This window comes from Acinetobacter sp. CIP 101966 (genome assembly GCF_000369725.1).
Classification (GTDB): domain Bacteria; phylum Pseudomonadota; class Gammaproteobacteria; order Pseudomonadales; family Moraxellaceae; genus Acinetobacter; species Acinetobacter lwoffii_Q.
Window position 1 is genome coordinate 177,972 of record NZ_KB850160.1, and the last position, 57,671, is coordinate 235,642.

47 protein-coding genes (2 of these 47 cut by a window edge) are annotated in these 57,671 nt (G+C 43.7%); 31 read left to right on the top strand and 16 right to left on the bottom strand.

Going from position 1 to position 57,671, the window contains the following annotated elements:
* Positions 1-803, top strand: the 3' portion of a protein-coding gene (locus F891_RS06890) for an ABC transporter substrate-binding protein (RefSeq protein WP_004731050.1). It extends 220 nt beyond the left edge of the window; the window shows 803 of its 1,023 coding nt (coding positions 221-1,023); the start codon falls outside the window, past its left edge; the stop codon is at positions 801-803.
* A 67-nt stretch (positions 804-870) separates the two neighbouring features.
* On the opposite strand, the gene F891_RS06895 is transcribed toward F891_RS06890, so the two are convergent.
* From F891_RS06895 to F891_RS06925, 7 genes are all read right to left on the bottom strand, one after another.
* The gene (locus tag F891_RS06895; protein WP_004731048.1) at positions 871-1,200 is read right to left on the bottom strand and encodes a DMT family transporter; all 330 of its coding nucleotides are present in this window, start codon (positions 1,198-1,200) and stop codon (positions 871-873) included.
* An 8-nt stretch (positions 1,201-1,208) separates the two neighbouring features.
* Positions 1,209-2,090 (bottom strand): hypothetical protein, encoded by an 882-nt coding sequence (locus F891_RS06900; protein WP_004731045.1) that lies wholly within the window; start codon positions 2,088-2,090, stop codon positions 1,209-1,211.
* Positions 2,087-3,094, bottom strand: a complete 1,008-nt coding sequence (locus F891_RS06905) for an isopenicillin N synthase family dioxygenase (RefSeq protein WP_004731043.1) — start codon at positions 3,092-3,094, stop codon at positions 2,087-2,089. The genes F891_RS06900 and F891_RS06905 overlap by 4 nt, the downstream gene beginning before the upstream one ends.
* A gap of 77 nt (positions 3,095-3,171) precedes the next feature.
* Positions 3,172-4,053, bottom strand: a complete 882-nt coding sequence (locus F891_RS06910) for an ABC transporter ATP-binding protein (RefSeq protein WP_005262896.1) — start codon at positions 4,051-4,053, stop codon at positions 3,172-3,174.
* Positions 4,053-4,997: an ABC transporter permease gene (locus F891_RS06915; RefSeq protein WP_004731039.1), complete on the bottom strand. Its 945-nt coding sequence runs from the start codon at positions 4,995-4,997 to the stop codon at positions 4,053-4,055. Before F891_RS06915 ends, F891_RS06910 begins: the two co-directional genes overlap by 1 nt.
* A 245-nt stretch (positions 4,998-5,242) precedes the next feature.
* The gene (locus F891_RS06920) at positions 5,243-6,259 is read right to left on the bottom strand and encodes a CmpA/NrtA family ABC transporter substrate-binding protein (protein WP_004731037.1); all 1,017 of its coding nucleotides are present in this window, start codon (positions 6,257-6,259) and stop codon (positions 5,243-5,245) included.
* Positions 6,260-6,269: 10 nt separating this feature from the next.
* A complete protein-coding gene (locus F891_RS06925; protein ID WP_004280362.1) occupies positions 6,270-6,848 on the bottom strand; it encodes an ANTAR domain-containing response regulator in 579 nt (192 codons plus the stop codon).
* Positions 6,849-7,351: 503 nt separating this feature from the next.
* Here F891_RS06925 and nirB point away from each other — a divergent pair.
* From nirB to F891_RS06990, 13 genes are all read left to right on the top strand, one after another.
* Positions 7,352-9,898 carry a nitrite reductase large subunit NirB gene (gene nirB / locus F891_RS06930; RefSeq protein WP_005262897.1) on the top strand — a complete coding sequence of 849 codons (2,547 nt, stop codon included), beginning with the start codon at positions 7,352-7,354 and terminating at the stop codon, positions 9,896-9,898.
* A gap of 24 nt (positions 9,899-9,922) precedes the next feature.
* Complete coding sequence (gene nirD / locus F891_RS06935) at positions 9,923-11,533, top strand: nitrite reductase small subunit NirD (protein ID WP_004731033.1); 1,611 nt, start codon at positions 9,923-9,925, stop codon at positions 11,531-11,533.
* A gap of 180 nt (positions 11,534-11,713) precedes the next feature.
* On the top strand, positions 11,714-14,491 hold the full coding sequence (locus F891_RS06940; RefSeq protein ID WP_005262898.1) for a nitrate reductase: 2,778 nt from the start codon (positions 11,714-11,716) through the stop codon (positions 14,489-14,491).
* Complete coding sequence (locus F891_RS06945) at positions 14,488-15,117, top strand: molybdenum cofactor guanylyltransferase (RefSeq protein ID WP_005262905.1); 630 nt, start codon at positions 14,488-14,490, stop codon at positions 15,115-15,117. Before F891_RS06940 ends, F891_RS06945 begins: the two co-directional genes overlap by 4 nt.
* A gap of 230 nt (positions 15,118-15,347) precedes the next feature.
* Positions 15,348-16,373, top strand: coding sequence for a GTP 3',8-cyclase MoaA (gene moaA / locus F891_RS06950; RefSeq protein WP_004731028.1), 1,026 nt, complete (start codon positions 15,348-15,350; stop codon positions 16,371-16,373).
* 2 nt (positions 16,374-16,375) lie between these two features.
* On the top strand, positions 16,376-16,642 hold the full coding sequence (locus F891_RS06955; RefSeq protein ID WP_004280351.1) for a MoaD/ThiS family protein: 267 nt from the start codon (positions 16,376-16,378) through the stop codon (positions 16,640-16,642).
* Between the two features lies 1 nt (position 16,643).
* Positions 16,644-17,186: a molybdenum cofactor biosynthesis protein MoaE gene (locus tag F891_RS06960; protein WP_004731026.1), complete on the top strand. Its 543-nt coding sequence runs from the start codon at positions 16,644-16,646 to the stop codon at positions 17,184-17,186.
* Between the two features lie 70 nt (positions 17,187-17,256).
* Positions 17,257-18,180 carry a bifunctional molybdenum cofactor biosynthesis protein MoaC/MoaB gene (gene moaCB / locus F891_RS06965; RefSeq protein WP_004646996.1) on the top strand — a complete coding sequence of 308 codons (924 nt, stop codon included), beginning with the start codon at positions 17,257-17,259 and terminating at the stop codon, positions 18,178-18,180.
* Positions 18,177-19,418 carry a molybdopterin molybdotransferase MoeA gene (locus F891_RS06970; RefSeq protein ID WP_004731024.1) on the top strand — a complete coding sequence of 414 codons (1,242 nt, stop codon included), beginning with the start codon at positions 18,177-18,179 and terminating at the stop codon, positions 19,416-19,418. Before moaCB ends, F891_RS06970 begins: the two co-directional genes overlap by 4 nt.
* A 47-nt stretch (positions 19,419-19,465) precedes the next feature.
* Complete coding sequence (gene modA, locus F891_RS06975; RefSeq protein WP_004731022.1) at positions 19,466-20,233, top strand: molybdate ABC transporter substrate-binding protein; 768 nt, start codon at positions 19,466-19,468, stop codon at positions 20,231-20,233.
* Between the two features lie 6 nt (positions 20,234-20,239).
* Positions 20,240-20,923, top strand: coding sequence for a molybdate ABC transporter permease subunit (modB, locus tag F891_RS06980; protein ID WP_034439536.1), 684 nt, complete (start codon positions 20,240-20,242; stop codon positions 20,921-20,923).
* Between the two features lies 1 nt (position 20,924).
* Positions 20,925-21,566 carry an ATP-binding cassette domain-containing protein gene (locus F891_RS06985; RefSeq protein WP_004731019.1) on the top strand — a complete coding sequence of 214 codons (642 nt, stop codon included), beginning with the start codon at positions 20,925-20,927 and terminating at the stop codon, positions 21,564-21,566.
* Positions 21,567-21,895: 329 nt separating this feature from the next.
* Entirely contained in the window at positions 21,896-23,245 is a 1,350-nt protein-coding gene (locus tag F891_RS06990) for an MFS transporter (protein ID WP_004731016.1), read from the top strand.
* 199 nt (positions 23,246-23,444) lie between these two features.
* On the opposite strand, the gene F891_RS06995 is transcribed toward F891_RS06990, so the two are convergent.
* Complete coding sequence (locus F891_RS06995) at positions 23,445-24,191, bottom strand: IS5-like element ISAba31 family transposase (RefSeq protein WP_004731014.1); 747 nt, start codon at positions 24,189-24,191, stop codon at positions 23,445-23,447.
* Between the two features lie 173 nt (positions 24,192-24,364).
* On the opposite strand from F891_RS06995, the gene F891_RS07000 reads away from it, so the two are divergent.
* Positions 24,365-25,066 (top strand): IS1 family transposase, encoded by a 702-nt coding sequence (locus F891_RS07000; protein WP_005262916.1) that lies wholly within the window; start codon positions 24,365-24,367, stop codon positions 25,064-25,066.
* A 133-nt stretch (positions 25,067-25,199) separates the two neighbouring features.
* On the opposite strand, the gene cynS is transcribed toward F891_RS07000, so the two are convergent.
* Positions 25,200-25,649: a cyanase gene (cynS, locus tag F891_RS07005; protein ID WP_004280338.1), complete on the bottom strand. Its 450-nt coding sequence runs from the start codon at positions 25,647-25,649 to the stop codon at positions 25,200-25,202.
* A 286-nt stretch (positions 25,650-25,935) separates the two neighbouring features.
* On the opposite strand from cynS, the gene F891_RS07010 reads away from it, so the two are divergent.
* The 3 genes from F891_RS07010 to F891_RS07020 all read left to right on the top strand — a co-directional run bounded on the left by F891_RS07010 (position 25,936) and on the right by F891_RS07020 (position 28,994).
* Positions 25,936-26,745, top strand: a complete 810-nt coding sequence (locus F891_RS07010) for a formate/nitrite transporter family protein (RefSeq protein ID WP_004280337.1) — start codon at positions 25,936-25,938, stop codon at positions 26,743-26,745.
* Positions 26,746-26,811: 66 nt separating this feature from the next.
* Entirely contained in the window at positions 26,812-28,542 is a 1,731-nt protein-coding gene (locus tag F891_RS07015) for a bifunctional protein-serine/threonine kinase/phosphatase (protein ID WP_004731010.1), read from the top strand.
* 254 nt (positions 28,543-28,796) lie between these two features.
* Positions 28,797-28,994 carry a hypothetical protein gene (locus tag F891_RS07020; RefSeq protein WP_004731008.1) on the top strand — a complete coding sequence of 66 codons (198 nt, stop codon included), beginning with the start codon at positions 28,797-28,799 and terminating at the stop codon, positions 28,992-28,994.
* A 158-nt stretch (positions 28,995-29,152) separates the two neighbouring features.
* Here the strand turns inward: F891_RS07020 and F891_RS18055 are convergent, their stop codons facing one another.
* Positions 29,153-29,320: a hypothetical protein gene (locus F891_RS18055; RefSeq protein ID WP_004280333.1), complete on the bottom strand. Its 168-nt coding sequence runs from the start codon at positions 29,318-29,320 to the stop codon at positions 29,153-29,155.
* A gap of 381 nt (positions 29,321-29,701) precedes the next feature.
* Here F891_RS18055 and F891_RS07025 point away from each other — a divergent pair, with 381 nt between their 5' ends.
* Positions 29,702-30,619, top strand: coding sequence for a LysR family transcriptional regulator (locus F891_RS07025; protein WP_004731007.1), 918 nt, complete (start codon positions 29,702-29,704; stop codon positions 30,617-30,619).
* Positions 30,620-31,119: 500 nt separating this feature from the next.
* On the top strand, positions 31,120-33,285 hold the full coding sequence (locus F891_RS07030) for a TonB-dependent receptor family protein (RefSeq protein ID WP_004731005.1): 2,166 nt from the start codon (positions 31,120-31,122) through the stop codon (positions 33,283-33,285).
* A 63-nt stretch (positions 33,286-33,348) separates the two neighbouring features.
* Here F891_RS07030 and F891_RS07035 read toward each other — a convergent pair whose 3' ends face one another.
* On the bottom strand, positions 33,349-33,957 hold the full coding sequence (locus F891_RS07035) for a MarC family protein (RefSeq protein ID WP_004280329.1): 609 nt from the start codon (positions 33,955-33,957) through the stop codon (positions 33,349-33,351).
* Positions 33,958-33,985: 28 nt separating this feature from the next.
* Complete coding sequence (locus F891_RS07040; protein ID WP_004731003.1) at positions 33,986-36,022, bottom strand: choline transporter; 2,037 nt, start codon at positions 36,020-36,022, stop codon at positions 33,986-33,988.
* Positions 36,023-36,292: 270 nt separating this feature from the next.
* Here F891_RS07040 and betI point away from each other — a divergent pair, with 270 nt between their 5' ends.
* From betI to F891_RS07065, 5 genes are all read left to right on the top strand, one after another.
* A complete protein-coding gene (gene betI / locus F891_RS07045; RefSeq protein WP_004731001.1) occupies positions 36,293-36,871 on the top strand; it encodes a transcriptional regulator BetI in 579 nt (192 codons plus the stop codon).
* Between the two features lie 21 nt (positions 36,872-36,892).
* Positions 36,893-38,368 carry a betaine-aldehyde dehydrogenase gene (gene betB, locus F891_RS07050; protein ID WP_005262920.1) on the top strand — a complete coding sequence of 492 codons (1,476 nt, stop codon included), beginning with the start codon at positions 36,893-36,895 and terminating at the stop codon, positions 38,366-38,368.
* 11 nt (positions 38,369-38,379) lie between these two features.
* On the top strand, positions 38,380-40,035 hold the full coding sequence (gene betA, locus F891_RS07055) for a choline dehydrogenase (RefSeq protein ID WP_004730996.1): 1,656 nt from the start codon (positions 38,380-38,382) through the stop codon (positions 40,033-40,035).
* 127 nt (positions 40,036-40,162) lie between these two features.
* Positions 40,163-40,933 (top strand): TorF family putative porin, encoded by a 771-nt coding sequence (locus tag F891_RS07060; RefSeq protein ID WP_004730994.1) that lies wholly within the window; start codon positions 40,163-40,165, stop codon positions 40,931-40,933.
* 341 nt (positions 40,934-41,274) lie between these two features.
* Positions 41,275-43,476: an OsmC domain/YcaO domain-containing protein gene (locus F891_RS07065; protein ID WP_004730992.1), complete on the top strand. Its 2,202-nt coding sequence runs from the start codon at positions 41,275-41,277 to the stop codon at positions 43,474-43,476.
* Between the two features lie 276 nt (positions 43,477-43,752).
* Here the strand turns inward: F891_RS07065 and F891_RS07070 are convergent, their stop codons facing one another.
* Both F891_RS07070 and F891_RS07075 read right to left on the bottom strand, forming a co-directional pair.
* Complete coding sequence (locus F891_RS07070) at positions 43,753-45,465, bottom strand: electron transfer flavoprotein-ubiquinone oxidoreductase (protein ID WP_005262925.1); 1,713 nt, start codon at positions 45,463-45,465, stop codon at positions 43,753-43,755.
* A gap of 227 nt (positions 45,466-45,692) precedes the next feature.
* Complete coding sequence (locus tag F891_RS07075; RefSeq protein WP_004280319.1) at positions 45,693-46,529, bottom strand: IclR family transcriptional regulator; 837 nt, start codon at positions 46,527-46,529, stop codon at positions 45,693-45,695.
* Positions 46,530-47,031: 502 nt separating this feature from the next.
* Between F891_RS07075 and F891_RS07080 the strand changes: the two genes are divergently transcribed.
* The 6 genes from F891_RS07080 (at position 47,032) to F891_RS07105 (ending at position 55,109) form a co-directional block, all read left to right on the top strand.
* Positions 47,032-48,186, top strand: a complete 1,155-nt coding sequence (locus F891_RS07080) for an acyl-CoA dehydrogenase family protein (RefSeq protein ID WP_004730987.1) — start codon at positions 47,032-47,034, stop codon at positions 48,184-48,186.
* 31 nt (positions 48,187-48,217) lie between these two features.
* Positions 48,218-49,417 (top strand): acyl-CoA dehydrogenase, encoded by a 1,200-nt coding sequence (locus tag F891_RS07085; RefSeq protein ID WP_004646973.1) that lies wholly within the window; start codon positions 48,218-48,220, stop codon positions 49,415-49,417.
* Between the two features lie 254 nt (positions 49,418-49,671).
* The gene (locus tag F891_RS07090; RefSeq protein ID WP_004646972.1) at positions 49,672-50,952 is read left to right on the top strand and encodes an MFS transporter; all 1,281 of its coding nucleotides are present in this window, start codon (positions 49,672-49,674) and stop codon (positions 50,950-50,952) included.
* A gap of 40 nt (positions 50,953-50,992) precedes the next feature.
* Positions 50,993-51,664, top strand: coding sequence for a 3-oxoacid CoA-transferase subunit A (locus F891_RS07095; RefSeq protein ID WP_004730985.1), 672 nt, complete (start codon positions 50,993-50,995; stop codon positions 51,662-51,664).
* Positions 51,664-52,323 carry a 3-oxoacid CoA-transferase subunit B gene (locus F891_RS07100; protein WP_004730982.1) on the top strand — a complete coding sequence of 220 codons (660 nt, stop codon included), beginning with the start codon at positions 51,664-51,666 and terminating at the stop codon, positions 52,321-52,323. The genes F891_RS07095 and F891_RS07100 overlap by 1 nt, the downstream gene beginning before the upstream one ends.
* Positions 52,324-52,529: 206 nt before the next feature.
* On the top strand, positions 52,530-55,109 hold the full coding sequence (locus tag F891_RS07105) for a bifunctional diguanylate cyclase/phosphodiesterase (RefSeq protein WP_005262929.1): 2,580 nt from the start codon (positions 52,530-52,532) through the stop codon (positions 55,107-55,109).
* Between the two features lie 177 nt (positions 55,110-55,286).
* Here the strand turns inward: F891_RS07105 and F891_RS07110 are convergent, their stop codons facing one another.
* Both F891_RS07110 and F891_RS07115 read right to left on the bottom strand, forming a co-directional pair.
* On the bottom strand, positions 55,287-56,486 hold the full coding sequence (locus F891_RS07110) for an MFS transporter (RefSeq protein WP_004730978.1): 1,200 nt from the start codon (positions 56,484-56,486) through the stop codon (positions 55,287-55,289).
* Between the two features lie 17 nt (positions 56,487-56,503).
* On the bottom strand, positions 56,504-57,671 hold the 3' portion of the coding sequence (locus F891_RS07115; protein WP_004730976.1) for a DcaP family trimeric outer membrane transporter. 98 nt of this gene lie beyond the right edge of the window; only the last 1,168 of its 1,266 coding nucleotides appear in the window; its start codon lies off the right edge, out of view; the stop codon is at positions 56,504-56,506.

A 57,671-nucleotide genomic window follows, 5' to 3' on the forward strand; every position in this document is an offset into this window, starting at 1 on the left:
AATGGTTTGACTATTCTGCTTCACTCGCTGCATTCGCAGCGAATCAGTTGGACGCTGTACTGGTCACCAATGGTGATAATCTGGTCACTGGTTCTGGCGGCACCAAGGGTGTGATGATCATGGCGACTGATTATTCAGCTGGAAATGACGTGATTATTGCCAAGAATGGCATTAACTCAATTGAGGATCTGCGCGGTAAAACGGTTGCGACTGAAAAAGGCCTCGTCGATCACTTGTTACTGTCCACTGCACTGGATGATGCCAAGGTTAAACTGACTGAAGTTAAACTGGTCAATACCATGACCAATGAATTGCCACAGGTTTTTGCTACTCCCGATATTGATGCGATTGCAGTATGGCAGCCGGTGGCGAATCAAGCGCTATCTGCAGTGGCCGGTTCAAAAATCATTTTCACCTCTAAAGACAAGCCGGGATTAATCTACGATACCTTGACCGTGAATCCGACTCATCTGGAAGCCAATAAAGAGCAATGGAAAAAGGTGATTCAGGTTTGGGATAAAACTGTCAAATACATCAATGACCCGGCGACTCGTGAAGATGCTGCACAGATCATGTCCAAACGGGTTGGTGTCGATGCGAAAACCTATATGCAGTTCATTGATGGCACCCATTTACTGGATCTGGCCGCCAACAAGAAAGTCTTTACCAAAGGTAATGGTTTCGACTCGATCTATGGTTCTAGCTATCATGTGAACAAGTTCAATGTGGCTAACGGCATTTATACGACTGAAATGAACGTGGATGGCGTGATTGTTCCAACGCTGGTACAAGAGCTGCAATAAAGCCTGATCTCTTGCATAAAAAATCCCCGGTCTGGGGATTTTTTACTATCAGATGAATATTAAAAAATTAAAGCTGCGTACTTTTGGAAAAGACATTGATAAAAATAATGCCAATAATCATGAATGCCAGCCCGATCAGTGCAGGAAGATCCAGTTGCTGTTTAAATACCAAGAGACCAACCGTTGAAATTAAAATAATGCCGGCTCCTGACCAGATCGCATAAGCAATGCCCATCGGGATGGTTTTCATGGTTAGTGACAGAAAAAACAGGGCAATGGCATAACCCAAAATGGTAGCAAGCGAAGGCCAGAGCACACTAAAACCATTAGAGGCTTTAAGTGCAGAAGTCGCAATAACCTCTGCAATAATGGCAATCGACAGATATAAAAAAGACATATTTCTCCCTATAGCACCCGTTCTGCATGCTGCATCAGATGTTCCCGTTCTGAATTGAGCCAGCTTTCAGCTTCTGTAGTCGTTGGCGTCCTGTATTGAAATTCATAGTCCGGCTGATATATATCCAGCGCAAAAATCAGGTCAATGTCGCGACCATCTAAAATGACGTGCTGAACCAGACGGGTTTCATCGAGAACTTCAAAATTTTCCAGATGAAAGGCTTTGCCTGTTTCACTGGTGCGAGTGCTATAAGTTTTGCTTTGACTATCAGTCCCAATAGATACCTCAAAACTTTCTAACAAGGTAAACACGGTCGGTTCGACAGCTTTAAAGTCCATTTGAGCGACTGTACTTTGCACTTCTGGTAAACGCGTCAGGGCATAGGCAATATGATTGCCACAAATCATCAGGCCACCATCCATTTCCAGCTCCTGACCAGATTGAACATCAAACGCAGACTTAAGACGCAGGCCTAAAAATAAACCGTGCTGTACCTGCTGTCGCCAGTCTTCGACATAAACATTACTGGGAGAAAATTCCAGAATGCAGTTACCAATCGCATGTAGCTTAGCTGGTTCCGGCCACTGCACATGATTCTGGTAATTGGCGTAGTCTTGCACTTCCCAGGACAGTAACTTGCTGGCTTCATCCCAAAGCGTATTGCCAATCCAGCCCTGACGATCCTGAACAGCAGTTCCCGTCTGGCTTTTTAGACGAAGATCAATGGTAAAACTGTGCGACTGAAACCAGTACACAATGGTATTTTCATCAGTTAGGCCATTATAAAAACTGATGCTTTTACGCCGAAATGCCCCATATAAAAAGCCCGGAATAATCTCTGGCTGAGGGGTAGTGGGCTTTAAAGTTTTAATTACTTCAAACAGATTCATGATGCTGTCTCCGCCTGTTCTTCAAGTCCAAAAGAGGAAAGTGGTACAGCATTTTTTAAGACCAGTTCACCGCTAGCAACGCGATGTTTTAAATATTGAAAGGTCTGGGCGGTCTGATTAAATAGATGCTCGCCCCCGATCAGGGCAGAATATTTGGAATTTTCAGTGTGAATAACCGGTTCAATCACGGTGTCATAATTGCAGGCGCAAAACAGCGGGAATGAATAACGTTCTTCCGAGACCTTTTTCACGCGGTGCTTGGTGGCGAGATATTTACCATTTGACAGAATTTCCATCATGTTCCCGATATTCATCACCAGTGTATTTTCAATCAGGGGAATGTCGATCCATTCACCGGCTTTATTCAAAACCTGTAAGCCGGGTGCGGTTGGTAACAGCAGGGTAAAGCATTCGTAATCGGTATGTGTGCCAATGCCTTCGGCGTCTTTCACTTCCGGATTATAAGGATAATGAATCAAGCGTAGCTGACTTGGTGCATCAGTAATTTTGCTTTCAAAAAAGTCCTCACGAACGCCCAACGCCAGTGCAAAGGCAGAAAAAATCTGCCGGCTGATCCCACGCAGATGACTATAGTATTGGCTGACAATAGACTTGAAATCCGGATGGTCTGGCCATAAGGTGGGCCCAAGTAAAGGACAGTCTTTTCTTACCCCCTGATAATCATAATTGACATCATAGGCTTCTTTTAAATCATAACTGTTGCCGGCAAACTGTTCTTCGCCAATCGGCACATAGCCACTATGGTTTTTTGATTTTCCAATATAGTGCTGCATTTTGGTGTCCAGATCCTGAGAAAAATAGGACTGGGCCATTTCAATCAGGGCTTTGGCGTAATCAGAATTAAACTGGCTACCTTGCAGATAAAGAAATCCGACTTCTTTACAGGCATGATCCAGAGCATGAGCAACTTCAATACGATCGGCTAAATCCGGACTTTGTAATTTTGAAATATCAACCAGTGGGAGTACATATTGCGCTTGCATGATAATCACCTCTAATGTTGGTCGTCCAACACAGCGATTAAAACCTTCGGGTCGTCCCAAAGGCATTTTGGATAAGATTATTTATTGCTGCTGACCTTGGTCATACGCGGAATGACCGGCAGTTCTGCCAGTGCCGGATCCAGTTCATCTTCTTCAGCATGCACCAGATAATCGACACGTTGTCTTAACTGTTTAAATTCAGGACTAAGCATGACGTCTGGATGGCGTGGACGAGGTAGATCAACTTCGATAATTTCCTTGATTTCACCCGGATTGGCTTTCAGCGCCACAATACGGTCGGCCAGTAAAATGGCTTCATCCATATCGTGAGTCACAAAAATGATGGTGATGTCAATGTTTTGCCAAAGATCCATCAGATGACGCTGCATTTTTTGCCGGGTATGCGGATCGAGTGCTCCAAAGGGTTCATCCATCAACAGGATCTTCGGTTCATTGACCAAAGCCCGGGCAATCGCGACACGCTGTTTCATCCCGCCAGACAGCTCATGCGGATACTGGTTTTCATACTTTTCCAGACCAATAATATTGATCCATTCACGTGCCTGCGCTTCTGCCGCTGCACTACTTTGACCTTTCATACGCGGACCAAACATGACATTTTCCTTGACAGTTTTCCAGGGAAACAAGGTATAGCCCTGAAACACCATGCCACGTTCCGGACTTGGGCCTGTAATCGGCTGGCCATCCACCAGAATCTCACCGCTGCTATAAGGATCCAGACCGGCGACTACACGGCTGAAGGTTGACTTGCCGCAACCGGAAGGCCCAATCACACAGATAAATTCACGCTTATGAATTTTCAAATTGAGTGCATTTAAAACCGTACGTTCAGTTTTGCCATGACTGAATTTTTGTGTCAGTTGCTTCGCTTCCAGAATCACCGGACGGCTATAAATCTTGTTAAAGTATTCGCGGGTATTAAATTCAGTGTTTTGCATCAGTTAGCTCCCGGTTTCCATTTAAATAAGCGTTGTCCCAGTTTCATTAAGATCACATCAAACAGCAGACCAATCACCCCGATAATCAGGATGGCGGCAAAGACATTATCAAAGTTCTGATAGCGGGCTTGCTGGGTAATAAACCATGTGATTCCTGAGGTACTGCCGATTAGTTCTGCTACGATCAGGTAAGTCCATGCCCAGCCCAGCAACACACGCAGATTACGGTAAATTTCAGGCAGGGCGGCAGGAATCACCACATGTAACAGACTTTTGAGTTTATTGGTGCCCAGAGTAAAACCGGCTTCGATCAGGCTGCGATCCACCAGACGTGTGGTATTGGCAATAATCAGGATTTGCTGGAACAGGGTTCCAATCACAATAATGGCAATTTTGGGTGCATCATTGATTCCGAGAATTGCGACTGCCAGTGCACCAAAGGCCGGAGCAGGCAAATAACGAAAAAATTCGACAAAGGGCTCGGTCAGCTGGGAAATTTTATTGGAAAACCCGCATAAAATACCGAGTGGAATACCAACCAAGGAAGAAATAAAGAACGCAGTAAATACCAGTTTGATACTGTGCCACAGGCTTTCATGAAACCAGGGCGCATTGGCCTGAGCCGGCTCCGTGGTAAAAGCTGTGATCAGTGCAATTGCCACTTGATGCGGTGCAGGCAGATAAATCGGGTTGACCAGAATACCCTGCGGCGGAGCCAGACCTTGATCTACTGCAGATTGCGCAGCAGAAAAAAACTGGTCTTTATCAATACGACTCTCGACCTGTAAATAGGCAACACTACCGGAATCAGTAATCTGGACTTGTGGATGCCAGATAAATGGCAAATAGCTGACTGCACACCAAATCAGAATTGGTATTAAAAAAGACCCCAAGCCAAACAGCAATTTATTTCTTTGACTGAGTTCACGTGCAACGTAACTCATAGTGTTGCCCCTCAATATTACAAATTTTATAAAACGTAATACTGACTAAGCAAAATGGATGCCATTTCATCCAAAATCATGAAATGACTCTTAAAAGGATTTATTTTTATAGAAAAAATTAGCAGACAACTTTTAATCATATTCAAGAAGTTAGATCAGAATGCAGAGATTTTTAATCATTTTCTGGAAAATAGACTCAATAAAAAAGACCTGAAAAATCAGGCCTCTTTTTTCAGTAACATCATTTAGCCAATAATATCTGCATGCTGGTTTTGCAAGCTATAGATGCACTGCTGCGCAATCTGTTTTTTCTCGGCTGCGGTCATTTCAATATTTTCCCATTTCTGCATCTGCTGCAAGAGCCAGATAAAATCATCAACTTTCGGTTGGGCACTTTCCCCAACAAAATTCCGGATAATATTCTTGATCTTGTAAAAGTCATAGACATGCCGCTGCGCGGAACATTCAAACTGAATAATCTGATAATCGACTAACATATCCCAGACTTCGGAAAGATCAGGGCGCTGCTTTAAATCATCCTGCGCTTTTTGTACTGCCTTGACCACTGCCTCTACAGTAAATGGATGCTGTTCTGCCCATTCCTGGGTCATGGCCAGAACTTTATCTGCAACTTTGGGAATCACATTCTGGCTGGCGGCGACGATAAAGCTATAGCCTTCAAGTTTGGCCTGGATATTCCAGGGTTCTCCCACACAAAAGCCATCGAATACCTGTTTTGAAATTCCTTTTACCATGGAAGGCGGTGGAGACGTCATCAGCTGGATATTCTTGGCCAGTTGTGGATCAGTCAGTGCCAGCCATTCTTTTAAGCAGTAATGGTGAATCGAATATTTATACACATAGGCCAGATTGATGGGATGATTCTGTTGTAAAGCCTGTACCAGTTTCTTTGAGGTGCTTTGTTCATCATCCTCAGGCTGGATACCGAGTTCATAGCACAGATCTTGGCGCAGACTAATAAAAGCCTGATTCACACTCAGTACTAGAGGGGTTTGTAAAGCCACCTGTAACTGGTCTGTGCCCAGGGCAGCAGCGGGCAACATGGCAGACAGGGAATGTGCAGCATCCAGAAAGCCATAGGCCAGACGGTCACGCAAACTTGACCAGGAGGCTTCGCGGATTAAATTGATGGTTAATCCTTGCTCAGCAAAATACCCCTGTTTTTCGGCCCAGAGAATGGCAACACAATCAAGTAAAGGAATATAGCCAATATTGAGTTCAGTTTTTTCTAATGTGGACATATGCTTTTCCTTATTGGCCCAGTAACAGCTTTTGTGCATCCAGTAAGCGTCTGGCCATTTCACCAATGGTAATCCGGTGACTCATGGCATTTTTACGCAATAAAGCAAAGGCTTGTTCTTCCGTTAAGGCATGCAGCTGGATGAGCAGCGCTTTGGCTTTATCGATATCTTTACGGTCAATCAGCTTGTCCTGAGTTTCTTTTAAATCATTCAGCAGCTTTTTATGCTTGCGAAACTGTTCAATTGAAATTTCCAGAATGCTTTCTAGTTTGGTGGGATCAATACCATCGACAATATAGGCCGTGATTCCGGCATCAATCGCACTTTTGATGGTGTCTTTATTGGAGTTCTGGGTAAACAGCACGGTCGGAAGTTCATATTGGCTGACACAGCTTTCAATAATATCCCGATGCGGATGATCCATATTCAGCAGGATCACATCTGCATGAATACCCTTAACATGTACCATATTCAGGTCATTCAGGATTAAACAGGCCACCACCTGAAAATCATGTGAAAGTAAGGATTCCTGGATGAATTGGGCGCGCTCCAGATCATCATCAATAAGAGCAATTCGTAATTTGGACATGGAATATTTTCAAGTAAGGCCTAAGGAATATTCAAGCAGGAGTAAAGCAAAAAACATGCCATTAAATTGGTGCATAAAATTCTATTTTTCTGTTCAATTTAGTGCATAGCTTTAGGGATTTCAGCTGATGGCTGATCAAAATGAAGCGTTTAGGTAGATCATCTGCCTGAAATAAGGCGTTTTCTTATTGGAAAAGTTGGCACGATTTCTGCATTTATTAAATCGTCAAAGATGACTTTCAATACTAACAACGGCCAACGATGTCCGTTCTGATCGTAATTGCACTTTCAAGGAGTGTGATTGGTATTTCGTTCAGCACAGGATAAATGACATGGTCAGTTGTTCAGCAATACAAAACGCACAAGCGTTTCAACCCTTCCTCCAGCATTACAAAGCGCTGGGTTGCGGTATTTACAACATATTCAATCAGCAGACATATCAATGCCTAGACGTGATATGCGGCTTTTTATCATCTTTAAAAAAACAATAGTTGGAGTGCAGATATGAAAATTCTCATGATTGGGCATGGCATGGTGGGGCATAAATTCATCGAATCTGTACTGGAACAGGCCGGTGATGACATTGAGCTGACCATTTTGGCAGAAGAGCCACATTTAGCTTATGACCGGGTACATTTGACCGAATATTTCAGCGGCAAGTCGGTCAAGGATCTGAGTCTGTGTCGTAGTGATTTTGCCGATGCTTATGGCATTGATTTGCGACTTAATACTAAAGCGGTTGAAATTGATCAGCTCCATAAAACCGTCACCACCAGCCAGGGTGATGTGCTGAGTTTTGACAAGTTGATTCTCGCTACCGGTTCTTATGCCTTTGTGCCACCAATCCCGGGCAATGACCGTCAGAATTGCTTTGTTTATCGTACCATTGAAGATCTGGATGCCATTCGTGCAGCCAGTCTGAATGCCAAAACTGGCGTAGTGATTGGCGGCGGCTTGCTAGGGCTGGAAGCAGCGAAAGCCCTGCGAGATCTGAATCTGGAAACCCATGTCGTAGAATTTGCTCCGCGTCTGATGGCGGTGCAGATTGATGATCTGGGCGGCCGGGTACTGCGCTCTAAAATTGAAGACCTTGGTGTCAAGGTACATACTCAAAAGGCCACGTCAAGTATTGAAGATGGTGACAGCACTCAGCATGTAATGAAGTTCGGAGATGGTTCGGTGCTTGAAACCGATATCATCCTGTTCTCGGCCGGCATTCGTCCGCGTGATGAACTGGCGCGCCAAAGTGGTTTACTGATTGGTGAGCGTGGCGGCATCATCATTAATGATTATTGCCAGACCTCACATCCGGACATTTATGCCATTGGTGAATGTGCACTTTGGGACAATAAAATTTATGGTCTGATTGCACCAGGCTATGACATGGCGCGGATCGCGGCAAAACATGTCCTAGGCCAAGAAAGTCATGCATTCGCTGGTGCGGACATGAGTACCAAGCTCAAACTGATGGGCGTGGATGTTGCTTCTATTGGTGATGCACATGCCATGTCCCCAGGTGCTTTGAGCTATTTTTATGCTGATGAAGCCGCGCAGGTTTATAAAAAAATCGTGGTGTCAGCAGATAAGACCAGGCTGCTGGGCGCGGTGCTGGTGGGCTGTGCCAAAGAATATAGTGATCTCCTGCAAATGATGCTAAATGGTCTGGCTGTACCGGAGCAACCGGAAAGCCTGATCATGCCGGGCTTTGATCAGTCAACCTCCAAATCAGGTGGCAGTGGCATCGATTTATTGCCTGACAGTGCGACCATCTGTTCATGTAATAACGTTTCCAAAGCTGATATCTGTTCAGCCATTGATGGCGGTGCAACTTCATTGGGTGCATTGAAAAAATGCACGCAGGCTGCAACAGCGTGCGGTGGCTGTGCGCCACTGGTAACGCAGGTTCTCAAATCTGAATTACAGCGTCAGGGTGTCACGGTGAACAATCACCTGTGTGAACACTTTGCCTATTCACGTCAGGAACTGTATCACCTGGTTCGTGTGCATGAGATCAAGACATTCTCTGACCTGATTCAGCAACATGGGCACGGCATGGGCTGTGATATTTGCAAACCGACTGTAGCCAATATTCTGGCATCCTGCTGGAATGATTTTGTTCTGAAACCAAGTCATGCCGGTTTGCAGGATAGCAACGACTACTACCTCGGCAATATCCAGAAAGATGGTTCCTATTCGATTGTGCCACGTGTGGCAGGCGGCGAGATTACCCCGGATGGTCTGATTACCATCGGTCAGATCGCCAAAGATTATGGTCTATATACCAAAATCACGGGCGGACAACGAATTGACATGTTTGGTGCGCAGGTACATCAACTGCCTGAAATCTGGGAAAAACTGATCAATGCCGGTTTCGAGTCCGGACATGCTTACGGCAAATCCTTACGTACGGTGAAATCTTGTGTGGGTAGTACCTGGTGCCGTTTTGGAGTCGATGATTCTGTCGGCTTGGCGATTTTCCTGGAAAATCGTTATAAAGGCCTGCGTTCACCCCATAAAACCAAAATGGCAGTATCCGGCTGTACCCGTGAATGTGCAGAAGCACAGAGCAAGGATGTCGGTGTCATTGCCACGGAAAAAGGCTGGAATCTATATGTATGCGGCAATGGCGGCATGAAACCGCGCCATGCTGAACTGCTCGCCTCGGATCTGGATACTCCCACACTCATCAAATATATCGACCGCTTCTTTATGTTCTATATCCAGACAGCAGACCGTCTGCAGCGCACCAGTGTGTGGCGTGACAATATGGAAGGTGGACTGGACTATCTGAAAGATGTCATTGTGCATGATTCGCTCGGCATTGCCGCTGAACTGGAAAGCCGTATGCAGCATGTGATTGGCACTTATCAGGATGAATGGCGCACTGCGATTGAAGATCCTGAAGTGCGCAAACGCTTTAAGACTTTTATCAATGCCAAAGCAGCCGAGCAGAATGACCCGCATATTCAGTTTGCGCCTGTACGTGGCCAGATTCGTCCAAAGACAGAAGCTGAACGTGATTTAAACCGTATTCCAGTGGTTGAAGCCTAAATACCACAGTCAGGGAGAATGAAAATGACAATTTTAAAAGACATCAACGAACTGAACTGGTACGAAGTCTGCAATCTGGATGAGATCACTCCGAATACCGGTGTGGCAGCCCTGATTGAAGATCAGCAGATTGCAATTTTTCGCGTGGGTCAGGAACAGCGGGTTTATGCACTCAGCAATCAGGATCCGTTTAGTCTGGCCAATGTCATGGCACGTGGCATTCTGGGTGATCTGCAAGGTGAGCGTGTAGTCGCATCCCCAATTTACAAGCAGCATTTCAGTCTGGTGACCGGTCGTTGTCTGGAAGAACAAGAGCAGAAATTACTGGTATTTCCAACCCGAATTGAAAATGGCAAAGTTCTGGTGAGTCCGACTCCACAAAAAACTTATATTTCCAGTAATGGTCAAAACACAGAGCGCTTAAAACTGGTACTGATCGGGAATGGACTGGCGGGTATGCGTTGTCTGGAAGACTTGCTGGATATGGCGCCAGATCGTTATGACATGACCGTGATTGGGGAAGAGCCATGGGGCAATTACAACCGGATCATGTTGTCACCGGTATTGTCTGGTGAGAAAAGCTTTGCCGAAATTATGCTGCATTCAGCCGACTGGTATGCTGAAAAAGGCATTCGATTCATTGCTGGGGATGCTGCTATCGCTATCGACCGTTCGCGTAAACAGGTCCACACCCAAAAAGGCGAAGTCGTTGCTTATGATCGTCTGATTCTCGCCACTGGTTCCAAACCCTTCATGCCACCTATTCCGGGTGCTGAACTTGAAGGCGTGATTAGCTTCCGGGATATTCAGGATGTTAACCGCATGCTGGATTACTGCAAAACCAAGCAAAATGCCGTCGTGATTGGAGGTGGGTTGCTGGGTCTAGAAGCAGCTTATGGACTGAAGCAGCAGGGGATGAATGTAACTGTGCTGCATCTGATGGACCGTATTATGGATCGTCAACTGGATATGAAAGCCAGTCAAATGCTGAAAAAATCAATTGAAGATAAAGGCATCCGAATCATCACTGAAGCCAACACCGAAGAGCTGCTCGGTATTGATGGTCACGTGACTCAACTGCGACTAAAAGACGGGACAATGCTGGATGCCGATTTGGTGGTCTTCGCCGTCGGGATTCGACCAAATAAAACCCTGGCTGAACAGGCTGGTCTGCGCTGCAATCGTGGGGTGCTGGTGAATGACACCATGCAAACCTATGACCCGAGTATTTATGCAGTGGGTGAATGTATTGAGCATCGTGGCCAGACCTTTGGACTGGTTGAGCCATTATGGGGACAGGCCTTTATCTGCGCGACGCATCTGGCTGAACATGGCCGACTGACCTTTAAGGCACCGACTGTTCCGACCCAACTCAAGGTTAGCGGATGTGATGTCTTCTCAGCCGGAAATTTTGAACCTCAGGATGATTTTGAAGATATCGTCCTGAATGATGAAAAACGTCAAATCTATAAACGGATCATTATCCAGCAGGACAAGGTCATTGGTGCGGTGCTATTTGGCGATACCGAAGATGGAGCTTGGTATGCAGAACTGATTGCAGATCAGATACCGATTAGTAATATCCGCAGCAAACTGCTTTTTGGTCGGGATTTTGCATTAAAAAAGGCAGGGTAATCGGATCAATCTCCCAACCCCTCTTTAAACAAGAGGGGAACCTCTCTCCTTTATTAAAGGAGGGTTGGTGAGGATTAAAGCTTTTGAGACATAGAAAAAATTTAAATCAAACCTGTAAAAGCTAGATATCAGAGATTTGGTGAAACAAGTGAATTTGGATGATTAAGGAGCGCAGCAGCAATGAATAGTATTCCGGTTATGGAACTACATAGCTCTACTGAATCCCAAATAAAAACCACTCAGACGACCTGTCCTTATTGTGGAGTAGGCTGTGGTGTCATCGCGCACGTAAGCCAAACCTCGATGGGTGAAAAGGTTCAGATTGAAGGCGATGTTCAGCATCCTGCGAACTTGGGCAAGTTGTGTATTAAAGGCAGTCATCTTGCCGATACACTTGGCTTAAAAACCCGGCTTCTGCATCCGATGACAGGGCGAAAAGAGCAGCGGCAAATAAGCACTTGGGATCATGCTATTTCAAGTATTGCCAATAAATTTCAGCAATATATTGATCAGTATGGACGTGACAGCATCGCCTTTTACGTCTCCGGCCAGCTTTTGACTGAAGACTATTATGTGGTGAACAAGTTTGTAAAGGGCTATCTCGGTACTGCCAATATTGATACCAATTCAAGACTGTGCATGTCTTCTGCTGTGGCGGCACATAAACGGGCTTTTGGCGAAGACCTGGTACCGGCCAGCTACACAGATTTTGAGCAGACAGAAATGGTGGTTTTGGTCGGTTCCAATACCGCCTGGTGCCATCCGGTGCTTTATCAGCGCATCATGAAAGCCAAGGAAGAGCGGGATTTATTCGTGGTGGTGATTGATCCCCGCTTTACCGCAACCTGTGAAGCGGCAGACTTACACTTACCCATTTTACCAGGTCAGGATGTCGCGCTGTTTAATGGCTTGTTGCAGTATCTTCAGCAAAATGGTCATGCCGATCTGGATTTTGTTACCCAACATACTCAAGGTCTGGAGCAGGCGCTTTCCAGCAGCTCGACAGAGTCATCGATTGAAAGCGTGGCAAGACGTACCGGTATTGCTATTGAAAAATTAATCTTATTTTTTCAAAAATTTGCCCAGACCGAAAAAATTATGAGCCTGTTTTCCATGGGCGTAAACCAATCCTCCCAAGGCGTAGACAAGGCCAATAGCATTATCAACTGTCATTTATTGACAGGAAAAATAGGCAAACCCGGTTCGGCACCTTTTTCCATGACCGGACAACCGAATGCGATGGGCGGACGGGAAGTCGGTGGGCTGGCCAATATGCTGGCCAGTCATCTGGATTTGGATAATTCGCAGCATCAGCAACTGGTGCAGGATTTCTGGCAAAGCCCGGTCATCGCCCGGCAGCCCGGATTAAAAGCGGTAGATTTATTTCAAGCGGTGGAAAGCGGGAAAATCAAGGCCATCTGGATTATGGCCACCAATCCGATCGTGAGTTTGCCCGATGCAGATCAGGTTAAACGCGCTCTGGAGAAGTGTGAATTTGTGGTGGTTTCCGATATTTGTCTTGGCACCGATACCATGCAATATGCCGATGTACTGTTACCGGCACTGGGTTGGGGCGAAAAAGATGGCACAGTCACCAATTCGGAGCGCCGTATTTCCCGGCAAAAGGCTTTTTTGCCGGCTCCGGGTGAAGCTAAAGCAGACTGGTGGGCCATTTCTCGGGTGGCTAAAGCTTTAGGTTTTCGCGGTTTTGACTTTAACAATAGCCATGACATTTTTCTGGAACATGCCCGTTTATCTGCCTATCAGAATAGTTCGCTTTCGCAACGTGAAAATACACCCAATTTTCGCTATTTCAACCTGCAAGGTTTAACTCATCTCGGTTTTGCGGAATATCAGAATCTGGCACCGATCCAGTGGCCGGTCTGGGATAAGCAAGAAGTTCATCAGGTTGGTCAACTATTTAGCCAAGGCCAGTTTAGCCATGCAGATGGCAAGGCCAGACTGGTGCCAATAGTTGCAGCCGATCCGGTACATGCTATTTCTGCTGAATATCCTCTGATCCTGAATACCGGACGCATTCGCGATCAATGGCACACCATGAGCCGTACCGGATTATCTGCCAGTTTGTCCCAGCATCGTGCCGAGCCTTATTGTGAGCTGCATCCGCAAGATGCGCTGAAGTATGGCCTGAAAGATGCCGAGCTGGTCGAGGTGAAATCTGCTTGGGGAAGTTGTGTACTCCGTGTGCAATTTTCACAAAATATGCGACGTGGCCAGATTTTTGCACCGATTCACTGGAACGACCAGTTTGCGTCCGATGCGCGGATTGGAAAAGTGGTGAATCCGGTGGTTGACCCGATTTCTGGCGAGCCAGAATTTAAGCATACTCCGGTCATGATCCAGCCGTTTTATACCCAGTGGCAGGGCGTGTTGTATGTACGGGAAGGCTTTGAACAGCAGATTCAGACCATGATTGAAAATACGGTGTGGTGGAGCAAAATTCAAACCACTCAGGCCATCCGTTATGAATTGGCAGACCGTCGCCGTTTTTCTGACATCACCGGGCAGATCAAGAGCCTGTTAGCCTTTGATGATGAAAGCTTTGAATGGCTGAATCTCGAAGATCAAACGGCGCATATCAGTCATAGTGTGGTGCTTCAGGATGGCCAGTTAATTGCCAGTTTTTATATTGCACCGGCGGCACTATTGCCAGATCGTGACTGGGTGGCAGGCCTGTTTAGACGTGAACGTCTGAGTGCATTGCATCGTAAAGCATTGCTGGCAGGTCAGGCCATGTCGATGGGAAATAGTGAAGGGCCATTGGTCTGTAGCTGTTTTAAAGTCGGCAAGAACCGAATTATTCAAACCATTAAAGATAAAAATATCACGCATGAAAAACAGGTGACTGCATGTCTAAAAGCTGGAGGAAATTGCGGTTCATGTTTGCCAGAAATTAGAGGCCTGATTAAGACCTGCCAGACGGAGTATATAGAATGAAAAGAAGAGTGATGAAAACGACGGTGTCCTATCCGGAAACTGATGTGGTGATCCTGGCCGGCGGTTTAGCGCGGCGCATGAATGGTATCAATAAATTACTGCACAAATTTGATGATGAAATCCAGCTCATTAAAATCCATCAGCAGCTGAAGTCCCGGGCAAGCAAAGTTTGGGTCAATAGCCATCGGGATCATTCCATTTATAAACGGATGATTCCTTCGATCGACTTTTATCAGGACGATGAACCCGGCTTTCAGGGACCTCTGATGGGCATGAAGAGTGCATGGTCACATGTACAATCTGATTATGTGCTGTTCGTACCCTGTGATGTGACTTATATTCCCAAAAAGGTCATTTCACGTTTACATCAGGCCCTGCAACTACATCCTTTATCTGAAGTGGCGGTGGTTGAAATCAATGAAAAGGCATTGTTTCCATTCTGTCTGATGAAACGCAGCAGCTTACCCACGCTTATACAACATCTTGAACAGGATCAGCGCAGTTTAAAACGCTGTTTTGCTGACATGCACATGCAGCGGGCAAGTTTTAAAAATCGTGCCCTGTTTTTCCACAGCATTAATTCATTTGATGAGCTACAGCAGCATCAACAGCTTAACTTTCTCTAGCGTTTAAAATGCTAAAAGCCGAATTATCATATTCTGGCTCACCAAAATATTGCTTTTTTTATTTTTCGAGCAAACTTTCGGACTAAAAAAGAACAAATATTATCCATTAACATTCATTAAAAATAAATTTGTGCAAAGTTGGAACACTTATTGCTCATTCATTGTGAAGAAATAGCGCAGTAAATCAAGACTGTTAAATAACCGTGCAGATCTCATCATGGACCGCAGCAATGAATAGCATGACAGCTTTAGCACCTCGCAGTATCTTTCAGGATCAGTTTGGACGCCAGAAACGTAAGTTGCGGATCTCGGTGACTGACCGCTGTAATTTCAAATGCAGCTATTGCATGCCTGAACATCCGCAATGGATGAATAAAAAAGATTTGCTCAGTTTTGAAGCCCTGTATGCTTTTTGCGAGTTTATGGTGCGACACGGGATTGAGCAGATCCGGGTGACGGGGGGCGAACCGTTGATGCGTCAAGGTATTGTTCATTTTATTGCCCGCTTACAGACGCTGAAAGCTATTGGCCTGAAACGTATTTCCATGACCAGTAATGGCCATTATTTAGCAGATTATGCTCAACCGCTTAAACGCGCAGGACTCGATGATCTGAATATCAGTCTGGACAGTCTTGATCCAAAGCAGTTTCAGCAACTGACCCAAAAACAGTTACAGCCTGTACTTCAAGGTATTTCTGCCGCACAGCAGGCAGGTTTGACCGTCAAGATCAATAGTGTGCTCATCAAAGGCATCAATGACAATCAGATTATTCCTTTGGTGAAATGGGCACAGCATCAGGCTATAGAACTGCGTTTTATTGAGTTTATGCCCCTCGATGGCGATCAGAAATGGAATCCGTCTGATGTCATCAGTGAGCAGGATATCCTGGATCAACTGAAAACTGAATTTGATGTCCAGGTATCTCAAGGACAAGGCGCCAATCCAGCCCGTGGCTATTTGGTCAATGGGCAGCCTTTGGGGATTATTTCCACCATTACCCATTCATTTTGCAGTGATTGTGACCGTCTGCGCCTCAATGCCCAAGGTGAATTTTATAACTGTTTATTTGCCAGACAAGGCCTGAACCTTAAGGCAGATATCGAACAACTGGCGCTGGATCATTTCGCCACACAGACATTTCAGCACAAGCTCCACGCTTATATCTGGCATAAAGAGGCCGGCTTCCATGCGATCCAGCAATCACCAATACAAAAGCCGATCCGAAAAATCAGCATGCACAGCATTGGAGGGTAAATATGTCACTCACTCAGCAAAAATTAATTCATATCAAAATAGAAGCCTTCGGTGCGATTGAACGACAAATTCCCGCAGATTTAAATTTGCAATGCGAGTCTGAAATTCATGTTTCTGAAGTCCTGAACCAGTTGCTATCCCTCTATCCCGATATACAGCCCATGCTGGAACGTTGTGCCTGTGCAATCGGTGAAGACATTATTTCCAGACAGAATGTTTTAAATCGTGACAGTACGCTGGTGCTGTTATCGCCGGTAGCAGGAGGCTGAGATGCAACTCAAGTCACTAAAACAATTTGCCCGAATCCAGCAGACTGCTTTTAGTCTGGAGGATTTTGATGGTATCCAGCATTTTCCGGAATGTGGTGGAATCGGCATCTTTGTCGGAACAGTACGTAACCATCATCAGGGGAAAGCTGTGCGTACCCTGAAATATACCGCCTATGCGCCTGTGGCTGAAAAAATGATTCGTGAAATTGAACAGCAGATCCAGATCAAATACCAGGTGTCTTATGTGCGGGTAGTGCACCGTATTGGTGAGCTGGAGGTTGGGGAAACAGCCATTATTGCTATGGCTTATGCGGCCCATCGTCGTGAGGCCTTCGCTGCCTGTGAGGAAGCTGTGGAACGGGTGAAGCATGAGGTTCCGGTCTGGAAAGAAGAATTTTATACGGATGGCAGCAGTCAATATGTCGAAGGCTGTTGTATCCGAAAAGATCATGGACCTGAAACTAATCACTCTCATCATGCAGAAGAAGCGCATTGTCACCATCACCATGTAGCAGAACACGCTTGCCAATCACCATCTAATTAAATGCGTCCAATGAGGATGCATAAGATGAATCACTTTAAAACAGATTTTAAAAATTAGCCTGGGATGAATCATGAAAAATGTAGGGATGAAAGCAGAAAGTTACCGTACAGCAATTGCCACTGGAATCCTGCATGCACCGCCACATTGCATTGAGCTGCTACGTAATGGCAATACTGAAAAAGGTGATGCCCTGAAAACAGCACGCATTGCCGGCATTCTAGGTGCCAAACGGACCGATGAGCTGATTCCATTGTGCCATCCATTACCGATTTATCGTGCCGATGTGGAATATGAACTGTGTGATGCACATGTCGAAATTATTGCTACTGTTGAAACCATTGGACCAACTGGTGTGGAAATGGAAGCTTTGACAGCGGTCAGTCTGGCAGGTCTGACCTTGTATGACATGCTGAAGCCGCATTGTGAACCGGAAGATTTGTCGCTGGATCAATGCAGGTTGCAGCAGAAAAAAGGCGGAAAATCACATTTTACCCGCGTACTTAAAGAGAGTCTGTCCGCTTCGGTTATTGTGCTGTCCGATACGGTTGCAGCAGGCAAAAAGCCGGACACTGCCGGACAAAACGTAATGGAAATTTTAAAAGAAGCCAATTTTGATTCTATTAGTTATCAGGTTATTCCCGATAGCCCAGAACAGCTCTTGACCCTGATTGAACAGCAGAAAAATCAGTATCCGCTGATTCTAACTGTGGGCGGTACTGGCTTAGGTCCTAAAGACCTGACCGTCGAAACCCTACAACCTTTGCTGCAACGGGAAATTCCCGGTTTAATGGAAGCTTCACGTAGTTTTGGGCAAAAACGTACCCCTTATGCAGCATTAAGTCGTGGCGTGGCTGGCTATATTGAGAACAGTCTGGTGATGACCCTACCGGGAAGTCGTCAGGGTGCGAAAGAATCTCTGATCGCGGTACTTCCGGCTTTGGTGCACTTGTTTGATGTGCAAAAAAATATCCCACATGCGGGGGGCTATCAATGAATCAGGCACTATCACATTCAGCCTGCGGTGCTGAACCGGGACTGATTTCTGTTGATCAGGCACTGCAGATGTTACTTGAGCAGACGCATATCTTGGTAGCTGAAAGCCTGCCGCTTGCTCGGGCTCTGAATCGCTATCTGGCAGAGGCGATTGATTCGGCCATACCATTGCCGCTGTTTTCACAAAGTGCTGTAGATGGCTATGCGCTTTGCAGTCCAGAAAATGTTAGTGCTCACAGCACTTTTGAACTCATTGGAGAGATTCGGGCAGGGCAAAGTACTGAAATTGAACTGCGGCCAGGTCAGGCGGTCCGGATTTTTACCGGTGCCAGGATTCCAGCAGGAACTACAACGGTCGCCCGTCAGGAAATTGTCAAATGCCATGCCAATCAAATCATTATTACAACAGACCTAAAGCCTCATACGGATATACGTGATGCAGGCGAGGAAATCGCACAAGGGCAGCGTCTGGCAGATGCAGGTCAAAAACTGCATGTAGGTGCAATTGCAGCTTTGAGCATGGCAGGCGTAAAGCAGGTTTCAGTCTATCGTTATCCTAAAATTGCTGTTGTGATTACTGGAGATGAAGTGGCTTCCAGCATTGAAGACCTGAATTCCGGAAAAATCTTTGACGCCAATGCTCCGCTGATTCAGGCCTGGTTTCAGTCACAGGGTCAAAACGTAGATATTCTGCATGTGCCCGATTGTGAGTCCGAACTGCAATTATTACTGAACCGACTCAAACACCAATATGATGTCATCTTGACCACTGGCGGAGTGTCGGTGGGTAATTATGATTTCATTCGCCCGGTTGCCCTGGAGCAGGGTTTTGAGCAGATTTTCTGGAAAGTGAAGCAGAAACCCGGAAAACCGATGTTATTTGCCAAGTATCGTCGAGATGATCAAGGTTACTGTTATCTCTTGGGTTTACCGGGAAATCCGGCTGCCGTTTATGTCGGGATGCAAATCTATACGGTAACTTTACTGAATGCCTTACAGGGGCAAAAGCAGCTACCTGAATGGCTTAGTGCGGTAATGACGCATGATTTGAAAGCGGATGCACGCGAACGTTTTTTAAGAATGGCTGCAGAATTTGATCAGGGCACTTTAAAACTCAAGAGCCTGGCGAAACAGCAGTCGCATATGTTGAGTAATCTGATGCAGGCCAATTGTCTGATACGTATTCCGGCAGCAACAGAAATCCAAGCCGGGCAAGTGGTACAGGGTTTGCTGATTTGAAATGCCTGTCACAATTCTCAATATTCAAGCCACGCAGAATGAGAAAGATGGATTTATTCAAAGTTCTCCTCACTGGCATGCTGTTGACTAGCCCCATGCTGCATGCCGAGACAGTTAAAATCTATGCTGCGGCCAGCCTGACCAATGCGATTACTGATATTTCCAAGCTGTATGAGCAACAGCATCGGGATATCCAGATCGTTCCAGTTTTTGCTGCGTCTTCGGTATTGGCCAAACAAATTGCAGCGGGAGCCAGCAGTGATCTATTTTTCTCTGCAGACCTGGACTGGATGAATGACCTGATCAAGAAACAAAAAATCCAGGTGGGGCAGAGTAAACCTGTGCTGTTTAATGAGCTGGTATTGATTAGTCCTATCCAGCAAAAAAATCATTTTAAAATGTCAGCCGATTTTAATTTTGCTAAGGCCTTTCAAGGCTATTTGTGTACAGGACAAATGGAATCGGTGCCTGCCGGAAAATATGCCAAGCAAAGCTTAACCCGGCTGGGCTGGTTGAATCCGCTTCGTGGCAGAATTGTCGGTACGGATAATGTCCGTGCAACTCTCGCATTTGTAGAACGTGGCGAATGTCAGGTCGGTATTGTGTATAGAACCGATGCCTTAATAATGAGTAAAAAATTTAAAATTTCGGGAGTTTTTCCAGCCAGTACACATCGTCCGATTGTGTATCCGATTGCTTTAACCCGGCAGGGCCAGAAAAATCAGGCAGCAATCCAGTTTTCTGAATTTATCCAGACGAGTCCACAGGCCAGACAGATTTTCCAGAAGTATGGTTTTAAGCTCAAGGCTCCATAACTGATGATGCTCACACCAGAAGAACTGAGTGCCTTGATGCTTTCAGCCAAAGTGGCGGGCTTTGCCACAGCGGTATGCTTGCCGTTTGCAATTGCCTTAGCATGGCTGCTGGCACGTTATGAATTCAGGGCCAAATTTCTCGTAGAGGCGATATTGCAGATGCCTATGGTGCTACCGCCGGTAGTACTGGGCTATCTTCTGCTCCTGCTGTTTGGCCATCAGGGGATGCTGGGGCAATATCTGCATGCATGGGGAATTCAACTGGTATTTAACTGGAAAGGTGCGGTACTGGCAGCAATCATTGTGGCATTTCCTTTAATGGTTCAACCAATTCGCTTGTCTTTTCAAATGATCAACCGGCAATTGGAGCAGGTGGCAGGATCTTTAGGCGCAGCACCATGGCGGGTATTCTGTAGCATTAGCCTGCCTCTGGCTTTGCCTGGAATTTTAATCGGTAGCATTTTATGTTTCAGCCGCAGTCTGGGAGAATTTGGTGCCACCATTACCTTTGTTGGCAATATTCCAGAAGAAACCCGCACGATTCCTATCGCCATTTATAGCCTGTTGCAGCAGCCTGATGGAGAAAGCATGGCCATGCGTCTGGTCATTTTATCTCTGATTCTGGCTTTTTCGGCTTTGATTGCAAATTACTGGATCATGCAGAAATATCAACGTAAATTGGAGGCCTAAGATGCTGAAGTGTGATTTTCAGTTTAATTACGCAAATTTCCAGCTACATGCCAGTCTGGATATGCAGACACAATTGATTGGTATTGTGGGAGCCTCAGGAAGTGGGAAAAGCACCTTTTTAAAAAATATTGCAGGGCTATTAAAACCATCACAAGGCTTTATTCATTTTCAGCAAAAAATATTATTTGATCATCAGCAGAAACTGAATATTCCTGTTCATCAAAGAAAAATTGCCCTGATTTTTCAGCAAGCCCTACTGTTTCCGCATCTGAATGTCATGCAGAATTTAAAATATGCAGAACAGCTAAACATAAAAAATAAAGGTCAGCAGAAATTTATGTTTGAGGACATTGTGGAGTTACTCGAATTAAAGCTACTGCTTCGGCATCGGGCGCATCAGCTTTCTGGTGGACAGGCACAGCGCGTTTCTATTGGACGTGCACTTTTATCTTCTCCCGATCTATTACTTTTGGATGAACCTTTAAATGGACTGGATCAAAAGCTGAAAAACCAGATTTTACCCTTTCTGAAAATTGTGATTCATCAAACAGATTTACCCATGATTTATGTGACCCATCATGTAGATGAAGTAGCGTATTTACAGGCACAGGTGCTGCATTTTGAAAAGGGAAAAATAGTCTGATGCAATGCTGCACCGATTTAAACCAGCAATGACTCCGGGCAGGTCATTCTCTCACTGTTTTGCTAATAATGCCTCAGAAGCTATCTATTTTTCTCTCTATTTTTAAAAATGAAAAGTCTAATTTAAGAGCTTAAATATAAATTATTTTATATAAAACAGTATCTTATTTTATTTTAAAAATAATCTGGCATGACCTATGCATATATCTGATTAAAGTCAAAGAAGACTCAACATTTGTATGACGGCCAATGACGTCCGTTCTGATCGTTACTGATATGCCTCGGCATCATAGTGACTTAAATACGTTCAGTTCTGGTAAGGAAATGGCTATGTCTTCAAATACAAGTCTCAATAAAGCAACAAAAATAAGTCTATTTAACTTCAGTAGTTCAGCGATGCGGGCCTTCCATATGAGTTGGCTCGCTTTTTTTGTCTGTTTCTTTGCATGGTTTGCCTGTGCACCTTTAATGCCTGTCATTGCCGGTGAATTCAGCCTGACCAAAGAGCAGATCGCCAATATCAATATTGCCGCAGTCGCCATTACCATTCTGGTGCGTCTGATCGTGGGGCCGCTGTGTGATAAATACGGTCCGCGTAAAACCTATACCGCCTTATTGATTATTGGCAGTATTCCGGTGTTTGGTGTGGCGTCGGCCAACAGTTATGAATCTTTCTTGTTTTTCCGTTTATTGATTGGCGCCATCGGTGCCAGTTTTGTCATCACCCAATATCATACCAGCATCATGTTTGCGCCGAATGTGGTGGGAACGGCAAATGCAACTACAGCAGGTTGGGGGAATGCCGGTGGCGGTGCGACCCAAGCCCTGATGCCTTTAATGCTGGCTGCTTTGGTCATGTTCGGTGTAGAACAGGCGATGGGATGGAGAATTGCGCTTCTGGTGCCGGGCATTCTGATGATCATTGTCGGTGTACTGTACTGGAAATTCACCCAAGACTGTCCACAAGGCAATTTTAAAGAACTTCGTGCGCAAGGTATTTCTGTTGGTAGCGATAAAAAAGGCGGCCTTGCCATCTTAATGCATGCCGCACGTAACTACCGTGTCTGGATTCTATTTGGGGCTTATGCTGCCTGTTTTGGTATTGAAATTTTTATCCATAATATTATTGCCTTGTACTTTGTCGACAACTTTCAGTTTGGCCTAAAAGAAGCAGGCATGGCAGCCGGGATTTTTGGTTTACTGGCATTGTTTGCCCGTGCCTTGGGAGGTATTGTTTCAGACAAAGTCGCGATTCAAAAAGGTCTGGATGGTCGAACCAAAGTCCTGTTTGCCTTGATCATGCTGGAAGGTCTGTTTCTTATTCTATTTTCGCAAATGAACAGCGCGACCTTGGCGATCATGGCGATGACTATATTTGCCTTGTTTACTCATATGGCATGTGGTGCAACCTATGCACTGGTACCCTTTATCGACCGTGATGCCTTGGGTGGTGTGGCCGGTATTATTGGAGCAGGTGGCAATGTCGGCGCGGTAGCTGCAGGTTTCCTGTTAAAAGGCATGCTGGATATTCAAACCACTTTGATGGTACTGGGTAGCTTGGTGGTGATTGCTGCAAGTTGTGTGTTGATGATCCGCTTCTCTGTCGAACATAAAGAAAAAGAACAGCTGTTATATGAACAGGCAGTAAATGAACGTCATCTGGCGGAAGCACAGCAATAACACTACATTCCTGATTTAAAATGAATGAACAAAAAGGATAGCAATATCCTTTTTGTTGTTTTTGCTAACTCACTAATAAAATGATGAATCCAATATTCAGGATGGGAAAGTATTATTTAAACAGGACAGGAGGATTGAATTCATCGAATAAAAATAAAATTATTTAGGGTCTGTTGACATTTACTGTTCATAATTAACCCTATAAAGGTAGCCATAAAAATATACAGGCTAAAGCAACAGAACTTTGATAATTTCTTTTGAGCTTGTCATATCGAGTAGCTATTCCTCTAAATTGCTTTAATCTACAAAACATATTTTCAACTAAATGCCTGATTTTATATAAACACCAGTCCATATGGTCATTGTTCGATTGGCTATTTGTTTTCTTTGGTATATTCGCTTTAGTCCCTGTTTTCCTGATCTGTTCACGCAGTGGTTCTGAATCATAGCCTTTATCTGCACATACCACTTTTGTCTCTTTTAAATCTAATGTTGATATTAAATCAGGTGCAACTTTAACATCATGTGTGGTTCCATCGGTAATCATGAAATCAATAGGATTGCCATGTGCATCAACAATCAAATGTATTTTTGAGGAGTTTCCTCCTACACTTTTAGAAATAGATTGATTCGCTATACCGGCAGAATGTTGATGAGCACGTACATGAGAGCCATCAATAAAAATCCACTCCATATCGGGGCATGAGGCTAGTAATTTGAATAATCTAAGTAACTTACCGCTGCTTGACCAACGATTAAAACGTTTGAAAATAGAGTTTGAATGACCAAAACAAGAAGGAATATCTCGCCACGGACAGCCTGTTCTAATTCTATAGAGAATAGCTTCAATAAAATTGCGTAAATTTGAGTTGTGGTGAATGGATAAATTACGCAGAATAACTTTCAACTTTTGCCAGTGTTGATCTGTCAGCATGGTACGAGGCATAGCGAATAGTAAAATTGGGTTTGGCGATTTGATTTTACTACTTCGCTATTTTTTTAAGCTAAAAGTGTCAACACACCCTATAGGTTGTAAGTTTAATTTGAGATGAAAAAATTATGGTGGTGTTTCAAAAAGTATGCTGAAAAAAACAATATGGCTTTTGATAAAATAGAGGTATGAAAATAACGCTACAAATCAAATGTCCTACCTGTCTAAGTAACAATATAAAGAGAAATGGCATCAAAGTAGATGGGAAACAAAACCATCAATGCAAAGATTGCAAACGTCAGTTTATTGGTGATCATGCATTAAGCTATCAAGGATGTAACTCAGGTATTACCGGCAAGATATTACATTTAATGGTCAGAGGAAGCGGTGTAAGAGATATTGCTGAAGTCGAGCGTATCAGCATTGGCAAGGTATTACGAACCTTAAGTGAATCGATCTATCAGATTCAGCCTAAACAAAGCCACTACGAATGTCTTGAAGTCGATGAACTTTGGACTTTTGTAGGGAATAAGAAAAATAAACAATGGCTTATTTATGCCTACCATCGAGAATCTGGAGAAGTTGTTGCTTATGTTTGGGGTAAGCGGGATTTAGCAACGGTTCAACGTCTTAAAGCTAGACTTAAAAAGCTTGGGGTTCAATATGCTGGAATTGCGAGTGATCACTGGGATAGTTTTATCACAGCATTTCAATGTTGCAAGCAAGTGATCGGTAAGTTTTTTACCGTCGGTATTGAAGGTAACAACTGTAGAATTCGTCATCGAATCAGGCGTGGATTTAGGAGAAGTTGCAACTTTTCTAAAAAGCTCGAAAATTATTTTAAAGCCTTTGATTTGACTTTCTTTTACCTTAATAACGGATTTGTTTAACGCCAGCATACTTTTTGAAACACCACCAAAATTATATATATTTTAATAATGATTTTAAAAAATAAATGAATTTAATGAGTGCAGATAAAATAAAAGCCATTTTCAAAATGGCTTTTATTTTTAGAATGATAAATTAATAGGTTTTGTAAGGTAAAAACTTTCCGGATAATACGACGTTCACCCGATCTCCGTTTGGATTATTCTCACGTTGAATATCCATATTGAAATCAATTGCACTCATAATTCCATCACCAAATTCTTCATGGATCAGTTCTTTAATAGTCATACCATAGACGCTGACAACCTCATACCAGCGATAAATCAGCGGATCTGTCGGCACACTGGTTGGCAGAGAACCTTTATAGGGTACGATTTGCAGCCAGGCGATGGCTTCATCAGTCAATCCAAATATTTCACCAATTTTTTCTGCCTGTTCTTTATTAAAAGCCATCTGACCCAAACATGCGGCTGTCACCCATTCTTTAGAAAGGCCTATTGTTTCAGCGACATCTGCCCATTTGATAGACTTTAAAACTTTCGCTGAAATAATCATGTCTGTCACTTGTTGACGATGGCTAATCATAATCTTCTCCAATAGCTATATTTAAAAAATGACCGCTATAGATAATGCAGAGATTGTGCCAATATAATTATTAGGATTAAATTTTAAAATAATTTATATGATTTTCATTAGATATTTAAAATATATGGCATGCTATTTGCTTTTATCTATATTAAATATGGCAACGGCGCCATGACACGATTGATCTGTTTGAATAATACAAGGCAAAGACGCCTAAGGTTGAAATAGACCTTAGGCGTTTTTTATTTGCAAACAGGTAAGTAATTTATATAAAGGGGATAAAAATATGGCTTATCTTGCTCCTGCAGAGTTTGCAAAAAAAGTGGTCGATGCCGGTGAGGCAAAACTTCATATGGCAACGCGCGATGTTTTAATCCGTGCGTTTATGGCAGGCGCAATTCTGGCGCTGGCAGCAGTATTTGCCGTGACGATTGCGGTACAAACAGGGGTGCCGCTGATCGGTGCGCTGCTATTTCCAGTCGGTTTCTGCATGTTGTATCTATTGGGCTATGACCTGCTGACCGGGGTATTTGTATTGACTCCATTAGCCTGGTTAGACAAACGTCCTGGGGTGACGTGGGCACGTATTTTAAAAAACTGGGGACTGGTTTTTTTAGGTAACTTTGCCGGATGTTTAACCGTGGCAGTGTTGATGGCCGCAGTCTATACCATGGGTTTCGCAGCTGAACCGAATGCGGTCGGGGTGAAAATTGCCCATATTGGGGAAGACCGGACTTTGGGCTATGCCGAATATGGTTTTGCTGGCTGGATGACGATTTTTATCCGCGGCATGTTGTGTAACTGGATGGTGTCACTCGGGGTAATTGGTGCCATGATGTCAACCACAGTCAGCGGCAAATTCATCGCGATGTGGATGCCAATCATGCTGTTTTTCGCCATGGGCTTTGAACATTCAGTGGTGAATATGTTCCTGTTCCCATTTGCCATGATGATGGGCGGTGATTTCTCGATTACAGACTATTTCTTGTGGAATGAATTACCGGTGGCACTGGGGAATCTGGTGGGTGGTCTGGCACTGACAGGTTTGGCGCTCTATACCACGCATGTACGTACTGGCGATAAAAAAGAATTCTAATCTGAGCATGATGATTTATGTCTTGAGATTAAAGGGATCAATTCGATCCCTTTTTGAGTATTTAAAATGAATAAAAAATTAAAGATCAGTGTCGGGCAATATTCTTCCGCTGGAATCAAAGCACAGAATCAGGATTTCCATGGGGTCTATATTCCTGAAGGTCACGCGCTTAGCAGTAAGGGCATTGCCTGTGCAATAGCAGACGGGATCAGCAGCAGCAATGTCAGTCATATTGCAGCAGAAACTGCAGTCAGCAGTTTTTTATCGGATTATTACTCGACTTCGGAAGCATGGAGCACCCAAACTTCGGCAGCACGGGTCATTCGTGCGACCAATTCCTGGTTGTATGCACAAACCCAGCAAAGCCGCGGACGTTTTGATAAAGACCGGGGTTATATCTGCACCTTTAGTGCACTGATTTTGAAACAAAATAGGGCACATATCTTTCATGCAGGCGATAGCCGGATTTATCGCATTCAGACACAAGCCATTGAACAGTTGACGGCTGATCACCGCGTTTGCCTGTCATCAACAGAACATTATTTAAGTCGTGCACTGGGTGCCGACCATCGTATCGATGTCGATTATCAGCAGCTTGAATTATGTGAAGATGATTTCTTTATCTTGATGACGGATGGTGTCTATGAGTTTATTGATATGCAGCTCATATCGGAGATGCTGCAACAGCAACAACATCTGGATATCATTGCCAAGTCTATAGTCGAACTGGCCTTAAAGCGGGGTAGTGATGATAATCTCACTATTCAAATCATTAAAGTGGAACAGTTGCCTGACGAGGAATCCTTTCATATCAAGAGCCATGTTTTATTTCCGCAACAGCTGAGTCATGGCGACCTGTTTGAAGGTTATCGAATTGATAAAATCCTGCACCAAAATCATCGCAGCAGCCTCTATTTGGCGCATGATGAAGCGACACAAAATCAGTTGGTCATTAAAACCTTGTCTGTCGATGTGCAGGATGATCTTAAAGCCGTAGAACAATTTCAGTTAGAAGAATGGGTATCGAAACGCTTAAAACATGAAAATCTAATGCAAGGCTATCCACATAAGGGCAGCAAGAAATTTTTATTTCAAAGTTATGAATACTTGCAAGGGGAAAGCCTAAGTCGCTGGCTGCATCGTCAAAAAACTGCTTTAACTTTACAGCAGTTGCTTCCCACCATTGAACAGGTGGCCAAGGCACTGAATGCCATGCACCGTCTTGAAATGCTGCACCAGGATGTACGGCCAGAAAATGTCATGCTGCTTGAACCTGCTGATGCTTTAAAAGTGAAACTGATTGATTATGGATCGACAGCGGTCAGAGGTCTGGTTGAACTGAATCCCAAACATGCAGACGTTCCTTTGGGAACTCTGGCCTTTATGGCACCTGAGTATTTTATTGGACACTCGCCCTCAGTAAAATCAGATCAGTTCTCGCTGGCGGTGATGAGTTATTATTTATTAACCCGACAATTGCCTTATGGGACGGACCTCGCGCGCTGCAAGACCGAAAAGGCCTTAAAGCAGGTTCGATATCATCCTCTCTATGAGTATCGACCGGATCTGCCACATGGCTTGGACGCAATCTTTAAAAAAGCGCTTTCCATTCGCCCGGAGCAGCGCTATGAAGCACTTTCAGCCTTTATATATGATCTGAAACACCCAGATATCAAATTTAAAAAATCAGTTTCACGCCCTATGCTTGAAAAGCATCCAGTCACTTTCTGGAAATCCTGCACAGCGATTCTGTTTTTGTTATTGCTCGGGGTTGTTGCACTGCACTTTAGCCAATAAAAATAATTTAAATAAGCTATTGAATGATTTCTTTTAACTGAAGTAAAAAATCAGATGTGATTTGAGCTGAGATGTAGTCAAAATATCTATTTATTCTTATTGCAGATTTTTATGTTTTACGATGATTGACTCTGTGTTTTCGAAGATTATCTCTATAAAATAGAAAGTGCAGTCAAAAAACCAAATAAGCATAAAAACATTGGAATAATAATTGCTTATTTTTAATACCATTAGAATAAAAAGGCAGATGAGACATGAAAATTCAATTTTTTAAGCTGATTTTAATCTTGGGCAGCAGCATGGTGATGAGCCAAACCAGCCTCGCCGGAGATGGTGGCTTGCGTTTTGCTGAGAAAAATCAGGAAATAGCGGCACAAATTCAGGCCAAGAAAAAAACGGCAGAAATACAAGCGCAGTCCCTACAAGCAAAAGCCTCTACAGAAACGAAATAGTAAAATAGCACTCATCCAAGAAGGTGAGCTGTTCAGATTAGATCAGATGTATAAGATGTGGTGATGCGAAAAACTAGTCCCTAACTTTTTAATACTGAAAAAAAACTCCCCATCTATTTTAAGAATGGGGAGTTTTTTATTTTGCATCTCAGGGAAAATTACTGAATTTGTTCCTCATCCTGTCTTTCCTGACGCAGCTGATCACGTTGTCTCTGTGGATCATGAAGGCCTAATTGACCTCGCTGGATCTCACGATCCTGTTTTTCTTGAGGATCAAGTTGTTCTTCAGTGAGTTCTTCATCATTTCGATCGATTGGATTCGACATAGTCTTTCATCCTCTAAAATACTTTCTAATTTTTATTGTATGAGTGCAGCAAAATTATTCTGTAACTTTTATGCCTGAGTTAGTTTTCTATCTTGTTGCTGTTTTAAGTTTTAAGTTTTAAGTTTTAAGTTTTAAGTTTTAAGTTTTAAGTTTTAAGTTTTAAGCGATATTTTATGGATTATTTTAATAATGTTTAAATTAACTAAGAAAATTAAATTAATAAAAATTAAGAGAATAGGAATTTTAACTTATTGAACCTCTAAGTGAGCACATCTCATTAATTTAATCTACAAATGAAAAAAACTAAATTAATAAAAGAAAATCGGTTATGCTTAAGACAGATCAAGTGTCATCCGTCTTTTGAAATTTCTGGTATTTTCCATGATAGAACTTCGCCATTTAAGAACTTTAACTGCTCTGCGGGAACATGGTTCTCTGGTTGCAGCAGCAAGTGATTTATGTTTAACCCCATCGGCCTTGTCACATCAGCTACGTGAACTCGACCAATGGTTTGGCGTCGAAGTGGTCAATCGGCGTAGTCGTCCCGTCAGTTTTTCAAATGTTGGGGCGCGGTTGCTAAAACTGGCAGATGAAATATTACCGCAAGTTCAAATTGCACAGAGTGATATCAGTCGTATTGTGCATGGTCAGACCGGACGAATTGTTTTCTCCTCTGAATGTCATAGCTGTTTTGACTGGTTGATGCCGCTACTCAATCAATACCGGATGCAATATCCGGATGTAGATCTGGACTTTGCTTCAGGTTTCGAATCGAATCCGCATGAATTATTGCAAACCGGAGAATTTGATCTTTTAATTACGGCTGATCCGATTGCGCTCAAAGGCATTGAATATTTCCCGATTTTCGAATACGAATCACGCTTGGTTTTATCCAATACCCACCCACTGGTACGTGCGAAAGAGATTACTGTTCAGGAACTTGCTGAAGAAACGCTGGTGACTTATCCGGTTGATAAACACCGTTTGGACATCATGTCGCGTTTGTTTATTCCCGCTAATATTCTACCCAAAGCCATTCGTACCACCGACTTGACCCAAATGCTGATTCAGCTGGTGGCAAGTGGTCGCGGGATTGGTGCATTACCTGATTGGGTGGTAAATGAATATGAGCAGAAAGGCTGGGTCACTTCACGCCGCCTCGACTGTGTGGCGCCTGAAGGCTTACGTCGAACTTTATACGCCGGCTATCGCACAGAAGAAAAACAGAAAGATTATTTTGAAGGCTTCTTGAAACAACTAGATCGGTTTTCCAAGAAAAGACAGGTCTACTACAACTGATCAATGAATAGTTGAATATATAAGCCCGTAATCTTTAAAAATTCTGCATCGTCAGGATTTTTAAAAATTGATTGTTTTTCTCTCAAGGATTTCAATTTTTCTATAAGGTGATGAGGTTAATCTTGTCTACTTTAAATCAGAAAATATACAACTTCGGCCAACTTTTGAAATTAAAGAACTGGTTTGGTCGATTATAAATTTTTCTACTTATCACATTTTGCCAAGTGGAAATACATCTGTGCAGAATTAAATATCATATTATTCAATATCAATTACTTAAAAATTAAGTTCTTGGAACTTGTGAGGATGTGGTTTTGATCTTGCAAGTTGATTTTTAATAAAAAGATTAAATAAAATGAAAGAACATACGCTGATCAGTCAATTTTTTGGCAGAAAATAACTCCTGAAAATAACAATGTTGATCTATGCTACAGCATAATTTTTAAACTGATTTCCTCTCATAAAACGGAATCACTTATACAGGACTGTATAAAATCGCCATGCACATGACAAAAATTCCTCTCAAGAAAAGCCCGCTGAGCCTCATGATTCTGTCGATTGTCTCAGGTCATCTTTATGCTGAAACTGCCGTAGAACCGGACAATGTTCAACAGCTGAATACTATTGTGATCAGCGCTGAGCAAAATGCCAATCCGCAGCAGCAATATCAGAAAGAGCTGGCTCAGGTTTCAGGAGGAACGAATTTCATTGGTGAGCAGCAATTAGAACAGCAGCGACTTGCAACCACAGCCGATGTGTTCCGTTTACAGCCAGGAATTTATGCCCAGTCTGCAGGGAATGAAGGTGCAAAAGTCTCAATCCGTGGCTCAGGAATCAACCGGACTTCAGGTGCACACGCATCCGGTACGCACGTCCTGATTGACGATATTCCATTTACCGGGCCGGGCGGTACAGCGTATGAACTGCTAGAACCCTGGTGGATTGATCATGTCGGGGTTTATCGCGGAGCCAATGGCTTTAAGCAAGGCGGACTGGCCTTAGGTGGAACAATCAACTATAGAACCAAGACCGGCGCAGATCAGGATGGCTCTGAACTCAAATATGAAATGGGCAGCCATGGTTATCAAAAATATCAGTTTAGTACCGGCCGAAAGCTGGATCAGATGGATTATTATCTGGCGCTGACGAGTACCCAGTTTGATGGAATTCAGGATCATGCTGAAGGCGATGGTAAGGGTCTGGCTTTTAATTTGGGCTATCAGATCAGTCCGGATATCGAAACCCGTTTTTATGCTCGTTACCGTGAGAGCAAGCATTTAACTCCAGGACGGATTACACAAGAACAGCTCAAAAATGATCCTGAAGCAGCGAATAGCTTTAATTTAGCGGTAGATGCCAAACGGATTCAGCCGGGCAGTACTTGGCTGGCCAATACCACGACCTGGAATTTACAGGATGATGCAAAACTGACTGGCAGTCTGGCTTATCATCATTATCCGCTGGATTTACGTGAAAGCAGTTATCGTACCAATGTCGATTATGAAGATATTACAGCGCGCTTCCAGTATGAAAAACCTTACCAGTTTCTAGGTCTGGAGCATCAGGGGCGTATTGCCTTGCGCAGCACGACTCATCGTCCGGACAGTGGTGTAACGGAAACCATCCGACGTGATACGACTATTGATGGAACTTTGTATCCGGCAGATACCGTTACCCGCCGTTATACCTATCGCGGTTCAGACAACGTCCTGCAATTTGATCAGGAAACCACATTAAATGATCAGTTCAAATTAGATTTGGGACTGGCAGCGGTGTATACCCATCGGGAAAGTGAAGTAACTTATCCTGTGGCGAGTCCTGAAGTCAGCCGTTATGAATGGAATTTTGCACCACGACTTGGTTTGACCTATCAGCCGAATGAGTCTGTGCAATGGTTTGCCAATTTAAGCCGCAGCATTGAGCCAGCACATCCTTGGGCGATGGCTTGGTCTTCACCGTATTATTTTGACAGTGGTGTCGCTTCTGGCCGGGTGCGCGCGCCAATCTATTTGGACACGCAAACCGCCAATAGCTTTGAACTGGGTGGACGTGGACAATCAGGCTTTGGAGATTGGGCACTGAGTTATTATTATTCCAAAGTGAAAAATGAACTGTTAACCTCTGAAATGATTAAAACCTATGAAGATGGATCGAATCGACCTTCAGAGCCAATTGCTGTTGAATCGAATGCCACGCCAACGATTCATCAAGGGGTGGAGCTAAGTCTAGATACGCCATTGCATGAATCCCAATATGGCGAACTGCGTCTGCAACAGGCTTATACCCTTAGCGATTTCCAGTACAAAAATGATCCATTGTTTGGCAAGAACCAGTTGCCAGGAATCCCTAAACATCTGTATCAGGCTCAACTAAGTTATGCCTTGAATAATGGCCTCTATATTGGTTTGAATACCGAATATGCATCGAAGATGGCACATGATTATGCCAATAGCCGATTCAGTGATGACTATCAGATCTGGGGCATTGACGTGGGTTATGCACCAGAACATCAATCGTGGAAAACCTGGATCAACTTTAAAAATATCACGGATGAGAAATATGCTGCGGTCGTGATTCCTGGTCTGAATGATCAAGGTGCTGATGTAGCGCGATCTTCACCAGGTGAAGGTTTTTCTACTTATGCCGGTGTGTCATTTAAATTTTAATTTTTAAAATCAAAAAAAGAGCGGTGAAAACCGCTCTTTTTATTTATTGATAGAAAAGGTTTATCAGGTTTCTAAAATTCCGGTAACGCCTGTCACAATCATATCGATGGCAATCGTACCAATCAGAAGCGCAGCAACACGACCGACAATATCGACATACAGGTCAATGTAGTTGGAATATTTATGTTGTAAATGATCATGCAGATATTTCATCAGGATCAGCAGGCTACAAGTCAGAAACAGCGTAGAAAAAATCACCAGAATGGTTTGCATTAAACTGAGCTGTATGCCGGTGATCACAGATGCCGAAATGGTACCCGGACCGATCATAAACGGCATGGCAATCGTGCCCGCCAGATGACTGGGCGCTCCACGCATCACGCCAATCGTATCAGCACCTTCAAAGACATAACGATAGCCGATCACCAAAAAGATAATACCGCCAAAAATCTGGAAGGACTCAAACCGTACATGCAAGACTTCATTAAAGAAGGCTTCACCGGTTTTTGCAAAAATGATGAACACAATAAAGCTGATCAGACTGCCTTGAATCAATGCCATGTTGAATACTTTTGCATCGGAATTACGGATAATTCCGAGCATATAAATACTCATCAGAAAAGGATTGAGCAGGGAGAAAAACAGGGCAAATGCATTCAAACTTTCTGACATTATTGAGTCCTTCCGTAGTTGAGAGATCCTAGATTTCACGATCCGGGAACAGCGGACGTTTACCTGGGCTGATCCGGTTAATATGCAGATACATCATATGGCGTTCATATTTATCCAGGATGTCATTGATCACCTGTTCCTTGCTATAACCGACCAGATCGTTGCCCTGAGAGCCTTCAAACAGATAACTTTCCAGACGATAGTAATAACGTTTGGTTCGTTTACCACGTGAACTGAAATTTGGCGTGTCATAGCGTACCGGCCATATTTCATAAACAAAGTTTTCTTCTTCATCGAGCTGAATAGTCAGATCCAGGTGATACAGTTCAGGTTCTTCCTCAAGCGGTTTTTCCTGGATATTGACTTGAATTCCTTTGTCAATTAACTCGGTTGCAACGGCCTCGATGGCCGGCTTGCAGACATTATCCAGCATGGTACGCGTCTGGGAGAGACTTGGATGCAGCATGACCCGGCTCAGACGCTTTTTCCAGTTCAAGATATCCACATTACCGACCACAGGTGCCGCATTCAGGCTGGTACTGGCCTGACGAAAATCCTCCAGACGCAAGGACTTATATAGTCCCGCCATCACAAAGAAAATGACGAAACTAAAAGGCAGCCCCATAATAATCGTGGTGTTCTGTAATGCTGTCACGCCGTTAGCCATCAGCATTGCGAGAGTCAGCAGGCCAATGGCAACCGCCCAGAACACACTCAGCCAGCGCGGTGAATCATGCTCAATATTAGTAAATTTCGTGGTGAAATTTCCCAGTACCAATGCTCCTGAATCTGCTGAAGTCACATAGAACAGTAAACCGGTAATGGTGGCGACACCTGCAGTAAACGTAAAGCCTGGATACTGCGCCAACAGATCATAGAAACCATGTGCCGGATTTTCTAAAACTGTCGTAGCAAGTTGAGTATTACCATCAAAAATCACGCTGTATAAAGCACTGTTACCGAAAATAGACAACCATGTCAGGGTAAATAACAGAGGAATAACCAAAGTGCCCGTGACAAATTCGCGAATGGTACGACCACGCGAAATACGAGCCAGGAACAGACCGACAAAAGGTGACCAAGCGATCCACCATGCCCAGAAGAATAGGGTCCAACTATTCATCCACTCTTTCGGTTGTTCAAAAGGAAAACTGCTTAAAGAAAGCTTCGGGAACTGGCTGATATAGTCACCAAAATTCTGGATCAAGGCGGCTAATAAAAACTCGGTATTTCCTACAAACAGAATGAATAGCAACAGCCCAATTGATACATAGATATTAATTTCAGACAGGATCCGGATGCCTTTATTGACACCCGCAGTGACTGAAATAATAGTAATAATCACAGCAACGGTGATGAGTGCGGTTTGAATCCAGATATTTTCCGGTAAATCAAACAGCACATGCAGGCCATAATTTAATTGCACAACGCCAATCCCGCATGTCGTGGCAATCCCGAAAATTGTGCCGAGTACTGCAGCCGTATCCACAGTATGGCCAATTGGACCATTAATTTTTTTACCAAAGATCGGATAAAGTGCTGATCGGATCGTTAGCGGTAAATTGTAGCGGTAACTGAAATAACCCAGGGCGACCCCAATCAGCGCATACATACTCCAGCCAGTTAAACCGTAGTGAAACAGGGTCCACACCATGGACTGGCGCGCAGCTTCAAAGGTTTCACCTTCGCCTACAGGTGGATTCATATAATGGGAAAGCGGTTCCGCCACCGAGAAAAACATCAGGTCAATCCCGATTCCGGCAGAAAATAGCATCGCCGACCAACTCAGCAGGCTGAATTCTGGTTTGGAATGTTTAGGGCCGAGTTTAATCTCGCCATAACGGGAACAGGCGATAAAGACGATAAAAACCAGATACAGCGTTGCCGCCAGCAGATAATACCAGCTAAAGGTACGACTGACCCAGTTTAAGATATTGATAATGACTTGATTGGCTTGTTCATTAAATAAAATGGTAATGATAGAAAACAGCAGGATAAGCGTCGCCGAAAAATAAAAAACCACTTTATTCAGACTATCTTGCTTCTCTTCATTTTTCTTTTGCATAAATCTCTAACCATCGTTTTGTTGCCGGATGATCTACAGTGCAGTGTGATTTAAAAGCAAAAGCCTGCGGTAAAGCTTCCTTGTTTTCATGAATTACAAACTTTTGCAAATCCAAAACAAACTGCGCTGTACATCAAGGGTGAGCTGGCACTATAATTTTTATTAATTGAACGTTCAATTAAAAAAGCGTTTATGAATTGTTACATCATTCAGCTATTTGCTTTAGCAGAGTGATTTTTTATTGTTACATCCGTTATTCAGGTTAGTCCTATGCCCAAAGTTGGTATGCAACCGATCCGTCGTCAGCAACTGATCGATGCCACCTTAGCTGCAGTGAATGAGCTAGGTTTTGCAGAAGCTTCAATTAGTCAGATTGCTCAGAGGGCAGGTGTCTCAACCGGCATCATAAGTCATTATTTTCAAGGTAAAAATGGCTTGATTGAAGCCACAATGCGTTACTTATTGCAGCAATTGGGTAAATCTGTTGCACAGATAAAGATACAGGTTGATGACTTACCGGAGCAGCGCTTACTGGCGATCGTACGTGGTAATTTTGCTGCTCCACAAACCGACAAGGCGGCCATGAAAGTCTGGTTGGCGTTCTGGGCTAGCAGTTTGCATCAACCTGAGTTACATCGGTTACAGCAGATCAATCATTACCGCTTACATTCCAACCTTAAATATGAATTCATGAAAAAGTTGAATAAAGACCAGGCAGAGAAAGCCGCTCAAGGTTTGGCAGCATTGATTGATGGATTCTGGTTAAGAGGTGCTTTGGTAAATGGCGAAATTGACCCAGAACTGCCGATTGAACTGTGTAGTGAATATATCCGGCAACAACTCAAATAACCCACCTGCGAGGAAATTCCATTGACAACATTCAAACTGCAACGTCCTTATATTCATGGACAATATGTCGATGCAACGTCCAATAGCACGTTTCAAACGATTAATCCTGCAACAGGCGAAATTCTGGCAGACGTGCAGGTATGTACGCGAAAAGATATCGATCGCGCTGTTGAATCGGCACAACAAGGACAAAAAGTCTGGGCAGAAATGACGGCGATTCAACGTTCCCGTATTTTGAACAAGGCTGTTGCCATCCTCCGTGAACGTAATGACGAGCTAGCGCGTTTAGAAAGTCTCGACAGTGGTAAAGCTTTCAGTGAAACATCCACCGTCGATATTGCGACAGGTGCAGATGTACTCGAATACTATGCAGGTATTTTGCCAGCATTAGAAGGCCAGCAAAACCCGCTCAGAAGCAGTTCGTTTGTTTATACTCGCCGTGAACCTTTGGGTGTGGTTGCCGGGATTGGTGCATGGAATTATCCGGTTCAAATTGCCTTATGGAAATCTGCACCTGCACTGGCAGCAGGCAATGCCATGATCTTTAAAGCCAGTGAAGTGACGCCTTTAACTGCATTAAAATTGGCAGAAATTTATACTGAAGCAGGTGTGCCGCATGGTGTCTTTAATGTGGTTACCGGCAGTGGTGAAATTGGTGGTTATCTGACTTCGCATCCTGATATTGCCAAAGTGTCGTTTACCGGTGGCGTTTCTACCGGCAAAAAGGTCATGGCGCAAGCTGCAAATTCTAGCCTGAAAGAAGTCACGATGGAGCTGGGCGGTAAGTCTCCGCTGATTATCTGTGAAGATGCCGATCTGGATTTGGCGGCCGATATTGCCATGATGGCCAATTTCTATAGTTCCGGTCAGGTGTGTACCAACGGTACTCGCGTATTTGTGCCTTTGGCATTGAAAGCAGAATTTGAAGAAAAGATTTTGCAGCGTGTTGAACATATCCGTATGGGTGATCCACTTGATCCTGAAACCAATTTCGGTCCGGTTTCCAGCTTTGAGCATATGGAAAAAGTGCTGGGCTATATCGAAAAAGGCAAGATAGAAGGGGCACGCCTATTATGTGGCGGCGGCCGTGCTAAGGATGAACAGTTTGTCCAAGGAGCTTATGTCCTGCCAACCGTATTTACCGACTGCCGTGATGACATGACGATTGTCTGTGAAGAAATTTTTGGTCCAGTCATGAGTATTCTGAGTTATGACTCAGAAGAAGAGGCGATTCGTCGTGCCAATGATACCGAATATGGTTTGGCAGCTGGTGTCGTGACACCGAATCTGGCACGTGCGCATCGTATTATTCATCAAATCGAAGCCGGCATTTGCTGGATTAATACCTGGGGCGAATCACCGGCAGAAATGCCTGTCGGTGGCTATAAACATTCGGGTGTCGGTCGCGAAAACGGTATTGTCACGCTACAGCAATATACCCAGACCAAGTCGGTGCAAGTTGAACTTAGTCCTTTCCAGTCTGTATTTAGCGCATAAGGGAGGATTGGATGAATTACGACTATATTATTATCGGTGCAGGTTCGGCAGGGAATGTACTCGCAGCGCGTTTAACTGAAGATCCGGATGTGAAAGTCCTGTTGCTGGAAGCAGGTGGGCCGGATTACCGTCTAGACTTCAGAACACAAATGCCTGCTGCATTGGCTTATCCATTACAGGGACGACGCTATAACTGGGCCTATCTGACCGATCCCGAACCTCATATGAATAATCGTCGTATGGAGTGCGGGCGCGGAAAAGGTCTGGGCGGTTCTTCATTAATTAACGGCATGTGTTACATTCGCGGTAATGCTATGGATCTTGAACAGTGGGCCAGCCTGAAGGGGCTAGAACACTGGAGCTATGCTGAATGTCTGCCGTATTATAAAAAAGCTGAAACGCGCGATATTGGCGGCAATGATTATCATGGTGATTCTGGACCGGTTTCGGTGGCAACACCTAAAAATGGCAATAATGAACTGTTCCATGCCATGGTCGAGGCAGGTGTACAGGCCGGTTATCCACGTACTGATGACCTGAATGGCTATCAGCAGGAAGGTTTTGGACCGATGGACCGTACCGTAACGCCGCAAGGCCGTCGTTCCAGTACAGCACGTGGTTATCTGGATATGGCCAAAGACCGGGATAATCTCACGATTATTACCCACGCTATGACCAACCGGATTCTGTTTAATCGTAATCAGGCAATTGGTGTGGAATATTTTGAAGGACAAAATACCTTACAGCCGATTCAGGTCTTTGTGGATCGTGAAGTTTTATTATGTGGTGGTGCGATTGCCTCACCGCAAATCCTGCAACGCTCCGGTGTAGGTCCAGCCGAACTGTTAAAAAGTCTGGATATTCCTGTGGTTCAGGATTTGCCAGGTGTGGGTGAAAATCTGCAGGACCATCTGGAAATGTACCTGCAATATAAGTGCAAAAGACCGGTTAGCTTATATCCGGCACTCAAGTGGTATAACCAGCCCATGATTGGTGCGGAGTGGCTGTTTTTAGGTAAAGGTATTGGGGCCAGTAACCAGTTTGAAGCCGGTGGTTTTATCCGCTCCTCAGACGAATTTGACTGGCCCAATATCCAGTATCATTTCCTGCCTGTAGCGATTAATTATAATGGCACCAATGCCATTCATGAACATGGTTTTCAGGCACATGTGGGCTCTATGCGTTCACCGTCACGTGGCCGTGTCCGTCTGAAATCCAAAGACCCCTTTGAGCATCCAAGTATTCTGTTCAACTATATGAGTACCGAGCAGGACTGGCGTGAATTCCGCGATGCCATCCGGATTACCCGGGAAATTATGCATCAGCCGGCATTGGATCCCTATCGTGGTGAAGAAATCAGTCCGGGAAAACATCTACAAACAGATGCTGAAATTGATGAATTTGTTCGTAATCATGCAGAAACCGCGTATCATCCATCATGTAGCTGTAAAATGGGTGAGGATGACATGGCGGTTGTCGATGGTTATGGACGCGTACATGAAATGCAGGGGTTGCGTGTGATTGACGCCTCGATTATGCCTTTGATCATTACCGGTAACCTCAATGCAACTACGATTATGATCGCTGAAAAACTGGCAGACCATATTCGTGGCAAACCTGCTCTTGCGCCTTCATCTGCACCTTTTTACAAGGCGCCTCGCACTTAAATTATGGTTTTATTCCTGCCGCCTAGCAAAGCAGGAGTAAAGCGAATTTCAATTTTGTCCCAAAGCGGAGATAAAACCTCGACTGCTTTCGGTTTTATCTCCGCTTTACTTAATACATTTATATTTTATGAAAATATTCAATCAAACAGTGCTGTTTGGCTGTGCTGCTGTTTCAAGTTTTTACTGTTATGCCGATGATGCGGAAGTAAAAAAAATAGAAGCAAGCGGAAACTTGAGTGTGGTCTCCAAGTACGTCTCCCGTGGTTTGACCAATGCACCTGAAAATGACGACGTTGCTGTACAGGCTGCATTGAATCTGGCTTATGGCAATTTTTATGTTGGATATTGGGGATCTACGCTTGGATACTCTTATGCAGAAGTGCAGGGGCGTCCGGGACATCGTTCAGACAAATTCGAGCATGATTTTCTGCTGGGTTATACCTATAGCAGCGAAAATTATGACTGGGATTTATGGAATGCGACCTATTATTATCCGGGCGGTGAGAACACCACTGGAAATGAGTTGGGCTTAAATGTAAGTCGTGCGTTGAATGATCAAACCAGTATCGGCGCCAGCGTATCGACCTATCTGTATGATGTGGCTTATGCCAATCAGGGCGATACTTTTTATACGCTTAACCTGAATCATCAGTTGAATGATCGCCTGAATGCCAGCATTACAGCAGCAGGAAGCTATTTTAACGATGAAGGCAAATATGAGGGCGGTGAACTGGGCGATACCGAAAAGCAGTTTGCCTTTCGTTATGCTTCTGCCGGACTCAGTTATGCGCTTTTACCGCAGTTGAGTATGTCAGGTGAATATATCTTTGGCGGTTATGACCGCTATGATGACAAGCAGCGTAATCTTGCAGTATTTGCACTGAGTTATGATTTTTAAAATTATGAAATCATTCAGACTAGGCGGGTGAAAATCTGCCTTATCTGCAACTTTGATTAATAGTATAAGCCATGACTTGAAGTTGATTCATGCTCCGGCAGCTCAGGAAAGACTGAGGATCTGGTTTAATCTGCCAGAATTTCAGACAAATATTATCAATTTCATAAAATAATTCTATAATAGCGCCCATTCTCGGCAGCGTTATCCAGACACTTCGTCAAATGGTATAACCTGACCATTTTCTATTTTTCATTCAAGTTCTCCTCCGTGAACCGGCTTGTATATTCAGATTCAGCATCTTATTTGTCCGTGACGGCACATAAGAATATTTAGGTATCCACATGGAAATTAAGGTCAATTATCTCGATAATCTTCGTCAGGAAGCCAAGTTCGATGACTTCACGGTAATCGCCGATCAGCCGATCCGCTATAAAGGCGATGGTTCGGCACCCGGCCCATTCGATTATTTTCTGGCATCTTCAGCTTTATGTGCGGCTTATTTTGTCAAAGTCTATTGCGCGGCACGTGATATTCCGACCGACAATATCCGCCTATCTCAAAACAATATCGTTGATCCTGAAAACCGATATAAACAGATTTTTAAAATTCAGGTGGAACTACCGGCTGATATTTCTGAAAAAGATCGCCAAGGAATTTTACGTTCGATTGACCGTTGTACCGTCAAAAAAGTAATTCAAACCGGTCCTGAATTTGTCATTGAAGAAGTGGAAAGCATTGATGCGGATGCTCAAGCTTTATTGATGCCAAGTCTGGCTTCTGACCATACGACTTTCATTCCGGGTAAGGACCTTCCGCTGGAAGAAACGATTGCCAATATGTCTGCCATTCTGGCAGGCCTTGGCATGAAGATTGAAATCGCGTCTTGGCGTAATATCGTGCCGAATGTGTGGTCGCTACATATCCGTGATGCGCAGTCACCAATGTGCTTTACCAATGGTAAGGGTTCGACCAAAGAAAGTGCGCTGGCATCTGCCTTGGGCGAATTTATTGAGCGTCTGAATTGCAACTTTTTCTATAACGACCAGTTCTGGGGTGAAGATATTGCCAATGCAGAATTTGTGCATTATCCAGATGAAAAATGGTTCCAGCCAGGTCCGAATGGCGAATTACCTGCAGAAGTTCTAGATGAACATACCCGTGAAATTTATGATCCTGAAGATGAGTTGTTAGGTACCCATCTTTATGATACCAACTCGGGAAACAAGGCTCGTGGTATCTGCTCACTCCCATTTGTACGTCAGTCTGATGGTGAAACCGTTTATTTTCCGTCGAATCTGATCGAAAACCTGTACTTAAGTAATGGTATGAGCGCCGGTAATACGCTGGCTGAAGCACAAGTACAGTGTCTGTCTGAAATTTTTGAGCGTGCTGTTAAACGTGAAATTCTGGAAGGTGAGCTTGCACTTCCGGATGTGCCTGAACAGGTTCTGGCAAAATATCCAAAAATTGTTGAAGGCATTAAGGGTCTGGAAGAACAGGGCTTCCCGGTTCTGGTCAAAGATGCTTCACTAGGCGGTCAGTTCCCGGTCATGTGCGTTACCTTGATGAACCCGCGTACCGGCGGTGTATTTGCCTCATTCGGTGCCCATCCTAACTTTGAAGTAGCATTAGAACGCAGTCTGACTGAACTTTTACAAGGCCGTAGTTTTGAAGGTCTGAATGATCTGCCAAAACCAACTTTTAGCAGCAATGCAGTAACTGAACCGAATAACTTCGTCGAACATTTTATTGACTCAAGCGGTGTGGTGTCTTGGCGTTTCTTCAGCGCGAAATCAGATTATGATTTTGTCGAGTGGGATTTCACTAATAACGGTCAAAACTCGAATGCGGATGAAGCTCAGGAATTATTCACAATTCTGGAAGACATGGGCCATGAAGTTTATATGGCGGTGTATCAGCATCTAGGTGCAACAGCTTGCCGTATTCTGGTACCGGGCTATTCGGAAATTTATCTGGTAGAAGATCTGGTTTGGGACAATACCAACAAGGCTTTGTTATATCGTGAAGATATCCTGAATCTGCACCGTCTGGATGATGAACAATTGGAAGCATTGGTTGAGCGTCTGGAAGAAGCAGATGAGGATGACTATACCGAAATCAAAACCTTGATCGGTATCGAGTTCGATGAAAATACTGAATGGGGCCAACTCACTATTCTTGAACTGAAACTACTGATTTATGTGGCTTTGCAGCAATTTGAAGAAGCCAAAGATCTGGTTGAGCAGTTCCTGCAGTTCAATACCAATACCGTTGAACGTGGCCTGTTCTACCAGTGCATGAATGTCGTTCTGGAAGTCATTCTGGATGATGAAATGGAACTGGAAGATTATGAACACAACTTCCGTCGTATGTTTGGTGATGCCCGTATGGATGCCGTTTTAGGTTCAATTGAAGGAACAGTCCGTTTCTATGGTTTGACCGAAACCAACATGCAGCTTGAAGGGCTGGATCGTCATCTACGTTTAATTGACAGCTATAAGAAATTGCATGCAGCGCGTGCCAAGTTTGTGGCTCAGCAATAATCCATAGAAGAATGACTAAAATTTTTCGTCATTTGTTTTAAATCTTAAAAAATGGCTTACTCGGTTTCGAGTAGGCTATTTTTATCTCTGACCCTATATGCAATCTTTTCTATTTTTCTATTTTTCTATTTTTCTATTTGAAAATTTATTAATCCCAGCTCCCGAGGGAACTGGAATTACCTAAAAAATTAAAGTGAAGTGTTAATACTAACTGCTTCAAGAGTGGGTATATGAATGTGAGAAATAGATGTATTTTTCTCATTCACAGGAATTACCTTACATATTCGGGTAATTCGGACCACCACCACCTTCCGGTGTCACCCAGGTGATGTTCTGGGAAGGGTCCTTAATGTCACAGGTCTTGCAGTGCACACAGTTGGCTGCATTGATCTGGAAGCGTTTCGAACCGTCATTATTTTCCATGATTTCATAAACACCTGCCGGGCAGTAACGCTGTGCAGGCTCATCCCATTTCGGCAGGTTCACTTCCACCGGAATAGAGGCATCGGTGAGTTTCAGATGCGCTGGCTGGTTTTCTTCATGGACCGTATTCGAGACAAACACTGAAGACAGACGGTCAAAGGTCAGCTTGCCATCCGGTTTTGGATAGTTTGGCTTGAAGCTTTCAGCCGCCTGGGTTTTCAACGCAGCATGATCCTGAACCAGATCGTGCAGGGTAAATGGCACTTTAAACACGTTCTGATCGATGAAGTTAAACGCGCCACCGATCCATTGACCGAACTTGTGCATTGCCGGGCCAAAGTTACGCGAGTTATATAGCTCTTCTTTCAGCCAGCTGTTGTTGAACTTGTCGGTATACGCGGTCAGTTCTTTCACGAAGAAATCTTCACCTTCAGCCACACGTGCCACCGCCAGATCACCGCCTTTTTCTACACCGGCCGCAATCGCCTCAAATACCGCTTCACCGCAGAGCATGCCGGATTTCATCGCCGTATGAGAACCCTTGATCTTGGCAAAGTTCAGGAAGCCTGCATCATCACCAATTAACGAGCCACCTGGGAAAGTGAATTTTGGTAGTGAGTTAAAGCCACCTTTGGTCACGGCACGCGCACCATAGGAAATACGCTTACCACCTTCCAGATATTGCTTGATTAAAGGATGGGTTTTCCAGCGCTGCATTTCCATGAACGGATACATATGCGGGTTAGTGTAAGAAAGATCCACGATCATGCCCAGGGTCACCTGATTGTTCTCGGCGTGGTAGAGCCACCATCCGCCTGAAGAACCAGTTTCAGAAAGCGGCCAGCCGGCACCATGCATGACCAGACCCGGTTTGTGCTTGGCAGGATCGATTTCCCAAAGCTCTTTAATGCCGATACCGTAGTGTTGCGGATCAGCGTCCTTGTCCAGGTTGAACTTCTGGATCAGACGTTTACCTAAGTGACCACGACAGCCTTCAGCGAAAATTGTGTATTTGGCATGCAGTTCATAACCCGGGGTAAAGTTATGCGTTGGTTCGCCATCTTTACCAATACCCATATCACCGGTTTGGATGCCTTTGACTGTACCATCGGCATGATACAGAATTTCAGACGCGGCAAAGCCCGGAAAGATCGACACTTCCAGTTCTTCGGCTTTCTGGCCTAACCAGCGCACCACATTGCCCAGTGAAATGACATAGTTGCCATCGTTATGCATGGTTTTAGGCACCATCCAGTGCGGTGCTTCCTGTGATTTTTCATCTGAAAGCAGGAAGAAGGTTTTATCTTCGGTCACTGGAACATTCAGCGGGGCACCCTGTTCTTTCCAGTCCGGGAACAACTCGTTTATGGCACGCGGTTCAAGCACAGCACCAGACAGAATATGTGCACCGACTTCGGAGCCTTTTTCTACGACACAAACGGACAAATCGTTTAAGTTGTTTTCAATTGCAAGTTGACGGATTTTGATCGCAGCAGAAAGACCCGCAGGGCCTGCGCCTACGATGACGACGTCAAACTCCATCGATTCTCTTGTTATATCTTCCATAATATAAAATCCAATTTCGCTATACGATATTTATAGCATTATCTAAATCGGTTATGAAGCTTATTTTTGATCTTTTTATTTGAAATAGGACTTTATCTATTTTTTAAATCTTATCTATTTCACCGTATTAAAAAGGTTTGCTGTAAATTATAGATAAAGGAAGAAGATGTGTAGATTGGGTATTCAATAAGAAGAGCGACTGAATGTCGCTCTGATGATTAATTTTTTTATATATTATTGAGATTCATAGCAATATTGTTCACCATGTGAATCAGACGCGGCCCAATTTCATTTTCCAGTTTTTCCTGATTTAACAGATAACTTGGAGCACCACAGTTAAACGTTAATATCCCGTGTTTAGGGTGAACCAATGGAACTGCCACGGAATTCACATCCTTAGCCCAGTCACCTAGAGACAGACAATAGCCATAATCCTGATAATCACGGATTGCACGTTCCAGATTACGCTTGATGGTTGGCCACTGATCTTCGTTTCTTTTCTTGATCGCGTCAAATAAATATTCGCGTTCTTTTACATCCATTGCTGCCAGACAGGCACGTCCCATGGCACTGCTATGAATCGGTAAAGTCGAACCGACAGGGCGGCGCATGGTCAGCGTCGATTCTGTATGTACCACTTCCAGATAAATCATGCTCAAACGGTCACGGGTAGCCATTGCCACAGGGGCTTGGGAATAGCGTGACATTTCTTCCATAAACGGATAAGCCTGAGTACGTGCAGAAATATTACTCAAAGCTGCATAGCCCAAAGCCAATACGCCAACATCCAACAGATATTTCGTGGTATTCGGTAGTTGTTTTAAATAACCTAAAGAAACCAGGGTGCTGGTAATACGGGCCACAGTTGGCTTGGGTAAGTTGGTTAATTGTGCAATTTCCTGATTGCCAAGCAATTGATTGGTCGCTGAAAAGCAACGCAAGATTTCCAATCCACGCGCAATAGACGCAATAAATTGAGGATTATTTTCTCTATGAATATGTGAAATCGGATCTAAACGGATTTCATCAAAGTTGGGAATTTCACCAGTTTTATTTTTTGTCATGGTCAGGGCAATTAAAGTTAAATTAATGAATATGATAGCAACATAATTTCACGATACAAAATAAAACACTTCTATAAAAGATAAAATATAAGAAAAAGTGCCGAAGTTATTTGTGGCCGGAAAGAATTTTGTTACTCAAGTTTAAAGACGATATAAAATCATCTAGTTTTTTAGGTTTAATACGTAGCCAAAACATTTAAAAAGTTTCGATTTCTCCGAAAGAGTCAGTGATCGACAAGTATTACAGCAAGAAAAAAGGTTTAATTATCTATTCAAAAAACTGATAAATAAAACAATCATTCATCAAAATATTTCGTATCGTGAAATTAAATCTTAAACATAAATTAACTGGAATGCCAGAAAAATTTCATTTTTTGTTTAAAAAATAAAATTTTTAATAATTTCACTTGCTCAAAATGATTTTATATGATTATTTATTTCGTAATACGAAACAAAAATAAGGGTAAAGGAATTTACCTAAATCATATCCATGGAGATTCATATGATTCGTGATCCGGAAATGCTAGACCAACTTCTGTCAACGATTCGCGATTTTGTAAAAAATGAACTGGTGCCTCTTGAGCATGAAGTAGAAGAGAACAATGCCATTCCTGAACATATTGTGGAACAGATGAAAGAGCTGGGCTTGTTTGGCCTGACGATTCCAGAAGAATATGGTGGTTTAGGCATTACCATGGAAGAAGAAATTCTGGTCGCGATGGAGTTAGGTCATACATCAGCTGCATTCCGCTCTTTAATTGGTACTAACAACGGCATTGGCTCAAGTGGCATCATTATCGACGGTACAGAAGAACAAAAACAGAAATATTTACCGCGTTATGCAACGGGCGAAATTATTGGTTCATTCTGTTTGACCGAACCGGATTCCGGCTCAGACGCTGCTGCTTTAAAAACCAGTGCAGTCAAAGACGGCGATTATTATATTTTAAACGGAACTAAACGCTTTATCACCAATGCACCACGTGCCACGACATTTACCGTGATGGCACGTACCAATCAAGAGATTAAAGGTGCGAGCGGTATTTCAGCATTTCTAGTCGAAGCAGGCACACTTGGTTTAAGCCTAGGTAAAATTGACAAGAAAATGGGCCAACATGGTTCCTATACCTGTGATGTAATTTTTGATAACTGTAAAGTGCATAAAGATCAGCTGATTGGCGGTGTAGAAGGGATTGGCTTCAAAACAGCAATGCGCGTTCTAGATAAGGGCCGTCTGCACATTGCCGGTTATAGCGTCGGCATGGCAGAGCGTATGCTGGAAGATGCACTTAACTATGCAGTGGAACGCAAACAGTTTGGCCAGCCCATTGCGAATTTCCAGCTAATCCAAGGTATGTTGGCAGACTCCAAAGCCGAGATTTATGCAGCCAAATGTATGGTGCTGGATGCTGCGCGTCTACGTGATGCTGGCCAAAATGTTACGACTGAAGCCTCTTGTGCCAAAATGTTTGCAACTGAAATGTGTGGTCGAGTTGCTGATCGCTGTTTGCAGATTCATGGTGGAGCGGGTTATATCAGTGAATATTCAATTGAACGTTTCTACCGTGATGTGCGTCTGTTCCGTTTATATGAAGGAACCACACAAATCCAGCAAATTATTATTGCGCGTGAAATGATTAAACAAGCAACCGCCTAATCTCATAATTTTAAAATAAGGAAATATTAAAATGACGACAAAAATTAGATTTGATTGGCAAGACCCGTTTTTAATAGAACAGCAACTGACATCAGAAGAGCGCATGATTCGCGATGCAGCGGCAGCGTACTGTCAAGACAAACTGATGCCGCGTGTACTGGAACAGTTCCGTCATGAAAAAACCGATCCGGCTATTTTCCGTGAAATGGGAGAACTGGGTTTACTCGGTCCAACCATTCCGGAACAGTACGGCGGTGCAGGTTTAAATTATGTCAGTTATGGTCTGATTGCTCGTGAAGTTGAACGTGTCGATTCAGGTTACCGTTCAATGGCCAGCGTACAAAGCTCTCTGGTGATGGTACCCATTAATGAATTTGGTTCTGAAGAGCAAAAGCAGAAGTATTTACCAAAATTAGCAACCGGTGAATATATTGGTTGCTTCGGCTTGACCGAGCCGGATCATGGTTCGGATCCGGGCAGCATGATTAGCCGTGCTAAAAAAGTCGAGGGTGGTTACCGTTTAACTGGCGCAAAAATGTGGATTACCAATAGTCCGATTGCCGATGTATTTGTAGTTTGGGCCAAAGAAGTTTCTGCCGAAGGTAATATCGGTGACATTCGTGGCTTTATTTTAGAAAAAGGCTGGGAAGGGCTTTCTGCTCCAACGATTCACGGCAAGGTGGGTCTACGTGCCTCAATCACCGGTGAAATTGTAATGGATAACGTCTTTGTTCCAGAAGAAAATGCATTTCCGGAAGTTCGCGGTTTAAAAGGGCCTTTTACCTGCTTGAATAGTGCACGTTACGGGATTGCCTGGGGTGCCATGGGAGCTGCAGAGTTCTGCTGGCATACCGCACATCAATACACCATGGACCGTAAACAGTTTGGTCGACCACTCGCTGCGAATCAGCTGATCCAGAAGAAACTGGCAGATATGCAAACTGAAATTGCACTCGGTTTGCAGGTGGCTTTACGTTTTGGCCGCATGAAGGATGAAGGCATTGCTTCAGTTGAAGGTACATCACTGATCAAGCGCAACAACTGCGGCAAGGCACTGGATATTGCCCGTTTGGCCCGTGACATGATGGGTGGAAATGGCATTAGCGATGAATTCGGTGTAGCCCGTCATCTGGTTAATCTGGAAGTGGTAAATACCTATGAAGGTACCCATGATGTACATGCCCTGATTTTAGGTCGTGCACAAACCGGAATTGCAGCCTTTTGCAACTAAACCTGACATCAACTTCTAGCCAGCATTGCTGGCTAGATTGTTTTACGGGTTTAAGAATTGTGCTTAATCACATCATTCAATGTATTGCTACGTGATTTCTGCAGAGAAAATTTATCAAGAACTTTGAAAATCATTTTATACCACCTTGCTAAAGCGTGGTAATGATCAGCGAATATTCTATATTTCACCTAAATAATTAAGTGAAATATGCGTTTTAAAAAGGCACAGGAGTGCCGAAAAGTAGAAAGAGCATTATGGATACGATCAGTTCACAACAACACCCAGTGGAAGGTGGAAACGAACCCAAGCAAAGAGTCTGGATTCTGGCCTTTATTTTCTCATTTTTAGCATTATTGGTTGATGGTGCTGATATTGCGTTATTAGCCTACAGTCTGACCAGTCTGAAACAAGAGTTTTCATTAAGTAATATGCAGGCCGGTGCCTTAGGGAGCTGGACGCTTGCAGGCATGGCTATCGGCGGTTTTTTTGGTGGCTGGGCTTGTGACCGTTTTGGCCGGGTTCGTGTGATCGTCATTGCCATTGCATTATTTTCTTCATTAACCTTCTGGTTAGGATTCGTAGAAAGTTATGATCAGTTCAAATGGCTGCGCTTTACGTCTGCGATTGGACTAGGTGCTCTATATATTGCCTGTAACACACTCATGGCAGAGTATGTACCCACCAAATATCGCTCTACAGTATTGGCAACGCTTATGACTGGCTGGACTTTAGGCTCGGTGGTCGCAACTGTTCTGGCTGGATGGCTATTGCCTGAATTTGGCTGGCGATACCTCTATTATATTGCCATTATTCCAATTGTACTGGCCTTCGCGATGTACTTCTTGGTGCCTGAGCCGAAAGCCTGGTTAGATGCGCGTAAAGCACGCCTGGATGCAAAAGCCAGTGGTATTCTGCAGGAAAAACCAAAAAATACTTTTAAAATGATTTTTGAAGATGCACTTAGCCGTCGCATGTTTATCCTCTGGTCCTTCAGTACCGCATTTTTACAGTTTGGCTATTATGGAGTCAGCAACTGGCTACCGGCGTATTTAGAGACTGATCTGGGAATCAAGTTTAAAGAAATGACCATGTATATGATCGGGACTTTCCTGATCATGATGTGTACCAAAGTTATTGCTGGTTTTATCGCTGACCGGATTGGCCGTCGTGCGGTATTTGCTTTCGGCACTATGGGTACTGCAATTTTTATCCCTGTGATTGTCTTTGGTAATACGCCGGATAATATCCTCTGGCTGATGTTATTTTTCGGTTTTCTCTATGGTATTCCATACGGTATTAATGCGACTTACATGACAGAAAGCTTCTCCACCAAAGTGCGTGGAACAGCAGTGGGTGGGGCATATAACGTAGGCCGACTGGGTGCGGTGTTTGCACCTCTTACCATTGGCTATTTTGCTCAAGGAGGCTCAATTGGTACCGGCTTACTGATTATGGGCATTGCCTATTTTCTTTGCGGCCTGATACCCGCTTTCTTTATTAAAGACCGCTTATTTGATCCACAAAAGGCAGATTAATCTGCACTCGTAATATAGATAGAACATGCTAGGAAGCAATATGATGAATAAAATCACGCAGGATATCGAGACGGTACTTAAGCAAATTCCTGATGGTGCACACATTATGACCAGTGGTTTTGGCCTGGCAGGTCAGCCGGTAGAATTAATCGAAGCATTAATTGACTTTGGTCCTAGAGACTTAACCATTATTAACAACAATGCAGCTTCTGGAGATCGTGGTCTAACCAATCTGCTGTTGTCTGGACTGGTTAAAAAAATGATCTGTTCATTTCCACGGGCCAATAACTCAACCGTCTTTGAAGATCTGTATAAAGCCGGAAAAGTTGAGCTGGAACTGGTGCCACAAGGCAATCTGGCCTGCCGTATTCAGGCAGCCGGTGCAGGCTTAGGAGCTGTTTTTACTCCAACCGGTTTTGGTACCAAAATAGCTGAGGGTAAAGAAACCCGTAATATCAATGGAAAAGATTATGTGCTGGAATATCCGATACATGCTGATTATGCCTTGGTTTATGCCAATCAGGCAGATCAGTGGGGCAACTTGACCTACCGTAAGGCAGCACGGAATTTTGGTCCGATCATGGCCAAAGCAGCAAAAACCACCATTGCACAAGTCCATCAAGTTGTGGAACTGGGGGAGCTTGATCCAGAGATCATCGTAACGCCAGGGATTTTTGTACAGCATGTGGTCAAGGTTGGAGATATTAAATAATGAATATTCAAAAACGTAGTCGTGAACAGATTGTAGCTAAAGTTGCACAAGACATTCCAACCGGCTCTTTTGTAAATTTGGGTATTGGTTTACCGACACGCGTAGCAGGTTATTTAAAACCTGAACAAGGAGTAATTCTACACTCGGAAAATGGCGTTTTAGGTTTTGCTGCATTGAGTGATCCTGAACAGGCAGATGATGATCTGATTAACGCCGGCAAAGAACTCGTAAGCATGTTGCAAGGTGGCAGTTTTATGAATTCTGCCGACTCTTTCGATATCATGCGAGGCGGGCATCTGGATATCTGTATCATGGGGGCTTTTCAGGTCGCTATTAATGGTGATCTGGCGAACTGGCATACCGGTAATGCTGATGCTGTACCTGCTGTAGGCGGTGCGATGGATCTGGCAGTGGGTGCTCGCTGTGTCTATGTTTGCATGGAACATGTGACCAAAAACGGTGAGGCAAAAATTGTTGAAGAACTGACTTATCCTCTAACAGGTAAACATTGTGTCAACCGTATTTATACTGATTTGTGTGTGATTGAATTAAAAGACCGACAAGCTCAGGTTATTGAAATAGTGGATGGCTTAAGTTTTGAAGAATTGCAACGGCAGACTGGCTGTAAATTAGTGGACAGTCGTCAACAAGCAGCCTAAAAATAAGTCCGCAATATTCTGATTGAGTAAAAGTATAGTTTTAGATCACAGCTTCGGCTGTGATTTTTAAATTTTAGAATTATTATCAAATACACGTAATATTGACCATATTTCCGCATTTTAAAGATATAAATACAAACTTTTGCTAATGATTATTTTAATAATAAGTCTAAAATGTTAACAAGCTAAGGAAGGTGATAGTCTGAATGAATAATAATTGTGATGATCAAGAAATTTTTCATATTTTTAATCTGATTGGTCGCCATACTGAACTTAAACCTATCCTCGATGTTATTAGCCAGTGGCTTGAAGCGCGTATACCAGATGCGCTTGTCACTATTATGCTCTATAAGGATGACACCCAAACTTTAAACGTTATAAGCGGCAAACAGCACTTTTCAAAAGAGTACTGTAATGCTATTCAAGATTTGAAAATTGGGCCAAATCAAGGATCGTGTGGGGTAGCTGCCTTTTTACGGCAGTTGGTCATTAGTCCAAATCTAATGAAAGACCCAAACTGGCAGCCTTACCGTGCTTTGGTAAACGCAGAAAAGTTGTCTAGCTGCTGGTCTATGCCGATTATTAATGCTTCAGATATTCTGTACGGAACGTTTGCCACCTATTATCGAACACCCAAAATACCGACTGAACATCATATTCAGCTTTTACAACAAGCGGCAAAATTAGTTGCCCTCGCAATCGAGCTTGATCAGGAACGTCAAAAAAGACATGAGCTTAATGAAAAATACAGCTCATTTTATACCTATCATCCAGATATTATTTTTGAACTTGACCTGCAGGGACATGTGCTTAATACCAATATTGCTTGCGAAGAAATTACAGGTTTTTCTAAAGCGCAAATCCATGGTCAGCACTATTGTGCCTTCATACCGCCCGAATTCCATGAACTTGCGAATGTTTCATTTTCAGAAGCAGCGCAAGGTAAATCTCAACATTATGAACTTCCAATTTATAATGTTGCAGGCGATATCTTATGGCTGGATCTGACCAATTTACCGATTATTCAAAATCAGAAAGTCACCGGTATTATTGGCATTGCCCGAGATATTACTGTATCGCGTGAAAACAAGGAGTCTCTACGATTATTAAAACGTGGGGTAGAGGCTAGTCCGAATAGTCTTTTTATTACCGATGTCTCTGAAGAAAGGCTAATGGTGTATGTGAATCCAGCTTTTCTAAAGCTCACCGGTTATACGGCAGCAGAAGTACTAGGGCAAAGCTGCTTTTTCTTACAGGGTCCAGATACTGATCCGGATCAGATTGCATTACTCAAGCAAGCAGTTAAAGAACAAAAAGAAATTCAGGTAACTATAAAAAGTTACTGTAAAGATGGCAGCTGGTTCTGGAATCGTTTAACTATAGGTCCTATTTTTGACCAGACAGGAACCTGCACCCATTTTTTGGGGATTCAGGAAGATATTACTCAGCAACGTATTCACGAAGAATATATTCAGCATCAGCATACTCATGATCATTTAACCGGTTTACCGAACCAGCATGCATTCAAACAGATTCTGGAAAATATTTTTGAAGCACAGCACGAGAGCTCACAACCTTTAGTCTTGCTGTATATAGATCTGGATGATTTTAAAAATATAAATGACAGCTTAGGTCATCTGGTGGGTGACCAGATTCTCAAAAGTGTGGGCGAGCGGCTGCAAAAATTTGTTCAAGGCAATAATGTGCTATGCCGCTTCGCTGAAGATGAATTCATTTTGCTGCTCTCAGGGACAGATGAGCACACTGAAGTCGAGGTGATTGCTGGAGAAATTCTTGATCTTCTTTCCATGCTGTTTATCGTCGATCAGTACAAAATACATTTAAGTGCCAGCATTGGTATTGTGGCAGATGACAGTTCGATTCATCATTCTTCTGAATTGATTTATCAGTCTGTTTTGGCGATGCAGGAAGCCAAAAGACAAGGTCGTAATATGTGGCAGTGGTATGAAAAAACCAGAATGCAGCCTGTCGCAGAAATAGACTATACTAATCTGCGTCTGGAACTCATGGAAGCGATCAATCAGGAAAATTTTGACCTGTTCTATCAGCCGCTGGTTCATCCTGAAACTGGACTGGTGACAGGCGTAGAAGCTTTAATCCGTTGGTGCCATCCGCAGCAGGGTTATATTTCCCCAGCAATTTTTATTCCGCTTGCAGAAAGAACCGGGCAAATTATTAGCGTAGGCCAGTGGGTATTGGAAAAGGCCTGTTTAGATATTGCCAAGTGGAACAAGACACACAATAGCCAGATCACGGTATCGGTGAATATTTCGCCTTTGCAATTCCGTAGAGCAGGTTTTTTGCAAGTACTTGAACATGCTCTTGAACTCAGTCAATTACCGCCGGAATTACTTAAAATTGAAATTACGGAAGGTGTCATCATTAATGGTGCAGATCGAACGATAGAAATTTTGAAAGCAGTACGTGCTTTAGGTGTACAGGTTGCCATTGATGATTTTGGTACAGGTTATTCGAGTCTCAGTTATCTGCGTCGCTTGCCGATCAATCAAATCAAGTTAGATCGTAGTTTTATTGAAGAGCTGACCCTCGATGGTCAGGATGCTGCAATTGTGCAATCGATTATTCACTTGGCACATCAACTGGATTTGGAAGTTGTCGCAGAAGGTGTCGAAACCTTAAGTCAGGCCAGTTTGCTCTATCAACAGGGCTGTGATCTGCTACAAGGCTTCTTCTATGCAAAACCTGGGCCTTTAACTGAATTGAAGCCTGTTTATCTCGCGATGGAAAATAGTAAAATGAATTAACTCTAGAAAGTTAAGGTATCTCAATATTTTTAACGGCTCTTCAGATAGAAAGGCAATGGCAAACAGACCTCAAAAATTTTCCTATTTTATCAGCGTATCATCTCTATAATTTATGCTTAGTATAGAAAGCGGGATAAAAAATAAGCTTTTTAACCCTCCAAAGGTTTTTAACAGTATTTAGGGCTCAGGTTGAATATTGGCTAAATTTCTTTCTTGGTTCAGATCATAATAGTTAATTACAAAGATCAATAGGGCAAAAATAAAACCTAAAATGACACAGGCAGACCAGCCATAGCTTTTCCATAAATGCAGCGATAAAAATGCTCCCAGACCAGCACCTGAAAAATAACAGGTCATATAGATGGCATTAATCCGCGAGCGAGCCTGCATTGAAATTCGATAGACCAGATTCTGGTTCAAGACATGTAAACAGGAAATTCCGAAATAAGCCAGAATCAAGCCCAGGATATAAATCCATAAATAATTCTGGGCAAAGAATAAGGGAATCCAGGCCAGAATCAGTCCGCATGTGGCCAGGTGTGCAATCAATTTTTCCCGATGTCTGCCAATCATTTTACCGGTCCATTGAGAGGACCAGATGCCGACCACACCCACAATACCCATGAGACCAATCTGGAAATCATTAAAATGATACGGTGCTTCAGCCAGAATAAAAGTCATGGTAGTAAAGATAATACTCAGCATGCCAAAACCCAAACCTCCGATCATACTACGCCGGATCAGCATGGGTTCTGTTCGGGCAAAGGTAAATAGTGAGCGATAAATTTGCAATATATTCATCTGCAACTGGCTCTTGGCACTCGGCAACTGGAACCACATGGCCAGACTTAGCAGAAGAATTGCACAACCACTAAATAGGTATACCGCATGCCAGGACCATAAAGTAGAAATCAGTCCGGCCACGGTACGGGCAAATAGAATACCAACCAGAACACCACTCATGAGCAGGCCAACGACTTCGGCACTTTTATCACGTTGCGACAGGCTGGCGGCAAAAGGAATCAGAATCTGGGTGGTGATCGAACAAAAAGAGGCGAGCAGAGTAAAGCCATATAACATATGCAGATTGGTACTGGCTGAAAGCCCAATAAGTGCCAGTCCGGTACAGAACATCAAACTGCAGATATACAGCCGTTTTTCAAATAAATCCCCCAAGGGGACAAATAAAAATAACCCGGTGGCATAGCCAATCTGGGTCAGTACTACAGTCCAGCCAGACTGCGCTACACTGATCTGCAGATCCTCTGCAATAGAATAAATCAAGGGCTGGTTAAAATAGTTACAACCTGCGCAGAGTGCGCAGGTCATTGCCATCATGAACATGAAACGGCGTGAAATTTGCCCTTGGGCTGACATCCTTGTCTCCTGAGGCTTTAAAAACTATAGTTGGCAGAGAGGTTGATACGCGAAATATCTGTTTCCTTGTTGTCAAAGGTTTCACGCTTGCCATGATGATATTCTGCACCTAGGTTAATCTTTGGAACAGGAGAATAGATCACGTTAGCTACATAGTCCGTTAAACGTTTATTGGTTTCAGGATTCGCGCGTGCATAGTCGCTGGAATCATCAAAATCAACAATGCTGGCATTAATACTACTCCGTAGTTTCGGCGTAAATTTATGTGTGAAGCCAATATTTATACTATTGAACTCATTGAGCAAAAGTTCATTATTAATTGGATCGACTGAATAATCGCCACCCCAGGTAGCGCCATCAGTTGTTGATCCTTGAGTTAAGAAAGCTGCAATACGCTGATCACCGACCATATGGAAATAGTTCCCTTGAATCGAGTTTTGATCATCTAAACGGTAACGTCCACCAACTCCCACACCCCAGCCAACTTTCTCGATATCGCCTGTCGCAATCTGTGCCTGCTTTTGATTGACAAAGCCTTGAGCTAATAAATGAAGAGAGCCTGATTGATGAACATATTTAGTGGTTAAAGCAGGTAAGGCAGAAGAACGATCGCCACCGGCCATATATTCCAGACCGACATTCCAGGTATTTTCCGGATCAAGTTTGAAAGCATAGCTCACCTGAGGGGTACGTAAGACTGATCCACCCAGGAACAAGCTGTAGTCGACAGCTTCAGTGCTAATCTCTGGTGTAGACATCAATGACCAGGCCTGACCAAACGTCCAGTTATAGTATTTTAAGTGTGCATGACGGATACGTAATCCACCATCGCCTTTACCATTGTTGGTCCAGAAGTCGGCTTCTAAACGAGCAGAAACATTCGGATTGCCTCCTAGATCTTTGGCCAGGAAACCAATCCGGCTGGCAGCCGCAGTAAAATCGGAACGTACAGAATCCGGTTCAGTAAAAGGTACTTTATTAATCTGGTTAATGGTACGGCCACGGGCTTCAGTAGTACTTTTGAAATCGACTGCACCATCAAAGCGGATCAAGCCATAAACATCGACATTATCTACCATTGAACTCAGCGTTTTAGAGTCTTGCGCTTTGGCTTGTTCCTGCTGGTTCTTTAATGCAAGTTGCGCGGCTTTTTGTTGTTCTAGTTCTGCCTGGATTTGCTTTAAC

Bases quoted from the DNA above. Each gene is read 5' to 3' on its own strand.
- cynS (WP_004280338.1), bottom strand. From the start codon at position 25,649: ATGATTAGCCATCGTCAACAAGTGACAGACATGATTATTTCAGCGAAA.
- F891_RS07075 (WP_004280319.1), bottom strand. From the start codon at position 46,529: ATGACAAAAAATAAAACTGGTGAAATTCCCAACTTTGATGAAATCCGT.
- F891_RS07035 (WP_004280329.1), bottom strand. From the start codon at position 33,957: ATGTCAGAAAGTTTGAATGCATTTGCCCTGTTTTTCTCCCTGCTCAAT.
- F891_RS07060 (WP_004730994.1), top strand. From the start codon at position 40,163: ATGAAAATATTCAATCAAACAGTGCTGTTTGGCTGTGCTGCTGTTTCA.
- F891_RS07015 (WP_004731010.1), top strand. From the start codon at position 26,812: ATGAATAAAAAATTAAAGATCAGTGTCGGGCAATATTCTTCCGCTGGA.
- F891_RS06900 (WP_004731045.1), bottom strand. From the start codon at position 2,090: ATGAATCTGTTTGAAGTAATTAAAACTTTAAAGCCCACTACCCCTCAG.
- F891_RS06905 (WP_004731043.1), bottom strand. From the start codon at position 3,094: ATGCAAGCGCAATATGTACTCCCACTGGTTGATATTTCAAAATTACAA.
- F891_RS07100 (WP_004730982.1), top strand. From the start codon at position 51,664: ATGAATATTCAAAAACGTAGTCGTGAACAGATTGTAGCTAAAGTTGCA.
- F891_RS06915 (WP_004731039.1), bottom strand. From the start codon at position 4,997: ATGAGTTACGTTGCACGTGAACTCAGTCAAAGAAATAAATTGCTGTTT.
- F891_RS07110 (WP_004730978.1), bottom strand. From the start codon at position 56,486: ATGTCAGCCCAAGGGCAAATTTCACGCCGTTTCATGTTCATGATGGCA.
- betA (WP_004730996.1), top strand. From the start codon at position 38,380: ATGAATTACGACTATATTATTATCGGTGCAGGTTCGGCAGGGAATGTA.
- F891_RS06995 (WP_004731014.1), bottom strand. From the start codon at position 24,191: ATGCCTCGTACCATGCTGACAGATCAACACTGGCAAAAGTTGAAAGTT.
- F891_RS07080 (WP_004730987.1), top strand. From the start codon at position 47,032: ATGATTCGTGATCCGGAAATGCTAGACCAACTTCTGTCAACGATTCGC.
- moaA (WP_004731028.1), top strand. From the start codon at position 15,348: ATGAATAGCATGACAGCTTTAGCACCTCGCAGTATCTTTCAGGATCAG.
- modA (WP_004731022.1), top strand. From the start codon at position 19,466: ATGGATTTATTCAAAGTTCTCCTCACTGGCATGCTGTTGACTAGCCCC.
- F891_RS07030 (WP_004731005.1), top strand. From the start codon at position 31,120: ATGCACATGACAAAAATTCCTCTCAAGAAAAGCCCGCTGAGCCTCATG.
- F891_RS06945 (WP_005262905.1), top strand. From the start codon at position 14,488: ATGAAAAGAAGAGTGATGAAAACGACGGTGTCCTATCCGGAAACTGAT.
- F891_RS06990 (WP_004731016.1), top strand. From the start codon at position 21,896: ATGTCTTCAAATACAAGTCTCAATAAAGCAACAAAAATAAGTCTATTT.
- F891_RS07105 (WP_005262929.1), top strand. From the start codon at position 52,530: ATGAATAATAATTGTGATGATCAAGAAATTTTTCATATTTTTAATCTG.
- F891_RS06955 (WP_004280351.1), top strand. From the start codon at position 16,376: ATGTCACTCACTCAGCAAAAATTAATTCATATCAAAATAGAAGCCTTC.
- F891_RS06985 (WP_004731019.1), top strand. From the start codon at position 20,925: ATGCTGAAGTGTGATTTTCAGTTTAATTACGCAAATTTCCAGCTACAT.
- F891_RS06970 (WP_004731024.1), top strand. From the start codon at position 18,177: ATGAATCAGGCACTATCACATTCAGCCTGCGGTGCTGAACCGGGACTG.
- F891_RS07070 (WP_005262925.1), bottom strand. From the start codon at position 45,465: ATGGAAGATATAACAAGAGAATCGATGGAGTTTGACGTCGTCATCGTA.
- betI (WP_004731001.1), top strand. From the start codon at position 36,293: ATGCCCAAAGTTGGTATGCAACCGATCCGTCGTCAGCAACTGATCGAT.
- nirD (WP_004731033.1), top strand. From the start codon at position 9,923: ATGACAATTTTAAAAGACATCAACGAACTGAACTGGTACGAAGTCTGC.
- F891_RS07040 (WP_004731003.1), bottom strand. From the start codon at position 36,022: ATGCAAAAGAAAAATGAAGAGAAGCAAGATAGTCTGAATAAAGTGGTT.
- F891_RS07065 (WP_004730992.1), top strand. From the start codon at position 41,275: ATGGAAATTAAGGTCAATTATCTCGATAATCTTCGTCAGGAAGCCAAG.
- F891_RS06925 (WP_004280362.1), bottom strand. From the start codon at position 6,848: ATGTCCAAATTACGAATTGCTCTTATTGATGATGATCTGGAGCGCGCC.
- F891_RS07095 (WP_004730985.1), top strand. From the start codon at position 50,993: ATGATGAATAAAATCACGCAGGATATCGAGACGGTACTTAAGCAAATT.
- F891_RS06895 (WP_004731048.1), bottom strand. From the start codon at position 1,200: ATGTCTTTTTTATATCTGTCGATTGCCATTATTGCAGAGGTTATTGCG.
- F891_RS06940 (WP_005262898.1), top strand. From the start codon at position 11,714: ATGAATAGTATTCCGGTTATGGAACTACATAGCTCTACTGAATCCCAA.
- F891_RS07000 (WP_005262916.1), top strand. From the start codon at position 24,365: ATGAAAATAACGCTACAAATCAAATGTCCTACCTGTCTAAGTAACAAT.
- F891_RS06920 (WP_004731037.1), bottom strand. From the start codon at position 6,259: ATGTCCACATTAGAAAAAACTGAACTCAATATTGGCTATATTCCTTTA.
- nirB (WP_005262897.1), top strand. From the start codon at position 7,352: ATGAAAATTCTCATGATTGGGCATGGCATGGTGGGGCATAAATTCATC.
- moaCB (WP_004646996.1), top strand. From the start codon at position 17,257: ATGAAAAATGTAGGGATGAAAGCAGAAAGTTACCGTACAGCAATTGCC.
- modB (WP_034439536.1), top strand. From the start codon at position 20,240: ATGCTCACACCAGAAGAACTGAGTGCCTTGATGCTTTCAGCCAAAGTG.
- F891_RS07085 (WP_004646973.1), top strand. From the start codon at position 48,218: ATGACGACAAAAATTAGATTTGATTGGCAAGACCCGTTTTTAATAGAA.
- F891_RS07025 (WP_004731007.1), top strand. From the start codon at position 29,702: ATGATAGAACTTCGCCATTTAAGAACTTTAACTGCTCTGCGGGAACAT.
- F891_RS07020 (WP_004731008.1), top strand. From the start codon at position 28,797: ATGAAAATTCAATTTTTTAAGCTGATTTTAATCTTGGGCAGCAGCATG.
- F891_RS06910 (WP_005262896.1), bottom strand. From the start codon at position 4,053: ATGCAAAACACTGAATTTAATACCCGCGAATACTTTAACAAGATTTAT.
- F891_RS07010 (WP_004280337.1), top strand. From the start codon at position 25,936: ATGGCTTATCTTGCTCCTGCAGAGTTTGCAAAAAAAGTGGTCGATGCC.
- F891_RS18055 (WP_004280333.1), bottom strand. From the start codon at position 29,320: ATGTCGAATCCAATCGATCGAAATGATGAAGAACTCACTGAAGAACAA.
- F891_RS07090 (WP_004646972.1), top strand. From the start codon at position 49,672: ATGGATACGATCAGTTCACAACAACACCCAGTGGAAGGTGGAAACGAA.
- F891_RS06960 (WP_004731026.1), top strand. From the start codon at position 16,644: ATGCAACTCAAGTCACTAAAACAATTTGCCCGAATCCAGCAGACTGCT.